The organism is Cognatiyoonia sp. IB215182 (genome assembly GCF_033963905.1).
GTDB lineage: Bacteria > Pseudomonadota > Alphaproteobacteria > Rhodobacterales > Rhodobacteraceae > Yoonia.
The window spans coordinates 224,107-279,371 of sequence record NZ_JAXBMB010000006.1; the positions used below are offsets into that span (position 1 = coordinate 224,107).

Annotated in this window: 60 protein-coding genes, 1 tRNA gene and 1 other RNA gene (2 of these 62 only partly in view); 30 read left to right on the top strand and 32 right to left on the bottom strand. The window is 58.1% G+C overall.

The window, feature by feature from the left end:
* Positions 1–1,061, top strand: the 3' portion of a protein-coding gene (locus SLH47_RS13965; RefSeq protein ID WP_320240168.1) for a sn-glycerol-3-phosphate ABC transporter ATP-binding protein UgpC. 40 nt of this gene lie to the left of the window's left edge; the window shows 1,061 of its 1,101 coding nt (coding positions 41–1,101); its start codon lies beyond the left edge, outside the window; the stop codon is at positions 1,059–1,061.
* Positions 1,062–1,067: 6 nt separating this feature from the next.
* Positions 1,068–1,832 (top strand): HpcH/HpaI aldolase/citrate lyase family protein, encoded by a 765-nt coding sequence (locus SLH47_RS13970; protein ID WP_320240169.1) that lies wholly within the window; start codon positions 1,068–1,070, stop codon positions 1,830–1,832.
* A 47-nt stretch (positions 1,833–1,879) separates the two neighbouring features.
* Here SLH47_RS13970 and SLH47_RS13975 read toward each other — a convergent pair whose 3' ends face one another.
* The 3 genes from SLH47_RS13975 to SLH47_RS13985 are packed head-to-tail and all read right to left on the bottom strand — an operon-like array spanning position 1,880 to position 4,223.
* A complete protein-coding gene (locus tag SLH47_RS13975; protein ID WP_320240170.1) occupies positions 1,880–2,947 on the bottom strand; it encodes a methyltetrahydrofolate cobalamin methyltransferase in 1,068 nt (355 codons plus the stop codon).
* Between the two features lie 11 nt (positions 2,948–2,958).
* Positions 2,959–3,885: a methylenetetrahydrofolate reductase gene (locus SLH47_RS13980; RefSeq protein WP_320240171.1), complete on the bottom strand. Its 927-nt coding sequence runs from the start codon at positions 3,883–3,885 to the stop codon at positions 2,959–2,961.
* Between the two features lie 41 nt (positions 3,886–3,926).
* Positions 3,927–4,223, bottom strand: a complete 297-nt coding sequence (locus SLH47_RS13985; protein ID WP_320240172.1) for a virulence factor — start codon at positions 4,221–4,223, stop codon at positions 3,927–3,929.
* Between the two features lie 249 nt (positions 4,224–4,472).
* Here SLH47_RS13985 and SLH47_RS13990 point away from each other — a divergent pair, with 249 nt between their 5' ends.
* A complete protein-coding gene (locus SLH47_RS13990; protein ID WP_320240173.1) occupies positions 4,473–5,585 on the top strand; it encodes a Ppx/GppA phosphatase family protein in 1,113 nt (370 codons plus the stop codon).
* 9 nt (positions 5,586–5,594) lie between these two features.
* Positions 5,595–6,314, top strand: a complete 720-nt coding sequence (locus SLH47_RS13995) for an RlmE family RNA methyltransferase (RefSeq protein ID WP_320240174.1) — start codon at positions 5,595–5,597, stop codon at positions 6,312–6,314.
* Positions 6,315–6,332: 18 nt separating this feature from the next.
* Here the strand turns inward: SLH47_RS13995 and SLH47_RS14000 are convergent, their stop codons facing one another.
* On the bottom strand, positions 6,333–6,923 hold the full coding sequence (locus tag SLH47_RS14000) for a TetR/AcrR family transcriptional regulator (protein ID WP_320240175.1): 591 nt from the start codon (positions 6,921–6,923) through the stop codon (positions 6,333–6,335).
* Between the two features lie 67 nt (positions 6,924–6,990).
* On the opposite strand from SLH47_RS14000, the gene SLH47_RS14005 reads away from it, so the two are divergent.
* Positions 6,991–7,419, top strand: a complete 429-nt coding sequence (locus SLH47_RS14005; RefSeq protein ID WP_320240176.1) for a VOC family protein — start codon at positions 6,991–6,993, stop codon at positions 7,417–7,419.
* A gap of 100 nt (positions 7,420–7,519) precedes the next feature.
* Here the strand turns inward: SLH47_RS14005 and SLH47_RS14010 are convergent, their stop codons facing one another.
* Positions 7,520–8,278: a DeoR/GlpR family DNA-binding transcription regulator gene (locus tag SLH47_RS14010; RefSeq protein ID WP_320240177.1), complete on the bottom strand. Its 759-nt coding sequence runs from the start codon at positions 8,276–8,278 to the stop codon at positions 7,520–7,522.
* A 169-nt stretch (positions 8,279–8,447) separates the two neighbouring features.
* Here SLH47_RS14010 and glpD point away from each other — a divergent pair, with 169 nt between their 5' ends.
* The 3 genes from glpD (at position 8,448) to SLH47_RS14025 (ending at position 12,166) form a co-directional block, all read left to right on the top strand.
* Entirely contained in the window at positions 8,448–9,989 is a 1,542-nt protein-coding gene (gene glpD / locus SLH47_RS14015) for a glycerol-3-phosphate dehydrogenase (RefSeq protein WP_320240178.1), read from the top strand.
* A gap of 27 nt (positions 9,990–10,016) precedes the next feature.
* Positions 10,017–11,501, top strand: coding sequence for a glycerol kinase GlpK (glpK, locus tag SLH47_RS14020; protein ID WP_320240179.1), 1,485 nt, complete (start codon positions 10,017–10,019; stop codon positions 11,499–11,501).
* Positions 11,502–11,593: 92 nt separating this feature from the next.
* Positions 11,594–12,166, top strand: a complete 573-nt coding sequence (locus SLH47_RS14025) for a hypothetical protein (protein WP_320240180.1) — start codon at positions 11,594–11,596, stop codon at positions 12,164–12,166.
* A 39-nt stretch (positions 12,167–12,205) separates the two neighbouring features.
* Here the strand turns inward: SLH47_RS14025 and SLH47_RS14030 are convergent, their stop codons facing one another.
* Entirely contained in the window at positions 12,206–12,802 is a 597-nt protein-coding gene (locus SLH47_RS14030) for a gamma-glutamyl kinase (RefSeq protein WP_320240181.1), read from the bottom strand.
* A gap of 194 nt (positions 12,803–12,996) precedes the next feature.
* On the opposite strand from SLH47_RS14030, the gene recA reads away from it, so the two are divergent.
* The 4 genes from recA to SLH47_RS14050 all read left to right on the top strand — a co-directional run bounded on the left by recA (position 12,997) and on the right by SLH47_RS14050 (position 17,654).
* The gene (gene recA / locus SLH47_RS14035; protein WP_320240182.1) at positions 12,997–14,079 is read left to right on the top strand and encodes a recombinase RecA; all 1,083 of its coding nucleotides are present in this window, start codon (positions 12,997–12,999) and stop codon (positions 14,077–14,079) included.
* A 169-nt stretch (positions 14,080–14,248) separates the two neighbouring features.
* A complete protein-coding gene (gene alaS, locus SLH47_RS14040; protein WP_320240183.1) occupies positions 14,249–16,903 on the top strand; it encodes an alanine--tRNA ligase in 2,655 nt (884 codons plus the stop codon).
* Positions 16,900–17,187 (top strand): DUF1330 domain-containing protein, encoded by a 288-nt coding sequence (locus SLH47_RS14045; RefSeq protein ID WP_320240184.1) that lies wholly within the window; start codon positions 16,900–16,902, stop codon positions 17,185–17,187. The genes alaS and SLH47_RS14045 overlap by 4 nt, the downstream gene beginning before the upstream one ends.
* On the top strand, positions 17,184–17,654 hold the full coding sequence (locus tag SLH47_RS14050) for an MOSC domain-containing protein (protein ID WP_413785646.1): 471 nt from the start codon (positions 17,184–17,186) through the stop codon (positions 17,652–17,654). Before SLH47_RS14045 ends, SLH47_RS14050 begins: the two co-directional genes overlap by 4 nt.
* Before the next feature lie 48 nt (positions 17,655–17,702).
* On the opposite strand, the gene typA is transcribed toward SLH47_RS14050, so the two are convergent.
* The gene (typA, locus tag SLH47_RS14055; protein ID WP_320240185.1) at positions 17,703–19,520 is read right to left on the bottom strand and encodes a translational GTPase TypA; all 1,818 of its coding nucleotides are present in this window, start codon (positions 19,518–19,520) and stop codon (positions 17,703–17,705) included.
* Between the two features lie 213 nt (positions 19,521–19,733).
* Here typA and SLH47_RS14060 point away from each other — a divergent pair, with 213 nt between their 5' ends.
* A complete protein-coding gene (locus tag SLH47_RS14060) occupies positions 19,734–20,621 on the top strand; it encodes a transferrin-binding protein-like solute binding protein (protein WP_320240186.1) in 888 nt (295 codons plus the stop codon).
* 47 nt (positions 20,622–20,668) lie between these two features.
* On the opposite strand, the gene SLH47_RS14065 is transcribed toward SLH47_RS14060, so the two are convergent.
* Together SLH47_RS14065 and SLH47_RS14070 are read right to left on the bottom strand one after the other, a co-directional pair.
* Positions 20,669–21,877: an NADP-dependent isocitrate dehydrogenase gene (locus tag SLH47_RS14065; RefSeq protein ID WP_320240187.1), complete on the bottom strand. Its 1,209-nt coding sequence runs from the start codon at positions 21,875–21,877 to the stop codon at positions 20,669–20,671.
* Between the two features lie 99 nt (positions 21,878–21,976).
* Positions 21,977–22,053 (bottom strand) — tRNA-Ile (locus SLH47_RS14070).
* Positions 22,054–22,186: 133 nt separating this feature from the next.
* On the opposite strand from SLH47_RS14070, the gene purM reads away from it, so the two are divergent.
* From purM to SLH47_RS14095, 5 genes are all read left to right on the top strand, one after another.
* Complete coding sequence (purM, locus tag SLH47_RS14075) at positions 22,187–23,227, top strand: phosphoribosylformylglycinamidine cyclo-ligase (protein WP_320240188.1); 1,041 nt, start codon at positions 22,187–22,189, stop codon at positions 23,225–23,227.
* The gene (gene purN, locus SLH47_RS14080) at positions 23,224–23,820 is read left to right on the top strand and encodes a phosphoribosylglycinamide formyltransferase (protein ID WP_320240189.1); all 597 of its coding nucleotides are present in this window, start codon (positions 23,224–23,226) and stop codon (positions 23,818–23,820) included. Before purM ends, purN begins: the two co-directional genes overlap by 4 nt.
* Before the next feature lie 96 nt (positions 23,821–23,916).
* The gene (gene rnd, locus SLH47_RS14085; RefSeq protein ID WP_320240190.1) at positions 23,917–25,074 is read left to right on the top strand and encodes a ribonuclease D; all 1,158 of its coding nucleotides are present in this window, start codon (positions 23,917–23,919) and stop codon (positions 25,072–25,074) included.
* Between the two features lie 55 nt (positions 25,075–25,129).
* Entirely contained in the window at positions 25,130–25,537 is a 408-nt protein-coding gene (locus SLH47_RS14090) for a SufE family protein (RefSeq protein ID WP_320240191.1), read from the top strand.
* 5 nt (positions 25,538–25,542) lie between these two features.
* Complete coding sequence (locus SLH47_RS14095) at positions 25,543–26,016, top strand: hypothetical protein (protein WP_320240192.1); 474 nt, start codon at positions 25,543–25,545, stop codon at positions 26,014–26,016.
* A gap of 13 nt (positions 26,017–26,029) precedes the next feature.
* Here the strand turns inward: SLH47_RS14095 and SLH47_RS14100 are convergent, their stop codons facing one another.
* From SLH47_RS14100 to SLH47_RS14115, 4 genes are read right to left on the bottom strand one after another with little or no spacing between them, the layout of a single operon-like run.
* A complete protein-coding gene (locus SLH47_RS14100; protein ID WP_320240193.1) occupies positions 26,030–26,653 on the bottom strand; it encodes a DUF1638 domain-containing protein in 624 nt (207 codons plus the stop codon).
* On the bottom strand, positions 26,650–26,985 hold the full coding sequence (locus SLH47_RS14105) for a YbjQ family protein (protein WP_320240194.1): 336 nt from the start codon (positions 26,983–26,985) through the stop codon (positions 26,650–26,652). The genes SLH47_RS14100 and SLH47_RS14105 overlap by 4 nt, the downstream gene beginning before the upstream one ends.
* Entirely contained in the window at positions 26,966–27,187 is a 222-nt protein-coding gene (locus SLH47_RS14110) for a hypothetical protein (protein WP_320240195.1), read from the bottom strand. The genes SLH47_RS14105 and SLH47_RS14110 overlap by 20 nt, the downstream gene beginning before the upstream one ends.
* Before the next feature lie 52 nt (positions 27,188–27,239).
* Positions 27,240–27,947: a B12-binding domain-containing protein gene (locus SLH47_RS14115; RefSeq protein ID WP_320240196.1), complete on the bottom strand. Its 708-nt coding sequence runs from the start codon at positions 27,945–27,947 to the stop codon at positions 27,240–27,242.
* Positions 27,948–28,079: 132 nt separating this feature from the next.
* On the opposite strand from SLH47_RS14115, the gene SLH47_RS14120 reads away from it, so the two are divergent.
* On the top strand, positions 28,080–29,162 hold the full coding sequence (locus tag SLH47_RS14120) for a PA0069 family radical SAM protein (protein WP_320240197.1): 1,083 nt from the start codon (positions 28,080–28,082) through the stop codon (positions 29,160–29,162).
* Between the two features lie 255 nt (positions 29,163–29,417).
* Here the strand turns inward: SLH47_RS14120 and bmt are convergent, their stop codons facing one another.
* A complete protein-coding gene (gene bmt, locus SLH47_RS14125) occupies positions 29,418–30,434 on the bottom strand; it encodes a betaine--homocysteine S-methyltransferase (RefSeq protein ID WP_320240198.1) in 1,017 nt (338 codons plus the stop codon).
* A gap of 141 nt (positions 30,435–30,575) precedes the next feature.
* A complete protein-coding gene (locus SLH47_RS14130) occupies positions 30,576–30,890 on the bottom strand; it encodes a DUF1476 domain-containing protein (RefSeq protein WP_320240199.1) in 315 nt (104 codons plus the stop codon).
* Positions 30,891–31,022: 132 nt separating this feature from the next.
* On the opposite strand from SLH47_RS14130, the gene purC reads away from it, so the two are divergent.
* The 7 genes from purC to denD all read left to right on the top strand — a co-directional run bounded on the left by purC (position 31,023) and on the right by denD (position 39,861).
* On the top strand, positions 31,023–31,787 hold the full coding sequence (gene purC / locus SLH47_RS14135; protein WP_320240200.1) for a phosphoribosylaminoimidazolesuccinocarboxamide synthase: 765 nt from the start codon (positions 31,023–31,025) through the stop codon (positions 31,785–31,787).
* 15 nt (positions 31,788–31,802) lie between these two features.
* A complete protein-coding gene (gene purS / locus SLH47_RS14140) occupies positions 31,803–32,033 on the top strand; it encodes a phosphoribosylformylglycinamidine synthase subunit PurS (RefSeq protein WP_320240201.1) in 231 nt (76 codons plus the stop codon).
* Positions 32,033–32,701: a phosphoribosylformylglycinamidine synthase subunit PurQ gene (purQ, locus tag SLH47_RS14145; RefSeq protein ID WP_320240202.1), complete on the top strand. Its 669-nt coding sequence runs from the start codon at positions 32,033–32,035 to the stop codon at positions 32,699–32,701. The genes purS and purQ overlap by 1 nt, the downstream gene beginning before the upstream one ends.
* Positions 32,702–32,745: 44 nt before the next feature.
* Complete coding sequence (locus tag SLH47_RS14150) at positions 32,746–34,500, top strand: sensor histidine kinase (RefSeq protein ID WP_320240203.1); 1,755 nt, start codon at positions 32,746–32,748, stop codon at positions 34,498–34,500.
* 10 nt (positions 34,501–34,510) lie between these two features.
* The gene (locus SLH47_RS14155) at positions 34,511–35,842 is read left to right on the top strand and encodes a sigma-54 dependent transcriptional regulator (RefSeq protein WP_320240204.1); all 1,332 of its coding nucleotides are present in this window, start codon (positions 34,511–34,513) and stop codon (positions 35,840–35,842) included.
* 411 nt (positions 35,843–36,253) lie between these two features.
* Positions 36,254–38,896, top strand: a complete 2,643-nt coding sequence (locus tag SLH47_RS14160; protein WP_320240205.1) for a ribonuclease E/G — start codon at positions 36,254–36,256, stop codon at positions 38,894–38,896.
* Positions 38,896–39,861 (top strand): D-erythronate dehydrogenase, encoded by a 966-nt coding sequence (denD, locus tag SLH47_RS14165; RefSeq protein WP_320240206.1) that lies wholly within the window; start codon positions 38,896–38,898, stop codon positions 39,859–39,861. Before SLH47_RS14160 ends, denD begins: the two co-directional genes overlap by 1 nt.
* On the opposite strand, the gene SLH47_RS14170 is transcribed toward denD, so the two are convergent.
* Complete coding sequence (locus SLH47_RS14170; protein ID WP_320240377.1) at positions 39,840–40,067, bottom strand: sulfurtransferase TusA family protein; 228 nt, start codon at positions 40,065–40,067, stop codon at positions 39,840–39,842. The two genes, denD and SLH47_RS14170, sit on opposite strands and share 22 nt — an antisense overlap.
* 103 nt (positions 40,068–40,170) lie before the next feature.
* Here SLH47_RS14170 and SLH47_RS14175 point away from each other — a divergent pair, with 103 nt between their 5' ends.
* The 4 genes from SLH47_RS14175 (at position 40,171) to SLH47_RS14190 (ending at position 44,139) form a co-directional block, all read left to right on the top strand.
* On the top strand, positions 40,171–40,926 hold the full coding sequence (locus tag SLH47_RS14175; protein ID WP_320240207.1) for a cytochrome c biogenesis protein CcdA: 756 nt from the start codon (positions 40,171–40,173) through the stop codon (positions 40,924–40,926).
* Between the two features lie 95 nt (positions 40,927–41,021).
* Positions 41,022–42,296 carry a hypothetical protein gene (locus tag SLH47_RS14180; protein WP_320240208.1) on the top strand — a complete coding sequence of 425 codons (1,275 nt, stop codon included), beginning with the start codon at positions 41,022–41,024 and terminating at the stop codon, positions 42,294–42,296.
* 59 nt (positions 42,297–42,355) lie between these two features.
* The gene (locus SLH47_RS14185) at positions 42,356–43,660 is read left to right on the top strand and encodes a cytochrome P450 (protein WP_320240378.1); all 1,305 of its coding nucleotides are present in this window, start codon (positions 42,356–42,358) and stop codon (positions 43,658–43,660) included.
* 230 nt (positions 43,661–43,890) lie between these two features.
* A complete protein-coding gene (locus tag SLH47_RS14190; RefSeq protein WP_320240209.1) occupies positions 43,891–44,139 on the top strand; it encodes a hypothetical protein in 249 nt (82 codons plus the stop codon).
* Here SLH47_RS14190 and SLH47_RS14195 read toward each other — a convergent pair.
* The 16 genes from SLH47_RS14195 to SLH47_RS14270 form a co-directional block, all read right to left on the bottom strand.
* Complete coding sequence (locus SLH47_RS14195; RefSeq protein ID WP_320240210.1) at positions 44,130–44,357, bottom strand: ribbon-helix-helix domain-containing protein; 228 nt, start codon at positions 44,355–44,357, stop codon at positions 44,130–44,132. The two genes, SLH47_RS14190 and SLH47_RS14195, sit on opposite strands and share 10 nt — an antisense overlap.
* Positions 44,350–44,523: a DUF4169 family protein gene (locus SLH47_RS14200; RefSeq protein ID WP_320240211.1), complete on the bottom strand. Its 174-nt coding sequence runs from the start codon at positions 44,521–44,523 to the stop codon at positions 44,350–44,352. The genes SLH47_RS14195 and SLH47_RS14200 overlap by 8 nt, the downstream gene beginning before the upstream one ends.
* Positions 44,520–45,911, bottom strand: coding sequence for a class II fumarate hydratase (gene fumC / locus SLH47_RS14205; RefSeq protein WP_320240212.1), 1,392 nt, complete (start codon positions 45,909–45,911; stop codon positions 44,520–44,522). The genes SLH47_RS14200 and fumC overlap by 4 nt, the downstream gene beginning before the upstream one ends.
* 102 nt (positions 45,912–46,013) lie before the next feature.
* The gene (locus SLH47_RS14210; protein ID WP_320240213.1) at positions 46,014–46,574 is read right to left on the bottom strand and encodes a hypothetical protein; all 561 of its coding nucleotides are present in this window, start codon (positions 46,572–46,574) and stop codon (positions 46,014–46,016) included.
* 20 nt (positions 46,575–46,594) lie between these two features.
* The gene (locus SLH47_RS14215) at positions 46,595–47,074 is read right to left on the bottom strand and encodes an SspB family protein (protein ID WP_320240214.1); all 480 of its coding nucleotides are present in this window, start codon (positions 47,072–47,074) and stop codon (positions 46,595–46,597) included.
* A gap of 66 nt (positions 47,075–47,140) precedes the next feature.
* Entirely contained in the window at positions 47,141–48,394 is a 1,254-nt protein-coding gene (gene chrA, locus SLH47_RS14220) for a chromate efflux transporter (RefSeq protein ID WP_320240215.1), read from the bottom strand.
* Entirely contained in the window at positions 48,391–49,188 is a 798-nt protein-coding gene (locus tag SLH47_RS14225; protein WP_320240216.1) for a sulfurtransferase/chromate resistance protein, read from the bottom strand. The genes chrA and SLH47_RS14225 overlap by 4 nt, the downstream gene beginning before the upstream one ends.
* A gap of 111 nt (positions 49,189–49,299) precedes the next feature.
* Entirely contained in the window at positions 49,300–49,956 is a 657-nt protein-coding gene (locus tag SLH47_RS14230; RefSeq protein ID WP_320240217.1) for a DUF1194 domain-containing protein, read from the bottom strand.
* A gap of 103 nt (positions 49,957–50,059) precedes the next feature.
* Positions 50,060–50,407: a transfer-messenger RNA gene (ssrA, locus tag SLH47_RS14235) on the bottom strand.
* Positions 50,408–50,423: 16 nt separating this feature from the next.
* Positions 50,424–50,768, bottom strand: a complete 345-nt coding sequence (locus tag SLH47_RS14240; protein ID WP_320240218.1) for a DUF4345 family protein — start codon at positions 50,766–50,768, stop codon at positions 50,424–50,426.
* A 61-nt stretch (positions 50,769–50,829) separates the two neighbouring features.
* On the bottom strand, positions 50,830–52,179 hold the full coding sequence (hemN, locus tag SLH47_RS14245) for an oxygen-independent coproporphyrinogen III oxidase (protein WP_320240219.1): 1,350 nt from the start codon (positions 52,177–52,179) through the stop codon (positions 50,830–50,832).
* A 79-nt stretch (positions 52,180–52,258) separates the two neighbouring features.
* A complete protein-coding gene (locus tag SLH47_RS14250) occupies positions 52,259–52,864 on the bottom strand; it encodes an SCO family protein (protein ID WP_320240220.1) in 606 nt (201 codons plus the stop codon).
* Between the two features lie 51 nt (positions 52,865–52,915).
* Entirely contained in the window at positions 52,916–53,386 is a 471-nt protein-coding gene (locus tag SLH47_RS14255; protein WP_320240221.1) for a copper chaperone PCu(A)C, read from the bottom strand.
* Between the two features lie 69 nt (positions 53,387–53,455).
* Positions 53,456–53,797 (bottom strand): hypothetical protein, encoded by a 342-nt coding sequence (locus SLH47_RS14260; protein WP_320240222.1) that lies wholly within the window; start codon positions 53,795–53,797, stop codon positions 53,456–53,458.
* Entirely contained in the window at positions 53,794–54,291 is a 498-nt protein-coding gene (locus SLH47_RS14265; protein WP_320240223.1) for a ClbS/DfsB family four-helix bundle protein, read from the bottom strand. Before SLH47_RS14265 ends, SLH47_RS14260 begins: the two co-directional genes overlap by 4 nt.
* A gap of 154 nt (positions 54,292–54,445) precedes the next feature.
* Positions 54,446–55,265, bottom strand: the 3' portion of a protein-coding gene (locus SLH47_RS14270; RefSeq protein WP_320240224.1) for an ABC transporter substrate-binding protein. 221 nt of this gene lie beyond the right edge of the window; only the last 820 of its 1,041 coding nucleotides appear in the window; the start codon falls outside the window, past its right edge; it ends in the stop codon at positions 54,446–54,448.

Sequence of the window (55,265 nt, forward strand, 5' to 3'; positions counted from 1 at the left end):
GCGGCACGGTTGATGTCCTGAAAAACATCAATCTGGACATCAAACAGGGTGAGCTGATTGTCTTTGTCGGGCCGTCCGGTTGCGGGAAATCGACATTGCTCCGAATGATTGCAGGGCTGGAGAAGATCACCGGCGGGACGTTGGAGATCGATGGGGATTTGGTCAACGACGTGCCCCCGGCACAGCGCGGCATCGCGATGGTGTTCCAGTCTTATGCGCTTTATCCGCATATGACTGTCCGTGACAACATGTCCTTCGCGCTGAAACTCGCCAAGAAATCCCAGGCAGAGATTGATGAAGCTGTCAGCAAGGCCGCTAGGATTTTGCAATTGGATCAGTATCTTGACCGCCTGCCCAAGGCGCTCTCGGGCGGGCAGCGACAGCGTGTGGCCATTGGCCGGTCCATCGTGCGGGATCCCAAGGTTTACCTTTTCGACGAACCGCTCTCAAACCTCGATGCGGCCTTGCGTGTTGCGACCCGGATCGAGATCGCGCAGCTGAAAGAGTCGATGCCTGAAAGCACGATGATCTACGTGACGCACGATCAGGTCGAGGCGATGACTTTGGCGAGCCGTATCGTGGTGCTTGCGAATAAAGGCATCGCACAGGTGGGCACCCCGCTGGAGCTTTATGAGCGGCCGGAGAATGAATTCGTCGCACAGTTCATCGGCTCCCCGGCGATGAACCTTTTGGGCGGTGAAATTGTCGAGACAGGTGAACAGACGACGGTGAAGCTGGAAGGCGGCGCCGTGGCGCATTCCGCCGTGCCGACGCAAGCCTCCGATAAGGGACTGAAGGTCAATATCGGGGTCCGGCCCGAGGATATGATCCTGACAGAAAGTGACGACTATCTGTTCTCGGACAAGGTCAGCATCGTGGAAGCATTGGGTGAAGTGACGCAGATCTACTTTGAACCGCCCAGCAGCGATCACGACACCGACACGGTGATTGCAAAGCTGGCAGGGATCCATCGGGATATCCGGGGCAAGACCCTGAAATTCACCGCAGACCCCGCCAAGGTGCAGATCTTCCACAACGGGCATTCACTGTACTATCGCTGAAGCCCGATGCAGGTTCCTGAAAACACGCTCAAAACCGCTCTGAAGAGCGGCAGGGTACAGCATGGTCTCTGGCTCACCTCCGGCTCTGCTGTCCTGGCCGAGATTGCGGGGCAGGCGGGTTTTGACTGGTGCCTGATTGACGGCGAACACGGTCCAAACACCCTGACCGAGATGCTGCCGCAATTGCAGGCACTGGCACTGACCGGGACACCGGCGGTTGTCCGGATCGCCAATGCGGATGTCTGGATGGTCAAGCAGGTGCTCGATTTGGGGTGCCAGACAGTGCTTGTCCCAATGGTCGATGATGCGGCCAAAGCGGAAGAGATGGCGCGGGCAATGCGATATCCGCCGGACGGCATCCGTGGCATGGGGGCCGTCCTGGCGCGAGCATCCGGGTTCGGGTCGATTACCGATTATCCGCATGCGGCGAATGCGCAGATGTGCTTGCTGGTACAGGCAGAAAGCGCGCAGGCGGTCGAGAATATCGATGCGATTGCGGCGGTCGACGGTGTTGACGGGGTGTTTGTTGGTCCCGCTGACCTGTCCGCCGATATGGGATATCCCGGTCAGCCCGATCATCCAGAGGTCGAAAAGGCGATTGATCACCTGATTGCGCGTACTAATGCGGCAGGCAAAATCGCTGGTATCATCACCTTTGATGAGAGCCGCTTTGCGGAATATGCCCGGAAAGGCGTGACATTCTTAGGTGTTGGTGGCGATCTGGCGCTTCTGAACGGCGCTTTGCGCGGTTTGGCCGGACGGGTTTCATAGCAGATTCCTTGATAAGGAATTTGGGCAGATATTTCCAAAAAGTCTGGTTACGCGCGCCGCCTGCGCCCGCGCCGTTCGCGTCCTTCGCCTTCCTTGGCAGGCGCACGGTTGAACTTGATCCATTCGCTGCCGCCTTCATCGTTATTCGTCAGATAGTTGGCTGCGCGAATGGCCTCCATCTCGCTGCCCGCGCGCGCTTTGGTCGAGCCCATGCCGAACAGCGTCACGAATGTCTCGTCGTCCATCTCATCAGGAAGGATCACACCCGCAGCGGCGATTTCGGCTTTCTTCTCGGCTATCTTCTTGGGGCCTATCGGTAAGGCGATTGGGTTCATGATCGCGCTTGTCATCCCCGCAGTCATCGCCATGGGAAGGAAAGCATTGTTGATCCCGTGACGGTTCGGCAGGCCAAAGCTGATATTCGACGCGCCGCATGTTGTGTTCACGCCTAACTCCTCCCGTAGGCGCCGGACGAGGGTAAAGACCTGCTGACCTGCAGTGTCCATCGCGCCGATTGGCATCACCAGTGGATCGACCACAATGTCATGCGCCGGGATGCCGAAATCCGCTGCGCGCTCCACGATCTTCTTCGCTACGGCAAAGCGTACGTCGGGGTCTTCGCTGATGCCGGTATCGTCGTTCGAGATTGCAACCACCGGCACGTTGTATTTCTTCACCAGCGGCAGAACCAGTTCAAGCCGCTCTTCCTCACCCGTCACGGAGTTGAGCAGCGGTCGCCCTTCGGCAGCTTCAAGCCCGTTTTCCAGTGCGCCGGGGACCGAACTGTCGATGCAGAGCGGGATATCGGTGACGGCTTGCACCCGTTCAACCATTTCCTTCATCAAGGGCGGCTCAACAAAGTTGTTGTCCGCATAGCGCGGGTCTTCGGCCATCTTGTTCGAAAAGACCGCACCGGAATTGATATCAAGCACATTGGCGCCGGCCGCAACTTGCGCCAAAGCATCGGCCTCAACCCGGCTAAAATCACCCTGTTCAAGCTCGGCGGCAAGGATCTTGCGGCCTGTGGGGTTGATCCGTTCGCCGATCACGCAAAATGGTTCATCGAATCCGATGATCGCGGTCTTGGTTTTGGATTCGACAATGGTGCGTGTCATATAGGGGGCTTTCAGGTTTGCGAGGCTGGAACGGCGGAAGCACCGCCATTGGCGATGGCCCAATTGGCGTTGGTCTTGATCCCGCCGAGCGGGAAGAAGTGCACATTAGTGATGTTGAAGTCGGGTTGTGCGGCTTTGTGCGCGGCGAGCGCCGTGATTACGTCGTTCGGCTCATAAGGTAGCAGTAGTTTTGAAACATCCATCGCCCGCCTCTGCAGTACCTTCAGCGACGGGCCAACGCCGCAGGCAATGGCAAATTTGATCAGCGTTTGCAGCTTTGCGGGCCCAGCAATGCCGATATGGACCGGGATTGTGATACCCGCCGTGCGCAGCGCATCGGCCCAGGCGATCAGCGGCTCTGGATCAAAGGCAAATTGCGTCACGATGGCCATGTCGGCATCGGTGCTGTCGGCAAAGGCCTGTTTCCAGCGCAATGCGGCCATCACATTCGTGTCGCTGCCGTCTCTATCGATGTCCTTGTTGCCTTCCGGGTGGCCTGCGACGTGCAAACGTTTGAACCCGGACTGATCGAAAAGTCCGGTTTCCAGAAGCTGCATGGAGCTGTCGAAATCACCATGCGGCTTGGCCACACCACCGGCCAAAAGCAGTGCCTGCTCAACGCCAGCCTCACCCTGATATTGTGCAATCCACTCGGCTAGGGTCGCCTTGTCCTTGATGATGCGTGCGGGAAAATGCGGCATCACCTGATAGCCGTCGGCCGCAAGCCGTTTGGCAGTGGCGACCATATCCGCAATCGGCGTGCCCTCGATATGCGCGATGTAGACGCGGGTGCCTTCGGGCAGGAGATCGCGAAAGTTGTCCACTTTCTCGGCCGTGCGCGGCATCACCTCAATGGAGTAATCCTGCAAGAACGCCTCGACTTCCGGGTTGACCGTTGTGTCGGCGTCCTTGGCTTTGCGGAATGAGAGTAGTGACATAAAGGCCTCCGTCAGGCGGGCAGGGAATGGGGTGGGCGGCTTCAAGCCCAGCCATCATTTGCAATCAGGGTCTTGATCCGGTCCGGGTCATACTCGCTATCAAGTCGGATCACTGTCGTCTCAGCCGCCTCGGTTTCCGTACCGTCAACTGCGATGGCGTCCGCCTTGCGAAACCCGGCCATGTAATCATCGGACTCAGCGGCGCCGGATTTCATTGCCGCCCGGTCGATTGCCTGTTCAAACCGTTCAGGCAGGGGGCGTTTCGTGCCGCGACGGCCGCGCCCGACGATCACCTGCGCCGGGATGTCGCGCCAATATACGATTGTGACTTCGGGCATCTGATTCCCCTCGCGCTTTGTAGCGTCCGTTCTAACACTGATATGTGCCGCATTATGCCGGTTTTCGACATCGCAGATGCGATCCGCGACGGGCCGTTGCTATCCGATCTTACAGGCCAGCGGCTATAGGCTGCGGGCCGCAAAATCTTCATGTCATATATGTGGGGATTTCAAATCCGCTTGCACAAGGCTTGTGCGTCGGCGCTTGGCAGCCTAGCTTAGGGTTAACTTGAAATGGAGGGCGTAAAGATGGCGCCCAAGCGTCCCAAAGGTGCGGGCGCGTTTCCCAAAGCGGTTGAGACCCTCGCGCCAACCTCGCCCGATCCGGCGCAGCTTTATGCGGCACTGGATCTGGGCACAAACAGCTGTCGGATGTTGATTGCCCAACCGAAGGGCAGTCAATTTCATGTCGTGGACAGCTTCTCAAAATCCGTACAACTTGGCCATGGCCTTGAAAGTACCGGTAAATTGTCGCGTGCGTCTATGAACCGGACAATCTCGGCGATGCGAATTTGCCGAGAAAAGCTGAAGCGTCACAAGGTGAAACGCATGCGTCTCGTCGCCACCGAAGCTTGTCGGCGCGCACTGAACGGCGATAACTTCGTCGCGCAGGTTCGCCGCGAGACGGGGCTGGAGCTCGAGATCATCAAGCCTGAGGAAGAGGCGCGGCTTGCCGTGATTTCCTGCGCCCCTCTGGTGAGCGTCAATACCGAGCAATTGTTGGTCGTGGATATCGGCGGTGGTTCGACCGAACTTGTCTGGATTGATCTGACCAATGTCCCGAAACGCGAGCGTCCGCGCGCGATCATGCGGCTGCATGCGGGGTTCAAGTCAGACCCGGGGCCGTTTGCCGCCGCCAAGGTGGTGGACTGGATTTCGGTGCCCTTGGGCGTGGCCACCTTGCGCGATCAGTTTTCAGATGTGGAAGATGATGCGGCGCGCTTTGCTCTGATGAGCTGGTTTTTTGAAGAGAACCTTGAGGAATTCTCGCCGTATGCCGCCGAACAGGCACGCGAAGGCTTTCAGATCATTGGCACCAGCGGGACGGTGACAACTGTTGCTGCCAGCTTCCTCGGACTCAAACGCTACGACCGGACCAAGGTGGACGGTCTGCGGATGACGTCTGATCAGATTGACACCGTCATTCGCGACTATCTGGCGCTGGGTCCTGCGGGCCGCCGAAATGACCCAAGGATTGGCAAGGACCGACAGGCGCTGATCATGTCAGGTTCGGCGATTCTGCAAGCACTCATGCGGCTTTGGCCCACGGATCGTCTTTCGGTGGCGGATCGTGGGCTGCGGGAAGGGCTGCTTTACGCCCAGATGTCTGCCGATGGCGTGCTGGAAGACACGCCGTTCTAGGGGGCGAGGATGGCGCGAAAGTCGAAAAACACTTCTGGTCGCGGTCAGCGCGATCTGACCGTAAAGGTCCGTACCGCGCGGGGGCGCAAGCTGAGCTCGACCAAGTGGCTGCAGCGGCAGTTGAACGACCCTTATGTGAAGCGCGCCAAAGCTGATGGGTACCGGGGCAGGGCGGCTTACAAGATCCTGGAGCTTGATGACAAATACCGGTTTCTGGTTCCCGGTGCGCGGGTTGTTGATCTGGGTTGCGCGCCGGGCGGCTGGTGTCAGGTCGCTGTCAAACGTGTAAACGCCTTGGGCGACCGCACGAGCAAGGCGCAGGGTTTCGTCCTTGGCATTGACCTGCAAGAGGTGGAGCCCATTCCGGGTGCTGAGCTCTATCAGCTTGATTTCATGGAAGATGATGCCGACGCGAAAGTGCGCGACTGGATCGGCGGGACCGCAGATGTGGTGATGTCCGACATGGCAGCGGCGTCTTCGGGACACAAACAAACCGACCACCTGCGCATTATCGCACTTTGCGAGGCGGCTGCTTACTTCGCCTTTGATGTTTTGACCGAAGGCGGCACCTTTGTTGCCAAAGTCCTGGCTGGTGGCGCGGAAGGGGAGTTGCAGAAACTGCTGAAACAGCGGTTCGCTAAAGTCGCCAATGTGAAACCACCGGCGTCTCGTTCAGATAGTTCAGAGAAGTTTGTCGTGGCGACTGGTTTCAAGGGCCAGTCGGAATAGGCGCACAGCAAATACCGTTCAGGCCAGACTTTCAAAGATTGCGTCCAGGACCTCAAGGTGCGCATTCGGGTCATCACCGTCTGAGATTGCGAGAGCCGCGCGATCAAACAATGCCGACAATTGCACGGTCAATGCCTGAACGGGTAATGTCTTCATCTGACCTGCTTGCATCGCGCCCTCCAAACCAAGACGCAGTGCGTCCGCAGACGTGTCACGGTCAATCCGGTCAAGTTCGGCCCGGCCCAGCACGGCAGGGCCGTCGAGCAGCATGATCCGCACGCGCCCGCGATCCTCCATCGCCTTCAAAAAGCCCCGGCTGCCTTGCCGCAAGGCATCGACGGCATCCGTTGGATCCGCCTTTGCGAAAGACGTGATTTCTTCGGCTACCTTCTGGTATTCCTCGGTCACGATAGCGCGAAACAGGTCGAGCTTGTCGCTGAAATGGTGGTAAAGCGCGCCTCGTGTCACGCCCGCCGCCTTGACGACCTCTGGCGTTGAGGTTTCTGCGTAGCCTTTCTCAGAAAACAGATGCCTTGCGGCCTTTAGAAGTGCGGATCGTGTTGCGTCCGTCCTGGCCTTGTTTGATCGCGTTTGATTTTCTTGTTGCATACATGCAGCCTGTATGTTTATGAATTAGATACATGCAGAATGTATGTAGCCAGAAGGGAGAAGCAAGATGAAATCGACTCAGTACTACCCCGTGATCCAGACAGACGATGTGGCAGCCACCAAGGCCTTCTATGTCGACCACTTCCGCTTCAATGTGAGCTTTGATGCCGATTGGTACTGCCACTTGCAGTCAAGCGAGGATCCGAAGGTGAACATCGCTATTCTGAAGGGCGACCATGAAACCATCCCGGAAGAGGGACGTGGCACGGTCAATGGCCTGATCCTGAACTTCGAGGTTGAAGATGTTGATGCCGAGTTTACGCGCCTGAAAGATGCCGGGTTACCAATGCTGAAAACACTTGCTGATGAAGCTTTTGGTCAGCGCCACTTCATTACGCGGGATCCAAACGGTGTCTTGATTGACGTGATCAAACCCATCCCACCTGTCGGTACATTTGCGGATCAGTATACGCCGGAAGCGCTTGCCGTTCTGTAAAAACACTCTGGCGAGGTCCGTTTTCTGCAATCCGGGGCTCGCCTTTCGCACATCAAAGTGGATGCAGGGAAGCTACGGCAAGTGCTGCACCATTCTCCAGCTAGACCAACGCGATCTTTGTGCCCCAATCGGAACATCGATTGATCAAAGCCTCTGATGGCACACGATCAGTCACAAAATGGTCCATCTGTGCAAGCGATGCGATCTTGACGGGGGCTTTGCGTGTGAACTTGGTGGTGTCGGCGACCAGCACCGTCGCGCGGGCTGCTTTGATGACTTGTTGACTGACGCGCACCTCTTCGGGATCAAAATCCAGAAGGTCGCCGCCCAAATCAATAGCTGATGCGCCGATAACCGCGAAATCCACCTTGAAACGATCGATTGCAAGCGCTGCCAGATCACCAACCAGGCCACCGTCTGACCGCCGCAAGCTACCGCCGGCTACGACCACATCGCAGGTTGGGTTGCCCGCAAGGATATTGGCGACATTCAGGTTGTTTGTTACCACCATCAGGTTGCGATGGGCGTGGAGCGCCTGCGCCACTGCCTCTGTTGTTGTCCCGATGTTGAGAAACAATGAGGCGTTATCAGGGATCAGTTGTGCTGCACGGCGGGCGATGCGAGTCTTGGCTTCACGGTTTGAGTTCCGCCTGTCGCCATAGCCGATATTGCGCACGCCCGAGGGCAAGACCGCGCCGCCATGGACGCGCTCTAAAACACCCGTTGCGCAAAGCTTGCGCAGGTCCCGCCGGACCGTTTGCACGGCCACACCAAGCTCTTCCGCGAGCATGGTGGCCAGTACCTTGCCCTCTGCCTGAGCAAGTTCGCGGATCTGCTGATGACGCTCTGGCATGTCCATGTGTTCGTTTTAAGATCAATACGAACCAGCAGTAAAGAAAATTGAAGCAAAATAAATGTACTGGCGCACTCGTTTTAGGTTCGCTTGTTCATGTCCGAACATGCTGAGCCAAAAGGCTTGCAGTGACTCAGCTATCGCATATGACGCCGATAAACCTGAGGGGATATCCATGAAGACGGATTTTGATGTTTTTGTCATTGGCGGTGGCATCAATGGCTGCGGGATCGCGCGGGATGCGGCGGGCAGGGGGCTGAAGGTCGGGCTGGCTGAGATGAATGATCTGGCGTGGGCCACCTCTTCTGCCTCCACAAAACTCTTTCATGGCGGCTTGCGCTATCTTGAGTTTTTCGAGTTTGGCCTCGTGCGCAAAGCGCTCATCGAACGCGAGGTGCTGTTGCGCAACATGCCCCACATCTCATGGCCGATGCGGTTTGTGCTGCCCTATCACCCCGACATGCGGTTTGAGAGTGACACGCCCACCTCAAAGCTTCTGACCAAGGTGATGCCTTGGATGAAAGGCCGCAGGCCGGCCTGGTTGATCCGTTTGGGTCTGTTTCTTTACGATAATCTGGGCGGGCGGCAGATCTTGCCGGGGACCTGGACGGTTGATCTGACGACAAAACCGGTGGGCAAGCCGCTGAAGAACAAGTTCCGCCGCGCCTATGAGTATTCTGACTGCTGGATCGAGGACTCGCGACTTGTCGTCCTCAACGCCCGCGATGCAGAGGAACGGGGTGCCAAGATCATGACCCGCACCAAGGTGGTCAGTGCAACACGCGCCGGTGATCATTGGGAGATCGTGACAGAGGCAGCCGATGAACAGACGACCTATACGGCCCGTGCGCTGGTTAATGCGGGCGGCCCGTGGGTGGAAAACGTGGTGCGTGAGGTTGCCCGACTCAACACCTCTGAAAGCGTGCGTCTGGTGCGGGGCAGTCACATCGTGACCAAGAAGCTTTTCGATCACGACAAAAGCTACTTCTTTCAGGGCGAGGACGGGCGGATCATCTTTGCCATTCCGTATGAGACGGATTTCACGCTCATCGGGACGACTGATGCCGAGCATGAGGACTTGCAGGAAAAACCCATCGCGACCGAGGAAGAGCAGGATTATCTTTGCGCCTTCGCCTCGCAATATTTCGACAAACCGGTCACCCGCGATGATGTGGTCTGGACCTATTCCGGCGTGCGCCCGCTTTATGACGATGGCGCGAAATCAGCGACGGCGGCGACACGCGACTACGTGCTGTCGCTTGATGACAACGGGGCGCCGCTGCTGAACATCTTTGGCGGCAAGATCACGACCTACCGCAAGCTCGCGGAAAACGCGCTGAAGAAGCTGACACCTCTGATTGGGGGCGACGCGCCGTGGACGGATCGCGCGCCGCTGCCGGGTGGCGATTTTCCTGTCAGCCAGCGCGACCGTCTGGTCCGCGATCTGCAAGCGGCTTACCCCTTTCTGACTGAGGCTTGGGCGCTGCGCTTGATCAAGGGTTACGGCACAGACGCTCTCAACATTCTCGGCACAGCCAAGTCCGCCGCTGATCTGGGCACGGATTTCGGCGCAACGCTGACGGAAGCTGAGGTGACATGGCTGATGAAGAAAGAATATGCACGAACTGCAGAAGACATCGTCTGGCGGCGCTCCAAACTTGGCCTGCGTCTTACCACCGATCAGATCGCGGCCCTTGACGCGCATATGGGGGCTTGAAACAAAAGCAAAAAAACGGGGGGAGACATGACGCATATTCTGGCCATCGATCAGGGCACCACATCCAGCCGCGCAATCATCTTTGATGAAAAGATGCAGGTGAGGGCCATCGCGCAGGAGGAGTTCACCCAGCATTTTCCGCAATCGGGCTGGGTGGAGCATGACCCGTCTGATATCTGGTCCTCGGTCGCAGCCACGTGCCGGGGGGCGTTGGAAAAGGCCGGGATCACCGCCGCAGATGTGGCCGCGATCGGCATCACCAATCAGCGCGAAACCACGCTGGTCTGGGACAGGAACACAGGCGAGCCGATCCACAACGCTATTGTCTGGCAAGACCGGCGCACGGCACCTTTCTGCGAGGAATTGCGCAAGGAAGGGTTTGAGGCGACGATCACCAAGAAAACCGGACTGCTGGCCGACCCGTATTTTTCAGGCACCAAGGTCAACTACATCCTGAACACCGTCGATGGCGCCCGCGCGCGGGCAGAGGCCGGCGATCTGCTCTTCGGCACCGTCGATTGCTATCTGATCTGGAAGTTGACCGGGGGCAATGTGCATGCAACCGATGCCACCAACGCCGCCCGCACGATGCTTTATGACATCCGCAAGGGGCAGTGGAGCAGCACGATCTGCGAGCGTTTTGGCATCCCAATGTCCATGCTGCCCGAGGTACTTGACTGCGCCGCCGATTTTGGCACCACACGCGCCGATCTCTTCGGTGAGGAAATCCCAATTCTGGGTGTTGCGGGCGATCAGCAGGCGGCCACCATCGGTCAAGCGTGTTTTCAGCCGGGCATGTTGAAATCGACCTATGGCACGGGGTGTTTTGCGCTGCTTAATACGGGCGACACGCTAGTCGAGAGCCAGAAACGCCTGCTTGGCACCATCGCCTATCAGTTCGACGGCAAGCCGACCTACGCGCTGGAAGGGTCGATCTTTATCGCCGGTGCCGTGGTCCAGTGGCTGCGTGACGGTCTGAAAATCATCCGAGAGGCCAGCGAAACGCAGCCCTTGGCCGAGAAAGCGGATCAGGGGCAGGAACTCTACATGGTGCCCGCCTTCACCGGCCTCGGCGCACCTTATTGGGACGCACAGGCGCGTGGCGCCATCTACGGTCTGACCCGCAATTCCGGCCCGGCCGAATTCGCCCGCGCGGCCCTCGAAAGCGTCGGTTTCCAGACCCGCGACCTGCTGGAGGCGATGAAAAGCGACTGGCAAAGCTCTGATACCGATGGCGTTTTGCGGGTTGACGGGGGAATGAGCGCCTCTGACTGGTCGATGCAATTCCTCTCCGACATTATCGGCGCACCGGTGGACCGGCCCAAGGTGCTGGAGACGACCGCACTGGGGGCGGCGTGGCTGGCGGGGATGAAGGCGGGGGTCTATCCCGATCAGGAAGGATTCGCCGCGAACTGGGCGCTGGACCGGCGGTTTGAGCCGCAGATGGATGAGACGACGCGCAAGCAGCGCTATACAGGGTGGCAGGACGCGGTGCAACGGACGCTGACTTGACAGAAGGAAGTTCCCTGTGCGCAGAAAGCTAGCTTCCACTTCCGCCTCAATTCGCCCTTCTTCAGGGACTCAATACCCATAAGTGTCTATCGATGCACAGTTTTACATTCGATACCAACTGCCTAATCGATCTTGACGAAAAGCGACCTGCGTCCCAATTCGTATGGGAACTAATAGACGCTCATAGACAAGGCATAGTTTCGGTAGCATTTGTTTCCGTCAGTGCATCAGAGCGTCAAAAGGGTGACTACTACTTGCCGAGTTATCAAGATTTTGTAGATAGACTCGAAACGCTAGGGGTTCAGGACATCCCCCAGATTATGGGCATGTTCTACTGGGGTCTCAGTTATTGGGGCCAATGCATTTACGGTGACAAACTTGGTATAGCGCGAGAGCTGGCCCTTCATAAAGCTCTGTTTCCTAAAATCCCCTTCTACTTCGCTGAATACGCCAAAAAGACTGGATTGAGTGAAGGAGATACACAGAAGAAAGAAGCCAAAAAATGGCGGAATGCTTGGTGTGATCGGCAAATGGTTTGGGCTCATGATTACCACAAGCGTGACGTGTTTGTTTCAAGCGATGGAAACTTTAAGTCGCTCGCGAAGTATCAGGAATTTCGAAACGTCATCGTTAGCACACCCGAGGAGGCCACACAGCTGCTTTAAAGTGCAGTAAATGGCTCCCGAGATTCTAAACACGCGTATTCACTGCCGCCCCAACTCCCAAACCTCAAATTCTGCTGCGCGTTTGTCGCGCAGTTTTGCTTCGACGGCTGGTGACAAATCCAAATCCATCTTCGGTGACACGTTCTTCTGTTTCAGCGTAATCGTCACATCCAATCGATCCTCCAGATAGCCGATCACCTTGTCCCATTGCTCGTACTGGAACAGGTGCTGCGCGCCGATCTCGCCGTCATTGATCCGCAGGAACTTGTTTTGCGATCCGACATTAGCAAACGGGGCGGGGGAGCCCTTGCAGTATTCAAGGCAGAACTCATCAAAGCTAACATCGCGCGTGGAGTTCTCGTGGCCGATCAGGTCGGGGCGCGTGCGGTAGCGATACCAGCTGCCGAGCCAGTCAATCGGGTTGCGGACGACCGCCATCAGCTCCGGTTTCTGTCCGCCCGCCTGCACGAAAAACGGTTTCAGGAATCGTTTATAGCGATAGCAGGGCGCGTGTTTGAGGTGTGGCGGATCGCGCAGAACCATGGAGGCGCGGGGGGCCAAAGCGCCCTCAAGCGCCGTTGAGCCCGTTTTCGGCACGGCCAAAAGGACAAGATTTTCCTTCCAGAAAACAAGCATTTATGGCGTGTCCTTCGTCTTTGTCTGTCCAGCATGGCGTCGATAAACCAATCTTTAACCAGTTTTGCCCGAAGGTGAATGTGGAAAATTTGTGTTGCAATGTTCTTGTTTTGATCTCATTAAGGTTTGAGAACACAATGAGAACAAAGCAGTGATTGCCGCCCGACGGGCTGCATGAAATAAGGACAGGAAAGATGGCAACGGCAGAACTCCTCAAAATGGATAACAAGAAGACTGCGGATAAGGAGAAGGCGCTGGAATCGGCGCTGGCGCAGATTGAGCGGCAATTCGGCAAAGGCTCGATCATGAAGCTGGGGCAGAACAACCCCAATGCCGACATTGAGGCGACATCGACCGGCTCGCTGGGTCTGGATATCGCGCTTGGGATTGGCGGGCTGCCCAAAGGCCGGATTATCGAGATTTACGGGCCGGAATCCTCCGGTAAGACGACGCTGACGCTGCACGCGATTGCCGAAGAGCAGAAAAAGGGCGGTGTTTGCGCCTTTGTCGATGCCGAACACGCGCTGGACCCGGCCTATGCAAAGAAGCTGGGTGTGAATCTGGATGAGTTGCTGATTTCTCAGCCTGATACGGGTGAGCAGGCGCTTGAGATTGTGGATACGCTGGTGCGGTCCGGTGCTGTGAACATGGTGATCGTCGACTCGGTTGCGGCGCTGACCCCGAAATCCGAGCTTGAAGGTGATATGGGCGACAGCAGTGTCGGTGTGCATGCCCGCCTGATGAGCCAGGCGATGCGCAAGCTGACCGGCTCCATTAACCGTTCGGGCTGTATGGTGATTTTCATCAACCAAATCCGGATGAAGATCGGCGTCATGTTTGGCTCGCCAGAGACAACGACGGGCGGGAATGCATTGAAATTCTATGCCTCCGTCCGCCTTGATATCCGTCGTATTGGCGCGCTGAAGGATCGCGACGAGGTTGTGGGGAACGCAACCCGTGTGAAAGTGGTCAAGAACAAGGTGGCGCCGCCCTTCAAGCAGGTCGAATTCGACATCATGTATGGCGAAGGCATCTCGAAGATGGGTGAATTGCTGGACCTTGGCGTGAAGGCCGGGGTGGTCGAAAAGTCCGGTGCTTGGTTCTCCTATGGAGATGAGCGGATCGGGCAGGGGCGCGAGAATTCGAAGCTGTTCCTGAAGGAAAACCCCTCCGTCGCGCTGGAGATTGAGGACAAGATCCGCGCGGCCCACGGGCTCGATTTTGATCTGCCCGAAGGCAGCCATGATGACGGCGATGACGATCTGGTCGAAGTCTGAAAAGACCTCTTAGGCGGCCGCAGAAACGCCCACATCACCACATGGCAAGAGAATGAATGGGAAAGGGTGTCGCAATCGCGGCACCCTTTTTTGTCAGGCGCTGTGGACAGCACCCTGACCCGGGGCTATTTCTCGCATCCAGTAAAAAACAACGCATCGAAAGCCTGCCATGACCAGCCTTGCTGACATCCGATCGACCTTTCTGTCCTACTTTGAAGAGCAGGGTCATGCGGTTGTGGCCTCCAGCCCGCTGGTGCCGCGCAACGACCCAACGCTGATGTTCGCCAATTCAGGGATGGTGCAATTCAAGAACCTGTTCACCGGGGTTGAGACGCGCGACTACAAGCGTGCCACGACGAGCCAAAAATGCGTGCGCGCCGGTGGCAAGCACAATGACCTCGACAATGTGGGTTACACGGCTCGGCATCACACGTTTTTCGAAATGCTGGGGAATTTCAGCTTTGGGGATTACTTCAAGGCGGATGCGATTCCCTTCGCCTGGGAACTCCTGACTAAAGACTTCGACATTGATGCCTCGCGTCTGCTGACGACGGTTTATCATACCGACGACGAAGCCTTTGATCTGTGGAGGAAAATCGGCCTACCCGAAGACCGGATCATTCGCATTGCGACGGATGACAATTTCTGGCGCATGGGACCAACGGGGCCTTGCGGACCGTGCACCGAGATTTTCTATGATCACGGCGATCATATCTGGGGCGGTCCTCCGGGATCAGCCGAGGAAGACGGTGACCGGTTCATCGAAATCTGGAACCTCGTGTTCATGCAGGACGAGCAGTTCGAAGATGGCTCGATGACGCCACTCCCGATGCAGTCGATTGATACGGGCATGGGACTGGAGCGGATTGGCGCGCTTTTGCAAGGCAAACACGACAATTACGACACCGACCTGATGCGCGCCCTGATTGAGGCATCGGCGGATGTGACATCCACTGATCCTGATGGGGAGGGCAACACCCATCATCGGGTGATTGCTGACCATCTGCGCTCCACCTCTTTCCTGATCGCTGAGGGCGTGCTGCCTTCGAACGAGGGGCGCGGCTACGTCCTGCGACGGATTATGCGGCGTGCGATGCGGCATGCGCATCTTTTGGGCAGCAAGGACCCGGTGATGCATCGGCTCGTCCCTGCGCTCGTGCAGAAGATGGGTGCGGCTTACCCAGAGCTTGGGCAGGGGCAGAAGCTGATCGAAGAGACGCTTTTGAACGAAGAGCTGCGGTTCAAGCAGACGCTCGACCGGGGTTTGAAACTGCTTGAAGATGAACTGTCCGGCCTGCCTGAAGATGCGGCTTTGCCGGGTGAAGCGGCGTTCAAACTTTATGACACCTATGGTTTCCCTCTCGACCTGACGCAGGATGCGTTGCGCGAGAAGGGGCGCGCAGTGGATACCGATGGTTTTGACGCAGCGATGGCCACGCAGAAGGCCAAGGCGCGCGCCGCATGGTCCGGCACGGGCGAGGCTGCGGATAGTGCTATCTGGTTTGATGTCGCGGATACCAGCGGCAGCACGGATTTTCTGGGCTATGACACGTTAGAGGCTGAGGGTCAGATCGTCGCTTTGGTCGTGGATGGTGCGTTGACGGACGAGGCTGCGGCTGACGTGCAGATTGTTCTGAACCAGACGCCGTTTTATGCCGAGGCGGGCGGTCAGGTCGGCGATGCAGGTATCCTGACGACCGAAACCGGGACCGCTGAGATCACGGACACCAAGAAGATCGCCGATGTCTACGTGCATTTCGCCAAGGTCACACAAGGGACGCTCAGCAAAGGACAGGGGGCTGCTTTGCGGGTCGATCCGCAGCGGCGCAGTCAGATTCAGGCGAACCATTCTGCGACGCACCTGTTGAACGAAGCGTTGCGCGAAACCCTCGGCGATCATGTGGTGCAGCGCGGGTCGCTGAATGCGCCGGACCGGCTGCGGTTTGATTTCAGCCATAACAAGGCGGTTTCGCTGGAAGAGCTTGAACAGATCGAGCGCGACGTGAATGCGGTCATCCGTCAGAATGGCACCGTCGAGACGCGGATCATGACGCCGGATGATGCGCGCGCGATGGGCGCACAGGCGCTTTTTGGCGAAAAGTATGGTGATGAGGTGCGTGTCGTCTCAATGGGACACAAGGCCGGCTCCGGCAAGGGCACGGATGGTCATACATATTCGCTTGAGCTTTGCGGTGGCACCCATGTCAAACAACTGGGTGAAATTGGCACCTTTGTGACCCTAGGTGATAGCGCTTCCAGTGCGGGGGTACGCCGGATCGAGGCGCTGACCGGGCAGGCGGCGCTCGATTATCTGCGCCAACAAGATCACCGGTTGGCACAAGCGGCTCTGGCGCTCAAGGCGCCTGCCGCAGAAGTCGCTGACCGGGTGAAGGCGCTTCTCGACGAACGGAAGTCACTCGCCAATGAGGTTGCGCAGCTACGTCGCGAGATGGCGATGGGCGGCGGCGCGAAGACAGCTGCACCGTCTGAGGTCATCAATGGCGTCGCTTTCCAGGCGCAGGTCCTCAGCGGCGTGACCGGCAAGGACCTGCCATCGCTCATTGACGAGATCAAGGCGCAGATGGGCAGCGGGGCTGTGATGCTGATCGCCGATACGGGCGGCAAGGCGGCAGTGGCGGTCGGCGTGACGGACGATATGACGGGCCGGGTATCGGCGGTTGATATTCTGCGCGCGGCGACCCCGGAACTAGGCGGAGAGGGCGGTGGTGGCCGTCCGGATATGGCGCAGGGTGGCGGAGCGTCCGCGGAAAATGCCGAAGGCGCTTTCGCCGCGGCGAAGAGAGTATTGGAGGAATTGTCATGAGCGCTCTCTGGATTGCCCATGTGAAGGTCACGGACGAAGCGGCCTATGGCGAATATGCCAAACGGGCGACCGGCGCGATTGCCGATCATGGCGGCGTCTTTCTGGCGCGCGGCGGGGCCTATGAGCAGTTGGAAGGGCCCGACCGGCCCCGCAACGTCGTCGCGCGTTTTCCCAGCCTGCAGGCGGCGCATGATTGCTACTATTCGGATGCCTATCAGGAGGCGCTGAGTTTTGCCAAAGGCGCCAGCCAGCGCGAGTTGAGCATCGTCGAAGAACTTGCGTGAAAGGCCAACTGGCCGAGATGATGGCGCGGCACGCGGTGCCGGGGCGGCTCGAATGGATTGGTGTGCGGGCCGAGCGTCATGCGCCCGTCGACATCGTTGAGACGGTAGAACTGATCGAAACGGGCCTCGTTGGCGATCACGCGCGTGCAGGCAAACGGGCCGTGACCCTGATCCAGGCTGAACATCTACCGGTCATCGCTGCGTTGTCCGGACATGCGCATATCGCACCTGAACAGTTACGACGCAATCTGGTCGTGTCCGGGCTGAACCTTCTTGCGATCCGCAAAGGACCTCTGCGGATCGGCGAAGCGATCATTGATCTACAAGGCCCATGCCCGCCCTGTTCGCGGATGGAAACGGAACTGGGACCGGGCGGCTATAATGCCATGCGCGGACATGGCGGTTGGTATGCATCGGTGATCAGGCCAGGACGGATCAGCAGCGGCGCTGTCGTTAAGCCCGTGTAGCCAGACTTTCGCAGAAAGTCTGTTGCCAAAGTTTCAATGAAACTTTGCCTAGCTCGCCCTCGCTTGCCGCTTGCGTTCATGCGGGTCCAGATGACGTTTGCGCAAGCGCACGGCGTTCGGCGTGACCTCGACCAGTTCGTCATTGTCAATATAGGCAATCGCCTGTTCCAGTGACATGACCGTTGGCGGGGTGAGCCGCACCGCCTCATCACTGCCGGATGCGCGGATATTGGTGAGCTTTTTGCCTTTCAGCGGGTTCACTTCAAGATCGTTTTCGCGGCTATGTTCACCGATGATCATACCGGTATAGACGGCCTCTTGTGCGCCGATGAACATCTTGCCACGCTCTTCGAGGTTCCAAAGTGCAAAGGCCACGGAAGTGCCGTTTTCCATCGAAATCAGCACACCTTGCCGGCGCCCCTCAATCTTCCCCTTGTAAGGTGTCATTCCGTGGAAGAGCCGGTTCAGCACGCCGGAGCCGCGCGTATCCGTCAGAAACTCGCCATGATAGCCGATCAACCCGCGTGATGGTACATGCGCGATGATGCGTGTTTTGCCCGCACCGGCAGGCTTCATTTCAACCAGATCGCCCTTGCGCGGACCGGTCAGTTTTTCGACGACGACGCCAGTATATTCGTCGTCCACATCAATGGTGACCTCTTCGACGGGTTCCATCCGCTCGCCGCCTTCTTCGGTGAAAATCACCTGCGGGCGCGAGATTGAGAGCTCAAACCCTTCCCGGCGCATGTTTTCGATCAGCACACCCATCTGCAATTCGCCACGGCCCGACACTTCAAAGGCGTCGCCACCGGGCGTGTCTGCGATCTTGATTGCGACATTGACCTCAGCCTCTTTCAACAGGCGTTCCCGGATAACGCGGGATTGCACCTTTTTGCCGTCACGACCGGCCAGCGGGCTGTCATTGATGCCAAATGTGACTGTGATTGTCGGCGGGTCGATCGGTTGGGCAGGGATCGGTGTGTCGATACTGACATCACACAACGTGTCCGCAACCGTCGCCTTCGTCATGCCAGCGATAGTGACGATGTCGCCCGCCTCGGCCAGATCGATGGGTTGCTGTGCCAGTCCACGGAAAGCGAGCACCTTCGAGACGCGGAATTGTTCGATCTTGTCGCCCTCGCGCGACAGGGCCTTGACCGTATCGCCAGCCTTCAGCGTGCCTGCCTCAACCCGGCCCGTCAGAATGCGCCCGATGAAGGGATCTGCAGAGAGAGTCGTCGCGAGCATCTGGAACGGTTCATCCTTGCGCGCGATTTGGGCAGGCGTCGGCACATGATCGACGATCAGATCAAAGAGCGCATCGAGGTTCTCGCGCGGACCATCAAGCTCCGCATCACACCAGCCTGATCGGCCAGAGGCATACATCGCCGGGAAATCCAGTTGCTCATCCGTCGCATCCAACGCGGCGAAGAGGTCAAAGACCGCGTCAATGGCCTTGTCTGGCTCACCATCCGGCTTGTCGACCTTGTTGACGACAACGATGGGGCGCAGACCCAAAGCGAGCGCCTTTGACGTCACGAATTTCGTCTGCGGCATCGGACCTTCGGCGGCATCGACAAGCAGGACAACGCCATCCACCATCGACAGAATCCGCTCCACTTCGCCGCCGAAATCGGCGTGGCCGGGCGTGTCGACGATATTGATCCGCGTTCCCTTCCACTCGACAGATGTGCATTTGGCCAGGATCGTGATGCCGCGTTCACGTTCAATATCGTTGCTGTCCATCGCGCGTTCGGTAACGGCCTCATTGTCGCGGAAAACGCCGGACTGTTTGAGGAGTTCATCAACCAGCGTCGTCTTGCCGTGGTCAACATGCGCGATGATCGCGATATTGCGGATATCCATTGCCTGCAGCCTTTTGGGTAAGTTGCGGCGCGGATAGCGTGCAATTGCAGCAAAGGCCAGCCCCTAAAGCGGGTCAGTGAATATGAGTATTCACCCGCCATCACGGACAAGCAAGAAATCACCAGTTAAGCGTCTCCTATTATCGTCATGTCAACATTTGGCCCTAAAGCTGCAATACCCAGGCCGACGACGATGAAGATATAGGAAGTTTAGATGAAAACCTTCTTGTTAAGGTCCGCCTTTGTTCTGACAGGTTTGCTCGCGCTTGCGGCCTGCGGAGGCGGAGGTGGCAGTTCCTCCGATGATGGCGGAGGCGGCGGCACGACGCCCGGCACGAATGGTTTGGACTTCGGTGCAAACGGGCAAGATCTGTCCGATGCCGAAGGTACAGCCGTGACCATGCGCTCTGCGAGTTTCCAGGCTGGAAGTGGCCCCAGCATTGAAGATGCGACAATCACTTTGGACGCTGGCTTCTTTAATGGTGGCACGGCCAATATTGACGGTCGTATTGAGATTTTTGGGCAAAGCGTCGACATCACAAACGGGGCAGGGACGCTGCCGACGGGTGAAAACGTGGTGGTCATTTTTGAACCCGGTCGCGCCGGCACATATGCCGCTGCTCTGGAAGTCCAGGTGTCAGCAGGTACAGGGACGATTAATGGCGAGCAGGCCTATGTTTTTGGGTTTGAGACAAACCCCTCTCAAATAGCTGCTCGGACAAGCGGCCGTGCAACCTATAGTGGCGATTTCCAGGCCTTCGGGTCAATTGATGGATCATCGAATACCCAAACCGAATATGAAGGGCAGATCACGATCGTGGTCGACTTTACTGGTTCAGGAAATGCTGACGTGGACCTGGACGGCACATTGAACGGAGCGACGAATGTGGACCTGTCCGCGGACAACCTGCCGATTTCGGGGAACGGGTTTACGGGGTCGCTCGCATGCGCCGCTGGATGCTCTGGCGGAGGATCGTCAATTGACGCAACCTTCTATGGTCCTGATGCCGTCGAGGTTGGCGGTGTGCTCGATATCGATGTCAGCGTGAGCGGTGATGATTTTGATGGCGTCGGCACATTCGTAATTGATCAAGGGCCATAAAGGCCGCCGCGTGCTGCGCCGATCAAAACACCTTTTTTGAACTTGCCCTACATCGCGGCGTTCAAGTTTTCGTCGATCTTTTCGAGAAAACCTTCGGTAGTGAGCCAGCCCTGGTCTGGCCCCACGAGCAGGGCGAGATCCTTGGTCATAAAGCCGCTTTCCACCGTGTCCACGATCACCTTTTCTAGGGTCTCGGCAAAGGCTTGGAGTTGTGCGTTGTCATCAAGCTTGGCGCGATGCTTCAGCCCGCCGGTCCAAGCGAAGATGGACGCTATGGAGTTCGTCGATGTCGCCTGACCTGCCTGATGCTGGCGGTAGTGGCGGGTGACGGTGCCGTGTGCGGCCTCTGCCTCCACAATCTTGCCATCGGGGGTCATCAGCTGCGACGTCATCAGCCCCAAGGAGCCAAAGCCCTGCGCGACAGTGTCTGACTGGACGTCGCCGTCATAATTCTTGCAGGCCCAGACAAACTTGCCGGACCATTTCATGGCCGAGGCGACCATGTCGTCGATCAGGCGATGCTGGTACTCGATCCCCAATTCATCGAATTTCTCTTTGAATTCCTCTTCAAATATCTGCTCAAACAGGTCCTTGAACCGCCCGTCATAGGCCTTCAGGATCGTGTTCTTCGTCGACAGATAAACCGGCCAACCCAGGTTCAGGCCGTAATTGAAGGAAGCACGGGCGAAATCAATGATGGAGGCATCAAGGTTATACATGCCCATCGCGACACCCGCAGACGGGCTGTCAAAGACCTCTTTTTCGATGATCGTGCCGTCTTCGCCTTCGAACTTCATGGTCAGTTTGCCGGGACCGGGCATCAGAAAGTCGGTCGCCTTGTATTGATCCCCAAAGGCATGGCGGCCAATGACAATCGGGTCGGTCCACCCCGGAACCAGCCGTGGCACATTCTTGCAGATGATGGGCGCGCGGAACACGACGCCACCAAGGATGTTGCGGATTGTCCCATTGGGAGAGCGCCACATCTTCTTGAGGCAAAACTCTTCGACCCGCGCCTCATCCGGCGTAATCGTCGCGCATTTGACGCCCACACCGACTTCCTTGATCTTTTCGGCGGCATCGATGGTGATCTGGTCGTTCGTCTCGTCACGGACCTCCATGGCGAGGTCGTAATAGAGCAGATCAATGTCGAGGTAGGGCAGGATCAGCTTTTGCTTGATGAAATCCCACATGATGCGGGTCATTTCGTCCCCGTCGAGTTCAACAATGGGGTTTTCGACCTTGATCTTTGACATATCCGCGCTCCGCACTCGCTGGTGATCCTTTTGCTGCAATAGCGTAAAGGAATGCGTACGAAAAGTCTTCTGTATGCATTTGTATACGAAAAAGGGAGGTGGTAGGCCCGGCAGGACTTGAACCCGCAACCAAAGCGTTATGAGCGCTCTGCTCTAACCAATTGAGCTACAGGCCCTCCGGCACTTGGCGTAGTCAGAAGCTGCAGGGTGGTCAAGCCAGAATATGCATGCGGTCGGGGCTGCAAATCCTTGTTCCCTTTGCCACAGCGATGCGGTAACGACCGGCGCAAATCTGACGGGAGACGCCCCATGACCAAAAACGGCCTGACCTATTCCGACGCGGGCGTGGACATCGATGCAGGCAATGCGCTGGTTGAGCGGATCAAACCGGCCGCCAAGCGGACAGGGCGCTCGGGAGTCATGGCGGGGTTGGGGGGCTTTGGTGGCCTTTTTGATCTGAAGGCCGCCGGCTATGTCGATCCCGTTCTTGTGGCGGCGACTGACGGTGTTGGCACGAAATTGCGGATTGCGATTGAGACCGGAAATGTAGATGGCATCGGCATCGATCTGGTGGCGATGTGCGTCAATGACCTGATCTGCCAAGGAGCAGAGCCCTTGTTTTTCCTGGATTATTTCGCAACCGGAAAGCTTGATCTGGACGTGGCTGAGGCGGTCATCAAGGGTATTGCAAAGGGCTGCGAATTGGCGGATTGCGCTTTGATTGGCGGTGAGACGGCTGAGATGCCGGGCATGTATCAGGCAGGCGACTTTGACCTCGCTGGCTTTGCCGTTGGCGCGATGGAGCGGGGCAATCATCTGCCGAAGGAGGTGCGAGAAGGTGATGTGATCCTGGGTGTTGCGTCGGACGGCATCCATTCCAACGGCTATTCCTTGGTGCGCCGGATCGTCGAAATGTCGGGCTTAGGCTGGGAAGACGATTGTCCTTGGGGTGCGGGAACGCTGGGCGCAGCCCTCTTGCAACCGACCCGCATCTACGTCCGCCCTGCAAGCGCCGCGCATCATGCACAAGCCGTGCACGCCTACGCCCACATCACCGGCGGTGGCCTTACTGAAAATCTCCCGCGGATCTTGCCAGAAGGGCTGACAGCAGAGATCGATCTGAACGCCTGGACGCTACCGCCGATCTTTGCGTGGCTGGCCAAAACGGGCGGCATTGCTGAGCCTGAGATGCTCAAAACGTTCAATTGCGGGGTCGGTTTCGCCATCATCTGCGCGCCAGAGGCGAAGGGCGCGGCAATAGACGCCTTCAAAGCGTCAGGCGATAAGGTGTTTGAGATCGGGCGCGTGATCGCAGGGGATGACATCCGCTATCACGGCGCACTTTTGTGACCAAACGCGTCGCGATCCTGATCTCTGGCAGCGGGTCGAACATGGTTGCACTCGCCCAATCGATGACGGGCGATCATCCGGCCCGGCCCGTGCTTGTGATCTCCAATGATCCGCAGGCCGGGGGGCTGGCAAAGGCCCGGGCTTTGCATATCCCCACGTTTGCTATTGATCACAAACCCTTCGGGAAGGATCGCGCTGCATTTGAGGGCGCGCTGCATCAGGCTCTGATCACTGCAAAAGCCGATATCGTCTGTCTTGCCGGCTTTATGCGGATCCTTACGGCGGATTTCGTCAGGAAGTGGGAAGGGCGCATGCTCAACATCCATCCGTCGCTCTTGCCGAAATACAAAGGGCTGGACACCCATGCACGCGCGCTGGCCGCAAGCGATAAGATCCACGGATGCACCGTGCACGAGGTCACTGCCGCCCTCGATGACGGTCCCATTCTGGGGCAGGCGCGGATTGGCATCCGCCCGGATGATACGGCCGAAACGCTTGCCGCGCGGCTCTTGCCACTGGAGCATCAACTCTACCCCGCCGTTATGCGCCGCTTCGCAGCAGGCGACAAAACCCCCGTCTCGCTCAGGCACTAAGCGACGTTCCGCGCTGACCGGCTTTTATTCCACCGCAATTTCACTTAAACCACCGTTAACGGTTGGGCGGGGGTCCTCACGCGTCACGGAACAAGAATGAAAAAAATCACGACGACTGATGCGCTGGCCGCATTCTGTGCCGAAGCTGCAAAACGTCCCTATGTCACTGTCGATACAGAGTTTTTGCGCGAGCGGACTTATTATTCGAAACTCTGCCTTGTCCAACTGGCCTATCAGGATGAGACGGGGGAAGACGCGGTTCTGGTTGATCCGCTGGAGGAGGGGCTGTCGCTGGCCCCGCTTTATGACCTTTTTCGCGATGTCGGTGTGGTCAAGGTGTTTCATGCGGCGCGTCAGGATCTTGAGATTTTCTTTGTCGATGCAGGCGTGATCCCGGAGCCACTTTTTGACACGCAGGTCGCCGCCATGGTCTGCGGTTTCGGAGAGCAGGTGGGATACGAGACGCTGGTGCGCAAGATCGCGAAATCCAGTTTAGACAAATCCTCGCGTTTCACCGACTGGTCGCGGCGTCCATTGACTGAGGCGCAGGCAAAGTATGCTTTGGCCGACGTGACACACTTGCGGGACATTTACGAGTATCTGTCAGACAGATTGCAGAAGTCGGGGCGCAAGAAGTGGGTGGCAGAGGAAATGGCGCTGCTGAAGGACCCTGCCACTTACCAGTCCGACCCGGATGAGGCCTGGCGCCGGATCAAGACCCGCACGACGTCGGGCCGCTTTCTGGCCATCGTGCGCGAATTGGCGCGCTTTCGCGAGGCATATGCGCAAGAGCGGAACATCCCCCGCAACCGTGTTTTCAAGGATGATGCGCTGGTCGAACTTGCGTCGACCAAGCCGCAGACAGAGCAGGATCTGGGTCGGTCTCGCCTGCTTTTGCGCGAGGCCCGCAAGGGTGACATTGCCGAGGGGATCATCGCCAGTATCAAGGCGGGCCTCGCCGTAGCGCCCGAAGACATGCCGCAAGCCGATCAAAGCCGCGCCAAGCTGCAGGTCAACCCCGCCTTGGCCGACATGCTGCGCGTTCTTCTGAAATCCAAAACCGATGATGAGGGCGTGGCGCAAAAGCTGATTGCCTCATCTGCTGATCTCGATGCGCTCGCCGCTGGCGAACGGGATGTCCCCGCGCTCAAGGGCTGGCGGCGCGAAGTGTTTGGCCAGGATGCGATCCGGCTTTGTGAAGGGCAGGTGGGGCTTGCCGTGAAGGGACAGAAAGTGGTCACCGTGACCCTTTGATCTGGACGCGCGGCGGGCATGCGCCTACATCACCGCCAAAGGCAAAGAGGCGCGGATGGCAAACCCCGATTTTGAAGAACTGGTCGACACGTTTGAATTCCTGGATGATTGGGAAGACCGTTATCGCCATGTAATCGACATGGGCAAAGCCATGCCGCCACTGGAAGACGCGCTGCGCGTGCCTGCGACCAAGGTGGATGGTTGTGCCAGCCAGGTTTGGCTGGTACCGCAGATCAAGGATGGCATTTTCACCTTTCGCGGCGAAAGCGACGCCATGATCGTGCGTGGGCTGATCGCGGTCCTGATCGCGCTCTACAATGGACAACCCGTTGCGGAGGTGGTCAAAATAGACGCCGCCACCGAATTGAGTCGACTGGGCCTGAACGATCATTTATCTGCACAACGCTCAAACGGGCTGCGAGCAATGGTGGAGCGGATCAGGCAGACTGCCGCAAACGCGTAAGGCTCATGACAGACTTCTCACGGAAAGCCCCGTTGTATCGAAAGGTCAACACACGCACGCATAGGGTGCGTCACGGCGGCGGTAAAGCAAAATGGCAGCGGAATACAAAGGCCGGTAAGCTGAATCCAAGTGCGCAGCGTAGTATGCATAGCGATCGCCGCAACGGACGTGATTACACACCGCTCTTTAAGTTTCTGCTCTCAAAAGTCGGTAAATGCTGGGAAGACGTATACAAAGAAGCAACTGCACGGCTTGACCAAACGGCCCCGATCTTTTGGTTGGTGGCTTCGGCTGAGCAGGACAAAAAGCCTTTCGTTCGCGTGGGTGAAAGCACCTATTACAGCGGGTTGTACATTGATCAGGAAAACCGTTTGGCGCTGGTTGATCCTGACCTGACCGTCGATGATATGACACCATTCTGCGGCTGCTGCACGCATACCTTTAATGGTGAGGTGTTCACACAGAGTTATCAGCCCTGACCCAAAGGCGAAGCTAGAGCGGCGCCAACACCCTGCTCAGATCACCATATCCGGTAAACCGCCGCTCGAACGCGAGACCAAGCCTGTCAGCGCAGGCCTTCGCCTTCTCCGTAAGATCGACGTCATCGGTCTGCGCCTGATAGACGAGTTTTTTGTAATTGCCGAAATACATCTCTAGCAGGTCCGGGTGCCGGTCGAGGCCCAGTGGCTTCCAGATAAAGGCATCAAACTGACGGACAAGGAAGTCGGTGAGGTAGAAGGCCGTCATCTCGTCCCGGGCGGCAAAGGTCTCATTGCCTTCGAAGAATGAATAGCAGTGCGGTCCCGGTACCATCTCCACGCCCATCTCTTCGCAAGCGGCTTGCAGCAATCCGCCCGTGCCGCAATCGGCATAAACGACAAACACTGACGCATAATCATTCCTGTGGGCTGTGACGGCTTCGCGTACAGCAGGCACGATCCGTTCGGGGTGATTATGCAGGATGGCGGGCAGGCATTGCAGGTCCAGATGATCCCACCCATTTGCTGCCTTGATCGCCAGTATCTCGCGCGCCAGCGCCCCGCAGGCGATCAGCAAAACCCGGCCCTTGCCGTCAGGGGCGAGGCCTTCTTCCGTGAGTGCCCTGTCGCTGATCACACCAGTTTCACGGCTGTGCCGTAGGCGACAATCTCGGACGCGCCTTCCATGATGGCCGATGTCTCCATCCGGCAGCCGACGATGGCGTTGGCCCCCATCGCGGTCGCATCGGCGACCATACGGTCGAGGGCCTGCTCTCGCGCGCCTGCCATGAGAGAGGAATACCCCGACACTTCACCGCCCACGACCGTTTTCAACCGTGCGACGATGTCGGTCCCGATATGCTTGGCCCGCACCGTTGATCCGCGCACCAGACCGATGACTTGTGTGATTTCGCGCCCGGGCACCGTGTCGGTTGTACAGATCAGGAAACTAGTTTTTGAACCGGTCATAATGGTCGTCTTCTTTGTTGCCCAAACGCTCGGCCACCACGCGCCAGCCGATATAGGCAACCAGCGCCACGATGCTGAGCAAGCCCAACCCGATCAACGGTGGCATCTGCGTGCTCGCAAAGATCAGAACACCGCCATAAACCGTGATGCCAGCAGCGGCCAGCACGCAAACAATGATGAGGACAAGTCGGTCAAGCGGCATGCAGGTCTCCTTTGCAGGTCAGATAGGTATGACTGACCCGCAATGGAAGATATCAGGCAATGGCCGCCCCCTGATTGTGCTTGCGCGCCATGAATGTCTTGGCGGTTTCGACGGCGACGGCAGCGTCGCGGCAATAGGCATCAGCACCAATGGCTTTGCCAAACTCCTCATTCAGCGGCGCGCCACCGACGAGCACCACATAATCGTCGCGCAACCCTTTCTCGACCATCGTATCGATCACAACCTTCATGTAAGGCATCGTGGTCGTGAGCAGGGCGGACATGCCAAGGATATCGGGCTGCTCCGCCTCCAGCGCCTCCAGATAGGCCTCAACCGCATTGTTGATGCCAAGATCAACGACCTCGAAGCCAGCACCTTCCATCATCATCGAAACAAGGTTCTTGCCGATATCGTGGATGTCACCCTTGACCGTGCCTATCACCATCTTGCCCACACGGGGCGCCCCGGTTTCGGCCAACAGCGGTTTGAGGATCGCCATCCCACCCTTCATAGCATTCGCGGCCAGCAGCACCTCGGGCACGAACAGGATACCATCGCGGAAGTCGTGGCCGACAATTGTCATCCCGCCAACCAATGCCTCGGTCAGGATCCGATAAGGCTCCCATCCGCGATCAAGCAGGATTTGCACACCTTCCTCGATCTCTTCCTTCATGCCATCGTAAAGATCGTCAAACATCTGCGCGACGAGATCTTCGTCGTTCAGTTCAGACAGGATGATGTCATCTTCTTCGTCAGACATGGAAACCCTCATTAATCGGCTGTTTTTACAGTAGTGCGCCCGATTGCCTCTTTCGACCTGCACAATAGCGACATTCGCATATGCGCGACCGACTTGCATTGTATTTGTTCATGAATTGTTCTAATAAACATTATGTCTGAACATCTGGTTCAAAAGTTGCATCGCGCGCCCGGGCGGGCCGCGGGTTCCAACCCGCATAACCGGTTTGACCAGATCAGCGTTGAGGCCGTGGATGACGGCTGGACGCGTGATGAGGAATTGCCGGTCCTGCGCACCGAAGTGCGCGATGAAGTGGCGCGCAAAGTCATCTCGCGCAACAATTCGCCTGACCTATCCTTTGACCGGTCGATCAATCCTTATCGCGGCTGTGAACATGGTTGCATCTATTGCTTTGCACGTCCGAGTCATGCTTTTCTGGGCCATTCGCCGGGCCTCGATTTTGAGACGAAACTGATTGCGCGCCCGAACGCGGCAGAGCGGCTGCGTGCCGAGTTGGCCAACCCGCGCTACAAACCCGCAATAATCGGGATCGGTACGAATACGGACCCCTATCAACCCATTGAGAAAGAGCGCAAAATCATGCGCGAGATCCTCGAAGTATTGCGTGACTTCAATCACCCCGTAGGCATTGTCACCAAAGGTACTTTGATCGAACGGGATATCGACATTCTGGCCGAGATGGCGGCCAAGGACTTGACTCGCGTCGGTATTTCGGTGACCACACTCGACCCCAAGACCTCACGGGCGATGGAGCCGCGAGTGCCATTGCCAGCGGCGCGGTTGCGGACCATCCGGCGCCTGACGGATGCGGGTATTCCGGTGCGCGTGATGGTGTCACCCGTCGTACCTGCGCTGACAGATCATGAGCTGGAAGCGATACTGGAAGCGGCGGCAGAGGCAGGGGCGGTTGCGGCATCCTCGATCATCCTGCGACTGCCGCGCGAAGTGGCGACCTTGTTTCGCGATTGGCTGACGGAGCACTACCCTGATCGCGCCGCCCGCGTGATGGGACGCGTGCGAGAGTTGCATGGCGGCAAGGACTACGATCCCAATTTCGGGACACGGATGGTCGGGAAGGGGCAATGGGCCGCGATGATGCAACAGCGCTTCAAGCGGGCAACGCGGAAGTTGGGGCTGGACCGGTCCTTGCCGCCCCTCCGAACCAATCTCTTCGCCGTACCACCACAGCCGGGCGATCAGCTTACGCTGTTTTGAACGCAGAGCCTGCTGAGAGAACTGGAGCCTCCGGCGGAGGTATTTGTTGAACATGAGAAACGGATAACCCCCACACTGGCCTGCAAGGCCTGCGCGGGGGCTTCTCACGTTGCGGTCATCGGCTCCTCAGCCTGTACCGCCCGATCAGGCTGATGTGTTTTGGTTAAGCGCGGGTAAACATGAGCTTCTCATGTTCGGAAATACCTCGGGGGGCTGCCGCAGGCAGCGGGGGCAGCGCCCCCTCCACCGATTGTCTTAAGCGCGCCGCCTGCGACCGCGTCGTGGCGCGGCAGCGGGCCCTGCACCATCAGTGCCGTCTGATGCGGAGGAAAAGCCGCCAAGGGCCGCAGAAATTGTGTCCAAAGTCGGCGTTTCACCGCGTGGACGGGTCTCAAGCGCTTTACGCATCGCGCGCAGGTGGTCCGGCGTCGTCCCGCAACAGCCGCCAATGATCGTGGCGCCACTGTCGCGCGCCAGAACGGCGTAATCCGCCATCAATTCCGGTGTGCCATCGTAGTGGATGTGCCCGTCGTGGTATTTGGGGATGCCCGCATTGCCCTTGGCGATGATCGGCAAGCCCGGCCCGGCGGCGGTAAAGCCCAGAACGGTGCGTAACAGATCCGATGCGCCAACACCACAATTTGCTCCAAATGCAAGGGGTTGATGGGTGATCTTGCCAACTTTTTTGACCATGTCAGCCGAAGTCAGACCCATCATGGTGCGCCCGGCTGTGTCAAAGCTCATCGTGCCGCACCATGGCATCTCTGCCCTTGCGAAGGCTTCGGCCGCGGCGGCAAATTCTTCCGCCGCGCTGATGGTTTCAACCCACAGGACATCGGCGCCGCCTGCCTTGAGCCCCTCGGCCTGTTCGTGAAACATCTCAACAGCGCGGTCATGGGTCAGGCTGCCCATGGGCGCCATGATTTCGCCCGTCGGGCCGACCGAACCGGCCACGACGATGGGCCGACCGGATGCATCAGCCACCTCACGCCCCAACTCCGCCGCGATCTTGTTGAGTTCGAAAACACGGCCCTCAGCACCATGCAGTTTCAGCCGCGACGCATTTGCGCCAAAACTGTTGGTCAGAAAGATGTCGCTTCCCGCGTCAGCTGCACCCTTGTAGAGCGCGCGGATCTTCTCGGGGTGGTCTACATTCCAAAGTTCCGGCGCGTCGCCCGACATCAGACCCATGTTAAACAGGTTCGTACCCGTCGCGCCATCCGCCATCAACCAATCGCGCGTTTTGAGAAGGTCGGAAAGGGCGTCGGTCATGGTCTGTTTGCTCCGGTCAATTATGGGGGTCGTTGTCACGTCTGCCGCTTGGCTGCAACGGCAAAGCATGCATGACAATTATGAGCCGCCTGCAACAAAAGATTGCAGCGGCACAAGCCGGTTCACGATGTGGGCGCAGATCTAGAGTTCGTTGAGCAGTTGCTCTTTCGCTTCAACAAGAAACTCCGCCATCTTCGCGCGGATTGTCGCCTCGTCGGCCTTGTCGCCAAGATCGCCTGCGACCTTGCGATAAACGTCTTCGTGCCCGGCTTCTTCAAAATCGGCCTTGATTACCTCTTTCGCATAGGAATCGGCGTCGTCTCCCGATTTTCCCAGCAATCCTGCAGCCCAAAGGCCTAATAATTTGTTGCGCCGGGCCTCGGCTTTGAACTGCATTTCAGCATCATGGGCGAATTTCGCTTCAAAGGCATGTTCGCGATCGTCAAAGGTGTTCATGGGGCCCTCATCATTGGCAGAAACGTCATCTTTGATATGCCCCTGCTGGTGCTTGCCCGCAAGGGGGGCTTGCACTATGACGCGCACATGACGCGACCCAAACCGGGCCTGCGTATCGGTTAAGGGGTTGTGATGGCACGCCGCAAGAAGATTTACGAAGGCAAGGCAAAGATTCTTTACGAAGGTCCGGAACCGGGCACTTTGGTCCAGTATTTCAAGGATGATGCGACGGCCTACAACGCCGAAAAGAAGGCGGTGATCGAAGGCAAAGGCGTGCTCAATAACCGGCTCTGCGAGTTCTTCATGACAGGGCTGACGAATATCGGCATTCCCACGCATTTCATCAAGCGTCTGAACATGCGCGAACAACTGATCCGCCAGGTTGAGATCATCCCTCTAGAGGTCATCGTGCGCAATGTGGCGGCTGGTTCGATGGCCAAGCGGATGGGCATGGAAGAAGGCACAGCGCTGCCGCGCCCGATCGTCGAGTTTTCCTATAAGGATGACAGTCTGGGCGACCCCCTGGTGCCCGAAGAATACATCATCGCCTTTGGCTGGGCGAGCCAGCAGGATTTGGATGATATCGTCAGCCTTGCCTTGCGCGTGAATGACTGGATGTCGGGCGTGATGTTTGGCGTTGGCATCAAGCTCATTGATTTCAAGATCGAGGTCGGTCGCGTCTGGGACAACGAATTCCCCCGCCTGATCCTTGCCGATGAAATCAGCCCGGATAGCTGCCGTTTGTGGGATATCGAAACCGGCCAGAAGCTCGACAAGGATGTGTTCCGTCGTGATCTGGGAAGCCTATCGGATGCCTATACCGAGGTCGCCCGTCGTCTGGGCGTAATGCCGTCAAATGTCACGCACCGGCCTGCAAAGCCCACACTGATCAATTAAACAAGGATATCGCAAATGAAAGCCCGAGTGCATGTGATGCTGAAAAACGGTGTGCTGGACCCACAAGGGGAGGCGGTCCGCCATGCACTTGGCACGCTTGGGTTTGACGGCGTTGAAGGGGTTCGCCAAGGCAAGGTGATTGAGTTGGACCTTGCGGACGGGACAACAGAGGACATTGTCAAGGACATGTGTGAGAAGCTGCTCGCCAATACGGTCATCGAAAGCTACCAGGTGGAGATGCTCTGATGCGTGCCGCCGTCATCGTCTTTCCGGGTTCGAACTGTGACCGTGACATGGCTGTGGCGCTGAAGGCCGCTGGGGCTGATGTCACGATGGTGTGGCATAAGGATGCGGTTTTGCCCGACAACGTGGACCTTGTTGCCGTCCCCGGTGGTTTTTCCTTTGGCGATTACCTGCGCTGCGGCGCGATTGCGGCCAAATCTCCGATCTGCAAGGCGCTTGTCGCGCATGTGGAGCGGGGGGGCTATGCGCTTGGCGTTTGCAACGGATTTCAGGTGTTGACCGAAACGGGTCTGCTGCCCGGTGCTCTGATGCGCAATGCGGGTCTGAAGTTCATCTGCAAAACTGTTGATCTGAAAGTCGAAACTTCAGCCAGCGCCTTTACCGAAGGCTATAATGCGGGCGATATTGTCGGCTTTCCGGTGGCGCATCATGACGGCAATTACACCGCTGACGCAGAAACGCTTGCTAAACTTGAAGGCGAGGACCGTATCGCCTTCCGCTACACCGACAATCCAAACGGATCGCTTGCCGATATCGCGGGCCTTCTGTCTGAAAACCGCCGGGTTCTGGGCCTCATGCCCCATCCCGAACGCGCGGTTGATACCGGCCATGGCGGCACGGACGGTCAGGCGCTTTTTCGCGGACTTTTGGGGCAGTTTGCCCAAGCGTAATCTGCGTTCTTGCTGCAATGCTGGCCACGCCTTAGACTGCGTGCATGGTAGAGTTGGGTAAATACAGTTTGCGACGGGGGAAAGGGCGCTGGTATCTGCGCCTCTCGATCCTCGTCATTTGCCTGTTTGCAGTTATCGTCATCTACGTCTCAAACCAGCTTCTGACCAAGCGCTTTACCGAGACGATCAGCAACCGGTCCGAAGTGCGCCTGGCCCTTTATGTGACTGGTTTGATGAGCGAGCTGCAGCGCAACTCGGTTGTTCCTCAGCTTTTGTCGCGTGATCCGGAACTGATGAATGCGCTGGAAAGCAACGATTACTCGCTGTCGACTGCGCGCCTTTTGTCCTTTGTTGATGAGATTGGGGCCGCATCGCTGACGCTCCTTGATCGCGATGGCCGCGCGGTTGCTGCGACAGACCGCAACCAGCTTGGTGCGCTTCATCGCAACGCGCCCTATTTCGTTGACGCGCAACGGAACAATCAAACCGTTTATAACACCTTTCGTAAGGATGACGGCGGTTACGGCTTTATCTATTCGCGCCGGGTTGAGGTGAACGGAGAGTTTCGCGGTGTGATCATGGTTGAGGTCGACGTGCCGCGCATGGAACGCGGCTGGGCCGGCGTGTCGGATGCTGTCTTTGTAATGGACAGCGAGGGCACGATCATCATGTCGACCGAGCCGCGCTGGCGGGGCCTTGGTGAGGAAGAGGCGCTGGCCCGACAATCGGCACCTTCGGCCATTCAGCGCGCTTTGCGACTGACACAAGGCTGGGCGGCGTTGCCAGCGGATGCCTACTTGCAAGGCGAAGCCGTGCTGCGGCGCGAGGTGCGGGTGCCGCATCAGGGGTGGCGGATGGTCAGTTTCACAACCTACGCCTCCGTGCGCCAGCAGGTGAACGGCATCCTCGCGCTCGAGGTGATGGGATTCGCCATCGTTCTCGCGGGTCTCTTCTGGTTCACATCGCGCAAGACGGCCTCGCGTCTGGTCTTCTTTCAGCGCGAGTCAGCAGAGCTTCGCGCATTGAACCGGAGGCTGCAGCGGGAAATCGCCGAACGCGAAAAGGTTGAAAAGACGCTGCAGGTGGCCGAACAGACCATCGCGCAATCATCCAAGCTGGCGGCCTTGGGTGAGATGTCGGCGGCGGTCAGCCACGAATTGAACCAGCCGCTTGCCGCGATGAAGACCTATCTTGCGGGCGCTCGGCTTTTGCTGCAGCGCCAGCGCCCCGATGAGGCCCTATCATCCTTCCAACGGATCGATGACCTGCTGGAACGCATGGGGGCGATCACGCGGCAGTTGAAATCCTACGCTCGCAAGGGGGCAGATGCATTTGAACCCGTTGATACTAGGGCTGCCGTATCCACAGCGCTTGCAATGATGGAGCCACAGCTGAAGACCCGGTCGGTCAATATCATCCGCAGTTTGCCCAATGAACCGGTGATGATCCTCGGCGATCGCTTGCGATTGGAGCAGGTCATCATCAATCTCTTGCGGAACGCTTTGGACGCCACAAAGGGGGCCAACAATCCGACGGTCGAGATCTTACTGGCAGCGGGCGATACGGTCAGCCTGCAGATCAGGGACAATGGCGAGGGGATCGAAAACCTCAACGAGCTTTTTGAACCCTTCTACACCACAAAGGCTCCCGGCGATGGTGTCGGGTTGGGGCTTGCCATCTCCTCTGGCATCGTGAACGATTTGGGTGGGCGCCTGACCGCACGCAATGCGGTTGATGGCGGGGCTATATTCGAGGTGCAGCTGCCCACGATGCGGCAGGACGTTGCTGCGGCAGAATGAGGAAAAGACCATGAACAAGGCAATGAAAATTGCAATTGTCGATGACGAAAAGGATATGCGTCAGTCGATCAGTCAGTGGTTGGCGTTGTCTGGTTTCGACACGGAAACATATGCATCGGCGGAGGATGCGCTAAAGGGCTTGGGGAGTGACTTTCCCGGTATCGTGGTCAGCGATATCAAGATGCCCGGCATGGACGGGATGCAGTTTCTCAAGAAGCTGAAAGGTGTCGACAGTTCACTGCCGGTCATCATGATCACCGGCCATGGTGATGTGCCGATGGCGGTCGAGGCGATGCGGGTTGGTGCCTACGATTTCCTTGAAAAGCCGTTCAACCCCGATCGCATGACCGAACTGGCCAAGAAGGCCACGCAGGCGCGGCGTTTGACGCTGGATAATCGAGCGCTGCGCAAGGAACTCTCTGACGGTTCGGCGCTGATGGGCAAACTCATTGGCCAATCCGCCCCGATGGAGCGGCTGAAAGAGGATATTCTCGATCTGGGGCAGGCCGATGGTCATGTGCTGGTGGAAGGCGAGACAGGTACCGGCAAGACGCTAGTGGCGCATGCGCTTCATGCGGTTGGCGCGCGGGCCAACAAGAAATTCGTACTGCTCAGCTGCTCTGCCTATGACGAAGAAACGCTGGCACGCCATATCTTTGGACCGGCGAAAGAGGATGAGCCGATCCCCGCGATGGAAGAGGCGCGGGGTGGGACGCTTGTGCTTGAGGATATCGAGGCGCTCAGCCATCCGCTGCAGGCCCGCCTTTTGACGGCGATCAATGATCAGGGGACACCGGCAGAGACGCGGATCGTCGCGATCTGTAACCTGCAGGAACAGAACAAGACCTGCGAAAGCGTGCTGCGACCCGATCTGTTCTATCGGCTCGCCGCTCTTCGGATCACCGTGCCACCCCTGCGCCAACGTGGCGAAGACATCCTGATGCTCTTCACAAGGCTGAGCGAGCAATTCGCGGACGAATATGGCTGCGACGCCCCAGAGGTCAGCGCGCAAGAGGCGGCACAACTGCTGCAGGCCCCATGGCCGGGCAATGTGCGTCAGTTGATCAATGTGGCCGAACGCGCCGTTTTGCAGAACCGCCGCGGCACAGGCTCTATTGCCTCGCTTCTGATGGCCGACACCGAAGAGACCAAACCGGCCATGACCACCGAAGGCAAGCCGCTGAAAGAGTTTGTTGAGGCTTTTGAGCGTATGCTCATCGACAACACGATGCGGCGGCACAAAGGCTCTATCGTGTCAGTGATGGAAGAACTCTGTCTGCCGCGCCGGACGTTGAACGAAAAGATGGCGAAATACGGATTGCAGCGGTCCGACTATCTTTGATGGGGCGGTCGTCCGATAGATTTGCCTCCCCAGAAACGACCACTTGTGTCGGGGGGGCATCCTCCCTTATGTAGGTGATACGGATGCTCGTGCGTTGGTTGTGCGATGACATCCGATCGAGATTCTCTGTTTTGTCGGTCAGCGATGACTGATCCCACTGAACAGCTGATTTGACCCGCAAGGGTCAGTGGAACGCTCTGGTCGCAGGTGTTTGCAGCGACCGGGCTTTGAATGGGCCCCTCATGAGGGGTCGGAGAAGAAACGCGATGCAAAGCGCGCATGATACAGGCACAGTCGCTGCGGCCCCAAGGGGCCCCGCCTTTGCCGACGCGCAGATCGCCTTAATCAGACACATAACGCGCAGCACAGCACCCCCCGGGGCGCGACGGCGCTTATGTGCGAACGGACAACATGCCAAAGAAAATGCTAATCGATGCCACCCACGCGGAAGAAACCCGCGTTGTTGTGGTCGACGGGAACAAAGTCGAAGAATTTGATTTCGAAAGCCAGTTCAAGCGACAGCTTGCTGGGAATATCTATCTGGCCAAAGTGACGCGGGTTGAACCCTCGCTTCAGGCAGCTTTTGTGGATTATGGCGGCAACCGCCATGGCTTCCTCGCCTTCTCGGAAATCCATCCCGATTATTACCAGATCCCCGTTGCTGACCGCGAAGCGCTGATCGCCGAGGAAAAGGCCTATGCCGAGGCGCTGAAAGCCGAGGCCGAGGCAGAAGAGGAAAAGCCCAAGCCCAAGCGCCGCCGTCGCAGCCGCACGAAGGCAGCCGACGCAACGGCTGATGATGCGGTTATCACCGAAGAGGTGGAAACGCCGGAAGAGGAAACGTCCGGCGATATCGCCGGGATGGAGACCATCGATCTGGAGGATGAGATCGAAGGCAGCTCCCCCATGGAGCTTGTCGCGGAAACGCCGGTCGAAACCCCTGCGGCTGACGAGGATGTGACAGAGGATGAAGCTGTCGCAGATGAGGCAGGGCAGCCTGAGGTTGAGGCCGAAGCTGAAGACAGTGAAGACGCCAAAGATGACGATATCGAAAGCGTTGCGGAAGAAGACGACACTGATGAGGTGCGCCCTCTTCGCAAGCCGCGCCCGAAACGATATAAAATTCAAGAGGTTATCAAGGTCCGCCAGATCCTTCTGATTCAGGTCGTCAAAGAGGAACGCGGCAACAAAGGCGCGGCCCTCACGACCTATCTGTCGCTTGCGGGGCGCTATTGCGTCCTGATGCCCAACACCGCGCGCGGTGGCGGGATCAGCCGCAAGATCACCAATGCCGCCGACCGCAAGAAGCTCAAAGAGATTGCGGCGGCCATGACGGTGCCCGATGGCGCGGGCCTGATCATCCGCACGGCTGGCGCACAGCGCACGAAGGCCGAAATCAAGCGCGATTATGAGTACCTCCAGCGGATGTGGGAACAGATCCGCGAACTCACCCTCAAATCTATCGCGCCTGCGAAGATTTATGAAGAGGGTGACCTGATCAAACGCTCCATCCGCGATCTTTATTCCAAAGAGATCGACGAGGTGATCGTCGCGGGTGAAGAAGGGTATCGGACGGCCAAGGACTTCATGAAAATGATCATGCCGTCCCATGCCAAGAACGTGAAATACTACAGCGAACAACTGCCGCTTTACGCCCGCTATCAGGTTGAGGGATATCTCTCGGCGATGTTCAACCCGACAGTCCAGCTTCCGTCGGGCGGCTACATCGTAATCGGCATAACCGAGGCTTTGGTGGCCATCGACGTGAACTCTGGCCGCGCGACCAAGGAAGGCTCGATTGAGCAGACGGCACTGAAGACGAACCTGGAAGCTGCTGATGAGGTGGCGCGCCAATTGCGCTTGCGCGACCTTGCGGGCCTGATCGTGATTGATTTCATCGATATGGATGAGCGCAAGAACAACAACGCGGTTGAGAAGCGCTTTAAGGACAAGCTGAAGACAGATCGCGCCCGCATTCAGGTGGGCCGGATTTCGGGCTTTGGCCTCATGGAAATGTCGCGTCAGCGCCTGCGCCCGGGCATGCTCGAGGCGACTACGCAGATGTGTCCGCATTGTCATGGCACGGGTCTCCTACGCTCTGACGACAACGTGGCCCTGTCCATCCTGCGCTCACTGGAAGAGGAAGGCGTACGCGGGCGTTCCAAGGAGGTGCTGATCAAGGCACCGATCACGATTGCAAATTTCCTGATGAACGGAAAGCGTGAGCATATTGCCGAGATTGAAGGGCGCTATGGCATGTCGATCCGGATCGAATGTGATCCGACGCTTGTCTCGCCCGATTACGCGATTGAAAAGTTCAAGACCGCAACGCGCGTTGTGCCCGAAGCGGCACCCGTTGTGACCTCCATCGTTGCGATGGAAGACGATGATGACGACGTGGTCGCCGCCGAGGTGACTGACGACGATACCGCGCAAGAGGACCGACCCAAGCGCAAACGCCGCCGTCGCCGCCGCCGCCGGGGAGGTGGCAACAATGGTGAAAACCAGCAGGTTGAGTCCGCCGATCAGAACCAAGACGAGCAGGTGAAAGAGGCTGAGGCAGAGGCGGTAAGCGCCGATGCCGAGCCAGAAACCGATGCACCAGCGCCAGAGGAAAAGCCGAAGCGCACCCGTACACGGCGCAAGAAAGCCGAACCTGCGGCGACGGAGGTCGAGACAGAAGACACGACCGAGACTGCAGAGGTTCCGGCGGAACCTGCTGAAGATAAACCTGCCCCCAAGAAGCGGACACGCACACGCAAGAAGGCGGAGCCCAAGGCCGACGAAGCGGCTGAAGGTGCCGAGGAGACGCCTGAGGCGGCGCCGGCAGAAGAGAAACCCAAGCCCAAGCGCCGCAGTCGTGCGAAGCCCAAAGAAACGGCTGTAGAAGCCGAGGCACCGGCACCTGACGCCCCACCTGCTGAACCGGCAGAGGTTCCGGTGGTTGAGGCAGCGCCCGTCGCGGCAGAGCCTGCACCGGCGCCAGAGCCTGTGGCTGCTGAAGCGGAGCCTGCAAAGCCGAAACGGAAAGGCTGGTGGTCGCTGGGCCGTTAATGGCCTCTGTCATCATCACTGGCGGGTGCGGCTTTCTGGGCGCCGCGCTCGCGCGCAAGATCGCAGACGAAGGTTTGACGCTGCCCTATGGGTGGCATCTGAAGGACCCGGCATTGCATCTGTGGGACCTACCGGGCGCGACGGTGCCGGACATCCCAGGCGCCATCTTTCAGCCGGTCGATATTGCCGACGAAAAGGCCGTTCTCGCGGCTATGCCCGCTGATACCACCGTCATTTACCACCTTGCCGCCATAGTCAGCAGTCAGGCCGAGGCGGACTTTGATCTGGCCATGCACGTGAATTTAGGAGGGGCAAAAGCCGTTCTGGCCGCAGCCCGCGCTTGTGGGCCGGACACGCTTGTCATCGGGACGTCATCGCTCGCCGTCTACGGGCATGGTGTGACCGAGCCACTGACCGAGGCAAGCCCTGTGCAGCCGCGCAACACATATGGCGTCACCAAGGCGATGGCGGAGCTTGTCATGGCCGATTATCGCCGCCGTGATTGGTGTGACGCGCGCACTTTGCGACTGCCCACTATCACGGTGCGACCCGGCAAACCGAATGCGGCTGCATCGTCCTTTGTCTCCTCGATCATCCGCGAGCCGCTTGCCGGAGAAACAGCGATTTGCCCCGTCGATCCGGCGCTCAAGATGTGGATTGCCTCGCCTGAGGTGGCGGTGGATGCGCTACATCATGCCGCTCGAGTCGACAAAGCGGATTGGCCCAGCTTTGGAGCGCTCAACGCGCCGGGCCTGCAGATCAAGGTGCAGGACATGGTGGCGGCCTTACGAGCGAGAGCGGGGGATGCCGTGGCGGACCTTGTTACTTTTCAACCCGATGAACGGATTGCTGCCATCGTGGAAACGTGGCCCAGCCACTTTGACACCGCGCGCGCCCAAGCGCTTGACTTCAGGGGCGATGCGGCGTTTGACGCGATCCTCGATCAGGCCTTTCGAATGAAATAGACTTGGCCCGCGTCGCTATCGGCCATGTCCATCAATTCATGGCCCGCTTCCGTGCAGAAATGCGGGACATCGACAATGGCTGCCGGATCATCAGCCTCCATGCGCAATACCTGACCTGACTGCAGCGCCTGCAAGCGCTTGCGGGCCTTGAGGACGGGCAGTGGACAGAGCAGCCCCTTGGCGTCGAGTTCTGCATCATAGGTCATTCGTTCGAGGTAGAGGCCATGTTTCAGATTGTCCACCAAGTTGTGACAAGATGGCGGGTGACCTCTTAAGACAACTCCCCTAGTTAGGTGCGAAGGAGTCGCGATGCTGGATTCAGCCCTGATACTTGATGCCACTTTGCTGCCCGCGATGATGATCGCGGTGCTAGCCGGCATTCTGTCGTTCCTGAGCCCATGCGTCTTGCCGATTGTCCCGCCCTATCTGGCCTATATGGGCGGCGTGTCCGTCAGTGAGATGGACGAAGCGGCCACGGCGCGTCGCCGCGTCTTGATCACGGCACTCTTCTTTGTGCTGGGATTGTCCACGATCTTTGTACTGCTAGGTCTTGCCGCGTCTACAATGGGTCGCGCGCTTTTGCAGGCTCAGGGGTGGTTCGTGCCGATTGCCGGGATCGTGGTGATGATCTTTGGCGCGCATTTTATCGGCGTGTTCCGCATTGGTTTTCTGGATCGCGAGGTGCGGGTCGAAACGGGAGATCGCGGTGGGTCCGCTTTCGGCGCCTATATCCTTGGTCTCGCCTTTGCTTTTGGCTGGACACCTTGTCTGGGTCCTATCCTTGCGGCCATTCTAAGCCTTGCTCTCTCCGAAGGTGATGTTGCGCGCGGCGCCGTTCTCATGTCGGTTTATGCGCTGGGGCTGGGTATTCCGTTCCTGCTGGTCGCGGCGTTCTTTCCACGCATGAAAGGCCCCATGGCGTGGATGAAACGGCATCTCAGCCAGATTGAGCGTGCCTCGGGCCTGCTTCTCTGGACCGTCGGTCTGATGATGGTTACCGGACAATTCACCGCGTTCAGCTTCTGGCTGCTGGAGCAGTTTCCGGCTCTTGCCTATATCGGCTAGGTCACGCCACCCGAAGCGGTCTGCGTCTTGTCGCTTAAACTCCTGATTGCTTTGGGTTAACCTGCCGCAAACGGGACATCGGGTAGGACGGGACGATGAGCGATGATGCGATGCCGGTGCAGCAGCGCCGGGTGTTCCACATTCCCGGCTATGACCCGATCCACCCGCGGCGCTATCGCGAGCTTTACCGCAAGGAAAGTGCCGCGCAGGCAGAGATCAGCGGATATGATATCTCGGTCCATGCAGGCCCGGCGGAAGACAAATTCTACTGGGCGGTAAAGGCGCGGATTGATGGGCAAGAGGTCATCTCCCGCATTGATGTGCTCGTCTGGTCAGACATCGTGCGCGACAGCATGGCGCAATCGATCCCCGCGACCTATTGGCAGCTGATCCAGACCGCTTGGATTTACACTGTCACCGGTGCGCTCAGGCGGTTGATGTGGATGCGCAAGGGGCCGGTGATTGCTGCACTCTACCCGGTCGCGATGCTGATCATGCAGCTTGTCTTTGCCTTATGGCTGGGTGCGACCCTGGGCAGTTGGGTCGCGGCGGCGCTCATGTGGCTCTTGGCGCTGACCGGTCTGACGGGCGGGCTGTTCTTCAATATCGTCAGTACATTCGCGACAATCCTCAGCTATGTCATCTGGGTGGGGGTCGCCCTTGTGCTGCTGCGCTGGTTCAAGGCAAAGGATAACAAGCTTTTCGCATATTACCTGATGCATGATTACGCCTTCTCTGCGCGGCTCTGGGGGCAGAACCCTGCCGAGCTTGAGGAGCGGATGAAAGTTTTTGGGGATGAGATTGCCGAAGCGCTGAAAGGCAGTGCCGATGAGGTGCTGATCGTCGGTCACTCTTCGGGGGCACATCTGGCCATCTCGATCATCGCTGATCTCATCCGTGAAGGCCGCGTGCCGGAAAATGGGCCGCGTCTTGCGTTTTTGTCACTGGGGCAAGTCGTGCCGATGATGTCATTCCTGCCGAAGGCGCGCAGGCTGCGGGGCGATCTCGCCTTTCTCGCTACGCAAGAGGCGCTGACATGGGTTGATGTCTCAGCCCCCGGCGATGGCTGCTGCTTTGCGCTTTGCGATCCTGTGGCGGTGACGGGCGTGACGCCGCCGGGTAAGAAATGGCCGCTCGTCATCTCGGCGGCGTTTACTCAAAGCCTGCAGCCCCAGACTTGGCGCAAGCTGCGCTGGCGGTTCTTTCGGCTGCATTTTCAGTATCTTTGCGCCTTTGATCGGCCAAAGGATTATGACTACTTCCAGATCACTGCTGGCCCAACGACATTGGCAGAGCGCTATCGCGGGCGTCCGCCTTCGGCCTCGCGGATTGATATCGCCGTATCAAAATACACCTCGATAATTCCGTGACGCAGCCCTTGCCGCCAAAACCGGCATCACGCCCGGATAAGGTCTCACTCTGGCGATACATGCGGCTTTTCCGTCAAGACATCCTGTCAGCGCAGCCAGCACGGCTTTACCGCGCCTGGATGGCGGAGTTCCGCACGCCGTTCTTTCGCAGCTATCTGATCAATGACACGGATCTGATCAAAACAGTGCTCAAGGACCGCCCGGCCGACTTTCCGAAATCTGACCGGATCGGCGCGGGGTTGCGCCCTTTGCTTGGGAACAGCGTGTTTCTGACCAATGGCGCGGTCTGGGAAAGACAGCGGCGGATCATCGACCCGGCTTTCGAAGGCGGGCGGTTGCGGGATACGTTTCCCGGCATGGTCGCAGCGGGGCAAGCGGCGGTTGGCCGGATGATCGCCTCGGCCGCGGAGCCAGAGCACGAGATTGAGGCGCTGACCAGCCATATCGCCGCCGATGTCATCTTTCGGACGCTCTTCTCCATCCCGATTGAGGATGCAACCGCCACAAAGGTCTTTGCTGAATTCAAGCGCTATCAGCGTAGCCAACCGATCCTGAACCTTGCCGCTTTTGTGCCTGGGCCGCGCTGGATGCCGCGCTTCTTCCGGCTCGGTACAGTCGCAACGGCACGGAGTATCCGGGCGCTGATCACCAAGCTGACCGAAGAGCGACTTGCGTTGATCGCCAAAGCGGCGGCCCCGGATGACTTGGCGACGAAGATCCTGACGACCAAGGACCCGGAGACGGGTGAGACCTTCAGCCCGGATGAAATGGTCGATCAGGTCGCGATCTTCTTTCTGGCGGGACATGAGACGAGCGCATCCGCCCTGGCATGGGCGCTCTACCTCCTGGCACTTTATCCTGAATGGCAGGAGAAGCTGGCCGCAGAGGCCATGGCCTTCGGAGGTGATTTTGCCGATCTTTCGAAGCTCCCGCTGACGCGCGACGTATTTCGCGAAACGCTGCGGCTTTACCCGCCAGTGCCGATGATGGTGCGTGAAGCGACCAGGCCCGAACATTTTCGCAATCGTGCCATCCGGCGCGGGGCTCAGATTGTGCTGTCGCCCTGGCACCTGCATCGGCAAAACCGTCTGTGGGATAACCCTGATGCCTTTGATCCAGCCCGATGGACCACCGCCAATGGGCGGGACTGCGCCCGCCACGCCTTCATTCCGTTTTCCGCCGGTCCGCGCGTCTGCACAGGTGCAGGATTTGCGATGATCGAAGGGATTGTGCTGCTCGCCACACTCCTGCGTCATTTTCAGTTTTCGCTTTCTGAACGGCCTGCTCCCGTTCCGGTTGCGCACCTGACAGTAAGGTCGCGTGACGGCATCTGGCTCCGAATCAGACCGCGAATGTCGCCCTGAAACCGCCAATCGACCTACTCGCCCATTTTTAGAGCAATTTGAGAAACCGATCATGATGCAATTGTGACACGGAAAATGCCCCCAACCGGCATACTTGTCTCAAATACACCATAAAAATGGGGTGCTTACGCGGGTTTCCGCCGCTCTTTACACGGGGTCGTGATTGCGAGACAGCCTTTTTTGTGCCACAAAATAATATCGCTGCATGAACGACGTGTTGGGGGCCACCAATGACAATTTCACTGCCAGGATCTTCAAAACGTGGTCTTTCGGGCCTTTTCGGTCGCAAGAAGGCCGAGGCTGGCACGCAGGTGCAGCCCAAGAAGAAACTGGAAGGTCATGAGGTTGCGCGCCTGTTTGACAAGAAAAGTCGTGCAGCAGAGGCGAAGCCCGTCAAGCCCGCAAAGCTGAATGACACCGAAAAGCAGGATCGTGAGCGTTTGTCGAACCTGCGCGGTGCGCTTTATTCTCAGGACTGATCGCGGATCGTTCTCTCAAACACGTAAATCCGCAAGGCAGACGCTAGACCGATATCTCGGCGATTTGCATCTATCTCGGCTGCAAGCCCGTTGATCGTTTTCCCGTCTTTTGCGGCAATCGCGCGGAATGCATCCCAGAATATGTCTTCAAGCGACACGCTAGTCCGGTGACCGCGTATGGTGAGTGACCGTTTGACCGGACGCCGATGATCACTCATCGCGTCTCAGTTGATCAAGACGCTTGTTGGCCCTTTCAACCTCAGCCTTGTCGCGCTCTTTTTCGGCCTTGGTGCGCCCAAAGCGGATCGCGTTCTGATCCGCTTGCGCTTTTGCCTGCGTCTTGGCGCGGGCCTTGCGTGCCTGGTTGAGGTTGATCGGCTTCACTTGGGCCCAATCATATCTTCGGGGCGGACGACTTTTTCAAAGGTGTCTTCATCCACAAAGCCGAGATTGATCGCCTCTTCTTTCAGAGTTGTACCGTTTTTATGCGCGGTCTTGGCAACGGTTGTGGCGTTGTCGTAACCGATTGTCGGGGCCAAAGCGGTGACGAGCATGAGCGATTCCCGCATCAGCTTTTCGATCCGGTCTTCATTGGCCTTGATGCCTACGACGCAGTTGTCGGTAAAGGCGCTGGCCGCGTCGCCGATCAACTGCATGGATTGCAGGACGTTATAGGCCATCATCGGCTTCATCACGTTCAGCTCAAAATGTCCCTGGCTTCCGGCGAACCCAACGGCGGCATCATTGCCCATGACATGTGCGCAGACCTGAGTGATCGCCTCGACCTGCGTTGGGTTTACCTTACCGGGCATGATCGAGGAGCCGGGTTCGTTTTCCGGCAGCATCAATTCACCCAAGCCGCAACGCGGGCCAGAGCCCAGCATGCGAATGTCACAGGCGATCTTGTAAAGGCTTGCGGCGACGGTTTTCAGCGCGCCCGACATCTCGACCAAGGCGTCATGGGCGGCGAGTGCTTCAAATTTGTTTGGCGCGGTCACGAAGGGCAGGCCGGTGATCTCAGCCATGTTCTTGGCCACCGTCTCGCCCCAGCCTTTGGGCGAGTTCAGCCCGGTGCCAACAGCCGTGCCGCCCTGTGCGAGTTCATAGATTGCGGGCAGGGCGGCCTTGATGCGGCGGATACCCATGGCGACTTGGTGGACGTAGCCCGAAAACTCCTGACCCAGTGTCAGGGGCGTGGCGTCCATGGTGTGGGTGCGCCCGATCTTGATGATCTTGTCGAATTCCTGCTGTTTCTGCTCCAGCGCGGCGTGAAGTTTCGCGAGGCCCGGCAGCAAAACATCATGCGCCGTGGTGGCAACGGCGATATGCATAGCTGTAGGGAACGTGTCGTTCGACGATTGCCCCATATTGCAGTGATCATTGGGGTGGATCGGCTCTTTGGACCCGATTACGCCCCCCAGAATTTCAATGGCGCGGTTGCTGATCACCTCATTGGCGTTCATGTTCGATTGCGTGCCAGAGCCGGTTTGCCACACAACCAAAGGAAAATGATCGTCGAGCTTGCCTGCAACAACTTCCGCGGCCGCCTCAATCATCGCATCTGCCAGCTTCGCATCCAGCTTGCCGCGGTCCTTGTTGGCCATGGCGCAAGCCTGTTTGATCACGCCAAGCGCGCGGATAATTGCCACGGGCTGTTTTTCCCAACCAATCGGGAAGTTCATGATCGAGCGTTGCGTCTGCGCGCCCCAGTAGCGATCTGCAGGCACCTCAAGCGGGCCAAAACTGTCGGTTTCTGTACGCGTGTCGGTCATCTGCGCTCCCCTTGGCATGTTCTGCCGAACCTATAGGCAGCGGTGAGGTGAACCGCAATAGAGCAGCTTTTGGCGACCCACCCGCACTTCGACAGTCAGATATCAGGCAAGCTGAGTAATCTGCGCGCCTTCACCAATCGGTTTACCGGCCGCAATATCGGCGAGCCGAGTCTTCATGTGGTCGGCATCGCTGCCATGGTAATAAAAGAAAGTGTACTTCTCCCCGGCATGACTGCCGCCATACGCGTATCCTTCACCAAGGCTGGCAACGACTTCATCGTTGAAATCGTCGGGATCAAAACCTTCATAGGCGCTGTCGGGTAGGTCGGCACCGTTAAGCCCTATACCCACGACAGAGATATTGCCAAATTCGCGCAGAACGGTTCCGTCATCTGTGACGAACGACGTCGATTTTGGCGCGTTCAAGCGCGTCAGGGCGTCTTGCAGCTTGTCCAATGTTTTATCGGCAAGATCAGGCAACTCCACCTCAAGATCGCAGTAGAGGATGTCACCTTCGGGATCCATCATCGTCCCACCGCCGGTGATCGCGCCCAATTCCTCCACCTCGAGGATTTCGGTGAGCGGCTCTTCCCAGAATTCAAAACGCTCCATCGGTCCGATCTTAAGGGGTAGGCGCACGGACAGATAAACCGGTTCAGTCATGGTAAGGATCTCGGGAAGCTCTACTTGCGGAATTGATCTAGGCTGACCACGTCAGCCTCTTTGCGTTCCTGGGGCGCCGTTTCTTCGGGTTCGACCATTTCTTCCATGGGTGCCTCATCGATTTCGACGATGGCGGCGTCTTCGTCTTCCTGTGTCTCGAACCGCAGACCGAACTCAACCGACGGATCAACGAACGTCTTGATCGCATCGTAAGGGATATAGAGCGTTTCGGGATTGTCGCCGAAGTTCAGCGTGATCGTGAACCCCTCATCGGTGACATTCAGATTATCGAACCAGTGCTGGATGACGACCGTCATCTCACCCGGATACCGGTCAGAGAGCCAATCGGCGATTTCCACATCGGGATGCATTGTATCAAAGGTGATGAAAAAGTGGTGCGCACCAGGCAGCCCGTCTTTTTCAATCCGCGTCAGCACCTCTTGGATGAGCCCGCGCATGGCACGGTGCATCAGGTTTCCATAGTCGATGGTACTGGTCACGGCAGTCCTTTCCCAAATCCCATGTTTACAGCATAGGGGATTCGGCCCCGGTGAAAAGGGTCACTCTTAGTTGAGCGTCAGAGCGGAGGAAATCAGCAGGCTCAGTGCCGCTGAAATGATCAGTACGAGGGGGAGCGGCCAGTGGCGCCACAAAAGCAGAAGGCCCGAGACAATGGCGAGGGCCACAGCAATTGGTTGCAAGCTGTTCAGTGCGGGCCAAATCGTCTGGAATGGGCCCGCATCTATTGTCAGGACGTCGGAAAAGAACACGTGGGCCGCAAACCACAGTGACAGGCTGGCAATCACGCCGACCACGGCTGCAGTGATGCCTGCCAAAGCTCCGCGCAGGCGTGGTTTGCCGTCGAGCCAGTCGATCAGCGGTGCGCCCGCAAAAATCCAGATGAAGCAGGGGATAAACGTCACCCATAAGGTCAGCGCGCCTGCGATCAGCGCCAAACCAACCCCGCCTTGGGCCATGCCTGCGATCATGCCGACAAATTGTGTGACCAAGATCAGCGGGCCAGGTGTCGTCTCCGCGAGGCCTAGCGCATCCATCATTTGCGGCGTGGTCAGCCATTGATAAGAGACGACAACCTCTTGCGTCATATAGGCAAGCACGGCGTAGGCGCCGCCAAAGGTCACCACCGCAAGCAATGAAAAGAAAAGGCCGATATCGCGAAGAAACGTGCTGCCGCTGGCTGCGATCAGAAGAAACGGCGCGGCCCAGATGGCGGCGCCGATCACAAGGGTCAGGAGCGTGCCGTGTAAGCTGCCAGACGGCTTGGCGCTTGCCGACGTCTCAGCTCCTTGCATCGCAGCACCAATCAGCGCCGCCACGAGGATGACAAACGGAAAGGGCAGGGCGAAGAAGAAGAGCGCGATGAAGGCGCCAACCGCCAATGCGACATGCGCCCCTGACTTCAATGCCCGTTTTGAGATTTTCAGAAGCGCTTCGATGACGATGACGACGACGGTCGCTTTGACACCTAAGAACAGCGCCTGTGCGACGGGCAGGTTCCCGTAGGCGCCATAGGCAAGTGCTAAAGCGGCAATCACAATCGCCCCGGGCAGGACAAAAAGGCCACCACCGATCAGCCCACCCCAGATACCGCCCTTTTTCCAACCGGCATAAGTGGCCAGCTGCATCGCCTCCGGTCCCGGCAGCAACATGCAGAACGACAGGGCACGCAAATATTGCTCTTCGGTCAGCCAATCACGCTTTTCGACCAGCTCCTTATGCATCAGGGCGATCTGCGCTGCTGGCCCGCCAAAGGACAAAAAGCCAATCCGGCCAAAAACGCGCACAAGATCACCGGTCATGTGCCGTGCCTGCTCGGCCAATCGTGGCCTTCGTTCTGGCCATCCCGCGCCCAGCGATAAAGTGCGTCATATACAATCATTCCAGCGTTAAGCTGTGCATTATCTTCACGAAACATTCGTGACAAACCGACGGAAATCGCAAGCAGTCCAGCGGCTTGCGGTGCCAGCGCGTGCTGATTGGTGTCCGCAGCCCGCACGATAGTGGCAAGCGCATCAAGCGCGGGGTGGCTCAGGCCGAAGGTTTTGATCATCATGTCGAATGTGCAATCTTCGCCTTCATGGCTCCATTCCACGCCTTCGATGTCAAAGGGTGTCGCATCAAAGCGCGCTGCGACATCCATGACAGTTGCGGGCGGAACAAACAGGAAGGTGGCGTTGGGATCAACAAAACGACGGATCAGCCAAGGGCAGGCGATCCGGTCGATTTTTGGCCTGTGCCGCGTCACCCAAGTGGATCCTGGGACTTTTTTGACATCCAAGCGCGGCAGCCCAGCGGCCCGCCACGCATGGTTTCCGCCTTCAAGAACCTGCGCATCATATCCGTCTGCGCGCAGGTAGGCCGCGACACCATGTGACAGTTTTAGCCCCTTCTGGCAGACGCAGACGATCTTCGAACGCGTCAAACGCTCCTTCAGTCCAGCGATATCCGTATGCGGATGCCGAAAGGCAGTTGGCACCAAGAAGGGATCAGCGGAAAAGTCATCATCGATGCAAACGTCAACAATAACAGGGCATTCCGGGGTTCCGATCAACCGCATCAATTGGGCAGGGGTAATCTCATTCAAGGCAGCCATTCTGCATCCTTTCTGAAAGCGTCAGTGGATGCGATGCTTTGGCCTGAACCTCACGGGGTGGTCGCAAACCCCACGCGCTATTCATGCTTGATGCGCGTCGACGCGTCAAGTTCAGCCAAAGATCCGGCTGAGTTCACGCAGGATCTTGGCCCGGATGGTTGCAGGATACTCCCGGTGGGTACGTGCGGTCATCACAAAGCCGTCGCGGGTGATCACCGCACTGCGATAAAAGTTGGTGATCGCGAGGCCCATGGATTCAATGGCGATGCCGTTGATCGTCACGCCCTCGCGTTCGGCTGCATTGCGTGCCGCACGCACGTCAGAGCCGCCATTAGGCGTGCCGTCACCCGAGACATCGATCACCCGCCGCTGACATTCCGGAACCTGATCAAAAAGCCGCAGGGAATAGTAGATTGCCTCTGCGGGCGCAGTGTCGGACAGAACAAAGGCGCGTTCCATCAAACGGGCCTGTCGGGCCAGCGATTGGGCATCAAGTGCGGTTGTGATGCGGGTCCAGGGAATAGAAACGGTCTGCTTGTCGACCCCAGACCATTGCACAACGGTGATGGTCGCACCTCCGCTAACCATTGTGTCAACGATTTCAGGATCTTCGAGCGCGTCGGCAAGGCCATCGGTTTGCAGGCGATACTCTGCGGTATCAATGGAATTGGAGACATCGATAGTCAGAACAAGGGCTGTATCACAGGCCCGCGCCACGACAGGGAGCGTGGCCAGACCTACACAAAATGCAAACCAACAAAGCCTCATCACCGCATCGTGCGCAGGGACCTTTGTGTTTGCAAGTCACAACATTGCATGCGCCCAAAATATGGTCTGCCATAGGCCGTGGATTGCGCAACAATGTGAAGGAAATGCAGGTTTCTGTTGCCAGGTACCTGCGAACCCCGCCCAAGGTCGCTAAACCTTAGGAGTTAGATTTCAGTCTTCCGCACTGCTTAAGCAGCGAGGGCAACTGGAGCTCTGTTGTCGTTTGCAACTAGCTTATTTGAACCGATAACGGTGGTATCTCACCGAGACAAAGCAAACCCCTTTAGACGTTCGTCGATCCTGTTTCGGCCCCATGATCCTCAAACGAAGGATATTGGTGGAGCCGCCGGGTACCGCCCCCGGGTCCGATCCGCTTATTACGAGCGCGTTTATGTCCATAGTCCCGAAGGACGTGAAAGATATAAGCGAGGTCCGGCGCTCTCGCAAGGTTGCGTTGCGCGAACTGGTTAGAGATTGAGCCAAATTGCCGGAATGCCAACCGCCGCTTCAACCAGGAAATACACAAGTTTCTTTTGCGAATTGCCGTCAAGGACAATGGATGTCAGCCGCCCCAAAGCTGCCCCGCACCAGCAAAAGCCAAGCATCACGTAAGCCTCTGGACTGCCCAAGATCAGTGCGCCGATCCCCATGCCCACAAAGAGACACCCAACGGAGGCGCGCACCTCAGAGGCACCCATCGTCGTCTCGCCCATTGTCAGGTCAAGCGCGCCCATCGTGTAGCGCGGGGCGAGCCAACCGAAACAGCCCAGGCCGATACTGAGCAAGGCAAAGATGATATTGATGATGTCCATAGGGCGGCCCTTCGTTCTGCAGCCTGCGACATGGGGCGATCCGTGCCGAGTTCAATGGTGCTTATGAAGCCTGCGAGTATTGCGCCACGATATCGCTGAAGCTGTCGTAACGCTGGGCGATGATCCGTGTGAGCGGGCGTCCGGCGTCGGTAATGCGGATCTTGTCCCATTTCTGGACCACGTAGCCCTTGAAATCGCGTACGACGCTTGCGTGAACCTCAACGAGGTCTTCCGCGTCGGGATGAGCATTGAGTTTGGCAAGATCAATCTCGAAATCGCACATCAGCATATTGATCGCATCTGCACGCAAAAGGTCAGACTGCGTCAGCGCATAGCCCCGATGCCCAGCCAGCTTGCCAGCCTCGATCCGCTCGCCATAGGCCGCGGTGGCAGCTGCGTTCTGCACATAGCCTTGCGCGAATTGTGAGATCGAGGATGCACCGATGCCGATCAGCGTCGGGCATGTATCATCGGTGTAGCCCTGGAAATTGCGGCGCAAATGGCCGGCATTTGCAGCTTTGGTCAGACTGTCAGACGGCTTGCCGAAATGATCGATCCCGATGGCCTGATACCCGGCTTCGGTGAAGCGTTTCGCTGCCTGCTGGGCGAGGGCATAGCGGGCCTCTTCATCCGGTAGGGCGTCATTCGGGATCAGCTTTTGGCGTTTTGAAAATGTCGGCACATGGGCGTAGCCGAAGAGGGCCACGCGGTCAGGATCAAGCTGGTGCACCTGATCCAGCGTTGCGTCAAACCGCTCTGCCGTCTGATGGGGCAGGCCATAGACCAGATCGGTGTTGAGTGAATGTATCCCGGCTGTGCGCAGGCTTTCGACGCAAGACAGCGTCGCGGCGAAGCTTTGTTCGCGTCCGATGGCGTTCTGGACCTCTGGATCAAAGTCCTGAATGCCGATGCTCGCCCGTGTCATGCCCATCGCGGCCAGCATGTCAATCTTACCCTGATCGACCAGGGTCGGATCGATCTCGACCGAAAAGCTGAAGTCCTCCGCAGGCGGGATCGTCTCTTTCAGGGCCGTCGCGAGGTCTTTGATCATCTCTGGCGGCAGGATTGTGGGGGTGCCGCCACCCCAATGCATCTGCCCCATGCGAACGCCATCAGGCAGAGTGGTGCGCAGCATCGCAAGCTCTTGCTTCAACACGTCCATGTAATGCGCCACGGGCTTCAGCGTGCTGGTCCCTTGTGTGCGACAGGCGCAGAACCAGCAAAGCCGTTCACAAAACGGGATGTGGATATAGACAGAGACAGGCTGCGCCGGGTCGAGTTGCTGCAAGCACTCCCTTTGGAAGTCTTCCCCGATTTGGGCGTCAAAGGCGGTCGCAGGCGGGTAGCTGGTGTAGCGCGGGACCCGGGCATCAAACAGCCCGAGCCTGCGGAGATTTGTCAGATGATCCATTAGCCTGTTTTGACAGAATGCCAGAACCGCCAAGTTGATCTAGGTCAACTAATCGCGCATCGCGCCCTGCCGCTTCAGGCTATGCGAGCTGGTCGATGAAACACGCCGTGGTTTCGGCCACTTGTTCAGGGCTGTTGTCGCGGCGAAAGAAGGTCGCAAAACCTGTTTCAGGGAACATCAGGTATGTCTGGGTTGAATGATCGACGAGGTAGAATTCCGGGTCGCCTTCCTGCGCGCGGTAATAGGTCTTGTAGGCCTGTGAAGCAGCTTTGATCTGTTCCGGCGTGCCCGTCAGCCCGATCATGTCTTCGTGGAAGTTGTCGGTGAAGTCGCGCACGACCTCCACCGTGTCACGTGGTGGATCGACCGAGATAAAGACGGTCCCGATATCAAGCCCCTGGTCTTCGAGCATATAAGCGGCTTGCGCGTTGCGCATCGTGTCCAGCGGGCAGACATCGGGGCAGAACGTGTAGCCGAAATAGATCAGGGTCGGTTTGGTGATAACATCGGCGTCGGTCACCGTTTCGCCGGTTTCCGAGATCAGTTCAAACGGGCCACCAATCGCGCCACCGGCGACGGCAGTGTCGCCGCAGGGGTGCGCAGTCGCGTTCTGGGCCTGCCAGACGTAAATGCCGAGGCCCGCGGCGACGGCTAATGTTGTGGTGCCAAAGATAACAGATTTCATCGGCAATCTCCTTGGTATGTCGAGGGGGGACTGAGGCCGCCCCCTTGTGAATTAGTGATTGTGACCGTCGCTGTGGTTGTGCTCATGCTGCATGTCGCGCTTGACGATGTCGAAAGTTACTGAAACGGGCCCTGCATCCTCAAAGATCAGGGTTGCGTCGACAGTTTCACCGGCGACAAGGGGGCTACCGCGCAGCCCCATGAACATCACGTGCAGACCGCCGGGCTCCAACGTCACGGTTTCACCGGCGGGGATTACGATCCCGTCTTCGAGGTGGATCATGCGCGCGATCCCTTCATTGTCGAAGTCATGAGAGTGAAGTTCAACACGCGGGAAATTGGCCTCAACCGCGACAAGACGGTCATCCGTAGCGCCGGTATTGGTGATCCGCATAAAACCGCCGCCAGCCATGGCCGTTGGCGCAGTTTCGAAGGCGCGGATATCGGCGATTTGCATGTCAGCCGAAGCGGCGGTTCCAATTGCGGTGAGGAAGGCCAGTGCGGCCAGTTTGGTCATTTTCATAGGTTTGTCTTTCGCTTTGCGCGCAGACAGAGCTGCGGCGATGATCTGATGTTTTGATGTGAGTTCAGATCAGACGAAAGGCGGCGCCCGTGCCGGATGGGATGAAGGCGGAGCGACTAGAACGGCCGTTTCCAAGGCAAGTGTCCAGTTCAGAGGCGCGCTGGTCGAGAGCTGTGTAGCGTTCGCAGTAGGTGTAGGCAGGGCGCAGGCCTGTGCGATAAGGCAGGCCATGCATTTGTTGGCATGGGCGAGGGGGTCTCCGCCCTCGCCACACAATTCCGCCCAGTCGCCACCGGCCAGAATGTAGGCATCGACTTGCGCCTCAGTCTGGGGCGACAGGGTCTTGTGGCCGAAACTGACAAGCGTCAGCGCCACCAGCAGGATCGCTGTAATGATCCCGCGGAATATCATGCGTTGGCCCGGATCACGGCGCGGATGTATTTCGCGGCAGAGCGGTAATGGCTGGGCCCGGACGCCTCGGCAAAGCGGCCCGTGGTCCATTTGTTATTGCCGCCGCCTGGCATCGGGCCGCCATAAAGCTCTGCATCGCTATGCGCGTCGATGAAATCGATCAGCTTTTTGTGGCTGTCATTCAGCATCTTTTGCACGTCTTCCCAGGACAGATCGGCTTGGCGTTCCCGCAGATCGGCGTTGTAGCGTTTCAGCTCGTTCCATTTATACCCTTTGGCGGGCATGTACACCGGTTTTCCGGCCTTTCCGTCATTGTACCAGTCAAAGAAAATCTCCGTCCAATGGGCCCTGTGACCGACCACATCCTTGATGGTTGTGTCGTCATGAGGGATATAGGCAGTGGCTTCATCAATGCCCTCTAACAATTGGGCAAGTCTCGCAAAATCCTTTTCGGTGACTGCGCGAAGATCGGCTTTGTTCGTGGCAGCTGGCATCATGTTCTCCTGTTATTCAAGCGGAGAGTAGCGCCGCATCACTGCGGCGCTTTGATGCAGATCAGTTGGTTGCGGTAGCAGCGCCGAATTGGGCGTCACAAAGCAAAAACGGGCGGTGAAAGACACCGCCCGATCATTTTGTATCGCGGGATGCTTAGAACCCGGCCTTGATCAGCTCGAACGTCTCAGCCTGCCGCTCACGCATCTCATTACTCATCGGCAACTGCGCGAGGACCGGCACGTCGATCACGCCCAAACCGGCGGCTTCGAGGTCCTCCTCGGTCAGCACGCCCGTGAGGGCGGCGGCGTTGGAAGAGCCGTAGCCCGCCTCAAGCAACGGCACGACGGACGATTCGGCGAGCATCGCGTTGATGTAGTCATAGGCCTTGTCTTCAACCCCCTGACCATCAACGAGGTTCACATAGCCGCACAGCCACAGTGATGAGCCTTCAGCGGCTTCGCGCTGGAATGCAATCGGGCGGCCCTCATCCTTCATGGTCGGATAGGTCTCGTTCCAGGCCCAGCTGACCAGAATCTCGCCTGAAGACATCAGCTGCGCCAGTTCGGCCGGGTCGGTCCAGTAGGTGCGCAGGTTCGGATGCACCTCGCGCAGCCAGTTGGAGGCGGCTTCGAATTCTGCATCTGTCGCCGTAGCCCAGTTGTCCACGCCTGTGGCGAGGTAGGCGAGCGCATAGGCGTCATCGACATTGTCGGGCAGGGTGAGGCGGCCCGCATAGGCGGGGTTCTTGAAGACGTCGAGCGTGGCGACATCCTCGGCCGGCACTTCGTCAAGATTATAGGCGATGGCGGTCGAGCCAAAATCGACCGGGATGAAGTAGGTGGCACCGCCACCGATATCCTCACCCGTCAGATTGCTGTCGAGATCGCCATAGGCCGGAATGCGGGAAGTATCCCACGGCTCAATAATCCCGCTTTCGGTCCAGCGCGTGACGGATCCGGCGCAGATATGGGCG

Bases quoted from the DNA above. Each gene is read 5' to 3' on its own strand.
- SLH47_RS13970 (WP_320240169.1), top strand. From the start codon at position 1,068: ATGCAGGTTCCTGAAAACACGCTCAAAACCGCTCTGAAGAGCGGCAGG.
- SLH47_RS13975 (WP_320240170.1), bottom strand. From the start codon at position 2,947: ATGACACGCACCATTGTCGAATCCAAAACCAAGACCGCGATCATCGGA.
- SLH47_RS13980 (WP_320240171.1), bottom strand. From the start codon at position 3,885: ATGTCACTACTCTCATTCCGCAAAGCCAAGGACGCCGACACAACGGTC.
- SLH47_RS13985 (WP_320240172.1), bottom strand. From the start codon at position 4,223: ATGCCCGAAGTCACAATCGTATATTGGCGCGACATCCCGGCGCAGGTG.
- SLH47_RS13990 (WP_320240173.1), top strand. From the start codon at position 4,473: ATGGCGCCCAAGCGTCCCAAAGGTGCGGGCGCGTTTCCCAAAGCGGTT.
- SLH47_RS13995 (WP_320240174.1), top strand. From the start codon at position 5,595: ATGGCGCGAAAGTCGAAAAACACTTCTGGTCGCGGTCAGCGCGATCTG.
- SLH47_RS14000 (WP_320240175.1), bottom strand. From the start codon at position 6,923: ATGCAACAAGAAAATCAAACGCGATCAAACAAGGCCAGGACGGACGCA.
- SLH47_RS14005 (WP_320240176.1), top strand. From the start codon at position 6,991: ATGAAATCGACTCAGTACTACCCCGTGATCCAGACAGACGATGTGGCA.
- SLH47_RS14010 (WP_320240177.1), bottom strand. From the start codon at position 8,278: ATGGACATGCCAGAGCGTCATCAGCAGATCCGCGAACTTGCTCAGGCA.
- glpD (WP_320240178.1), top strand. From the start codon at position 8,448: ATGAAGACGGATTTTGATGTTTTTGTCATTGGCGGTGGCATCAATGGC.
- glpK (WP_320240179.1), top strand. From the start codon at position 10,017: ATGACGCATATTCTGGCCATCGATCAGGGCACCACATCCAGCCGCGCA.
- SLH47_RS14025 (WP_320240180.1), top strand. From the start codon at position 11,594: ATGCACAGTTTTACATTCGATACCAACTGCCTAATCGATCTTGACGAA.
- SLH47_RS14030 (WP_320240181.1), bottom strand. From the start codon at position 12,802: ATGCTTGTTTTCTGGAAGGAAAATCTTGTCCTTTTGGCCGTGCCGAAA.
- recA (WP_320240182.1), top strand. From the start codon at position 12,997: ATGGCAACGGCAGAACTCCTCAAAATGGATAACAAGAAGACTGCGGAT.
- alaS (WP_320240183.1), top strand. From the start codon at position 14,249: ATGACCAGCCTTGCTGACATCCGATCGACCTTTCTGTCCTACTTTGAA.
- SLH47_RS14045 (WP_320240184.1), top strand. From the start codon at position 16,900: ATGAGCGCTCTCTGGATTGCCCATGTGAAGGTCACGGACGAAGCGGCC.
- typA (WP_320240185.1), bottom strand. From the start codon at position 19,520: ATGGATATCCGCAATATCGCGATCATCGCGCATGTTGACCACGGCAAG.
- SLH47_RS14060 (WP_320240186.1), top strand. From the start codon at position 19,734: ATGAAAACCTTCTTGTTAAGGTCCGCCTTTGTTCTGACAGGTTTGCTC.
- SLH47_RS14065 (WP_320240187.1), bottom strand. From the start codon at position 21,877: ATGTCAAAGATCAAGGTCGAAAACCCCATTGTTGAACTCGACGGGGAC.
- purM (WP_320240188.1), top strand. From the start codon at position 22,187: ATGACCAAAAACGGCCTGACCTATTCCGACGCGGGCGTGGACATCGAT.
- rnd (WP_320240190.1), top strand. From the start codon at position 23,917: ATGAAAAAAATCACGACGACTGATGCGCTGGCCGCATTCTGTGCCGAA.
- SLH47_RS14090 (WP_320240191.1), top strand. From the start codon at position 25,130: ATGGCAAACCCCGATTTTGAAGAACTGGTCGACACGTTTGAATTCCTG.
- SLH47_RS14095 (WP_320240192.1), top strand. From the start codon at position 25,543: ATGACAGACTTCTCACGGAAAGCCCCGTTGTATCGAAAGGTCAACACA.
- SLH47_RS14105 (WP_320240194.1), bottom strand. From the start codon at position 26,985: ATGACCGGTTCAAAAACTAGTTTCCTGATCTGTACAACCGACACGGTG.
- SLH47_RS14110 (WP_320240195.1), bottom strand. From the start codon at position 27,187: ATGCCGCTTGACCGACTTGTCCTCATCATTGTTTGCGTGCTGGCCGCT.
- SLH47_RS14115 (WP_320240196.1), bottom strand. From the start codon at position 27,947: ATGTCTGACGAAGAAGATGACATCATCCTGTCTGAACTGAACGACGAA.
- SLH47_RS14120 (WP_320240197.1), top strand. From the start codon at position 28,080: ATGTCTGAACATCTGGTTCAAAAGTTGCATCGCGCGCCCGGGCGGGCC.
- bmt (WP_320240198.1), bottom strand. From the start codon at position 30,434: ATGACCGACGCCCTTTCCGACCTTCTCAAAACGCGCGATTGGTTGATG.
- SLH47_RS14130 (WP_320240199.1), bottom strand. From the start codon at position 30,890: ATGAACACCTTTGACGATCGCGAACATGCCTTTGAAGCGAAATTCGCC.
- purC (WP_320240200.1), top strand. From the start codon at position 31,023: ATGGCACGCCGCAAGAAGATTTACGAAGGCAAGGCAAAGATTCTTTAC.
- purS (WP_320240201.1), top strand. From the start codon at position 31,803: ATGAAAGCCCGAGTGCATGTGATGCTGAAAAACGGTGTGCTGGACCCA.
- purQ (WP_320240202.1), top strand. From the start codon at position 32,033: ATGCGTGCCGCCGTCATCGTCTTTCCGGGTTCGAACTGTGACCGTGAC.
- SLH47_RS14150 (WP_320240203.1), top strand. From the start codon at position 32,746: ATGGTAGAGTTGGGTAAATACAGTTTGCGACGGGGGAAAGGGCGCTGG.
- SLH47_RS14155 (WP_320240204.1), top strand. From the start codon at position 34,511: ATGAACAAGGCAATGAAAATTGCAATTGTCGATGACGAAAAGGATATG.
- SLH47_RS14160 (WP_320240205.1), top strand. From the start codon at position 36,254: ATGCCAAAGAAAATGCTAATCGATGCCACCCACGCGGAAGAAACCCGC.
- denD (WP_320240206.1), top strand. From the start codon at position 38,896: ATGGCCTCTGTCATCATCACTGGCGGGTGCGGCTTTCTGGGCGCCGCG.
- SLH47_RS14170 (WP_320240377.1), bottom strand. From the start codon at position 40,067: ATGACCTATGATGCAGAACTCGACGCCAAGGGGCTGCTCTGTCCACTG.
- SLH47_RS14175 (WP_320240207.1), top strand. From the start codon at position 40,171: ATGCTGGATTCAGCCCTGATACTTGATGCCACTTTGCTGCCCGCGATG.
- SLH47_RS14180 (WP_320240208.1), top strand. From the start codon at position 41,022: ATGAGCGATGATGCGATGCCGGTGCAGCAGCGCCGGGTGTTCCACATT.
- SLH47_RS14185 (WP_320240378.1), top strand. From the start codon at position 42,356: ATGCGGCTTTTCCGTCAAGACATCCTGTCAGCGCAGCCAGCACGGCTT.
- SLH47_RS14190 (WP_320240209.1), top strand. From the start codon at position 43,891: ATGACAATTTCACTGCCAGGATCTTCAAAACGTGGTCTTTCGGGCCTT.
- SLH47_RS14195 (WP_320240210.1), bottom strand. From the start codon at position 44,357: ATGAGTGATCATCGGCGTCCGGTCAAACGGTCACTCACCATACGCGGT.
- fumC (WP_320240212.1), bottom strand. From the start codon at position 45,911: ATGACCGACACGCGTACAGAAACCGACAGTTTTGGCCCGCTTGAGGTG.
- SLH47_RS14210 (WP_320240213.1), bottom strand. From the start codon at position 46,574: ATGACTGAACCGGTTTATCTGTCCGTGCGCCTACCCCTTAAGATCGGA.
- chrA (WP_320240215.1), bottom strand. From the start codon at position 48,394: ATGACCGGTGATCTTGTGCGCGTTTTTGGCCGGATTGGCTTTTTGTCC.
- SLH47_RS14225 (WP_320240216.1), bottom strand. From the start codon at position 49,188: ATGGCTGCCTTGAATGAGATTACCCCTGCCCAATTGATGCGGTTGATC.
- SLH47_RS14230 (WP_320240217.1), bottom strand. From the start codon at position 49,956: ATGAGGCTTTGTTGGTTTGCATTTTGTGTAGGTCTGGCCACGCTCCCT.
- SLH47_RS14240 (WP_320240218.1), bottom strand. From the start codon at position 50,768: ATGGACATCATCAATATCATCTTTGCCTTGCTCAGTATCGGCCTGGGC.
- hemN (WP_320240219.1), bottom strand. From the start codon at position 52,179: ATGGATCATCTGACAAATCTCCGCAGGCTCGGGCTGTTTGATGCCCGG.
- SLH47_RS14250 (WP_320240220.1), bottom strand. From the start codon at position 52,864: ATGAAATCTGTTATCTTTGGCACCACAACATTAGCCGTCGCCGCGGGC.
- SLH47_RS14255 (WP_320240221.1), bottom strand. From the start codon at position 53,386: ATGAAAATGACCAAACTGGCCGCACTGGCCTTCCTCACCGCAATTGGA.
- SLH47_RS14260 (WP_320240222.1), bottom strand. From the start codon at position 53,797: ATGATATTCCGCGGGATCATTACAGCGATCCTGCTGGTGGCGCTGACG.
- SLH47_RS14265 (WP_320240223.1), bottom strand. From the start codon at position 54,291: ATGCCAGCTGCCACGAACAAAGCCGATCTTCGCGCAGTCACCGAAAAG.